Consider the following 57,671-nt stretch of genomic DNA (forward strand, 5'->3'; position numbering starts at 1 on the left):
GCTGAAGTATTCTCCACCATAAATTGGATAAATATTAGAAAGATCAAATTGATCCATTTTTTGCTTGAAGCTTCGTGGAAAAAAAACTAGGCTATCAAGTAATTCACTTTTGCTATTCAGAGAAAAAAAAGATTTGGAAACCTCAACCATAACCCCATTATGCGGCGATAGTATTGCTGAACTTTCCTTTTCCATTTTGCAAAGTGCTTTTGAAAGCACTTTCGGTTCTACAAACACGTCCGTATCCGTCATCATTATAATCTTTCTTGTGGCAAGGCGAGTAGCAAGGTTTAAATTTCTCGTTTTATAATGTGGTCCATTATCCTTTATGAAGTGATAGACAATTGTATTTTCTAAATTAGAAGTCCCTTCTTGTTTGAAGAAAAGCTGTTGCTCACCTTGTTCAAGAATTACTATTTCAACACCTTTGAAATACTGATTATAATAATCAAGGATGTAATTGAGATTTCTAATTCTGTCTTCAGAATCTACCTTTATCACCACAATAACAGAAAGATTAGTAAGCTCGTATTTCATAATCTTGATAGGATTATATCATATAATAGAACAAAGTACAATGTTATTTGAATTTTCACATATCCAGTATTTAAAGTACTTTCAAAATGAAAATCAATTTAAAAGAGACAACTTTCATAAAATCATCAAACTCTTGCCCTTCTGTAAAGTATTCTAGTAGCCTCAAACGGAATATCTACTTTTGTTAATTCCCAAACATTTCTATACAAAAAAATTGTGTTGATTTCAATAAGATGAAACTCTCCTCGAGAGCTAAACCCAATGTCAACTCCATATAGACCCAGCTGACAATCGAGAGGTAAAGCCTCCAAAATAAAATCACGAACCAGATCAAAATCAGAATCTATCAATTTCATTTTTCCACCTCTCGACAAATTCTTGGTAATTTGATAGGGCAAGCCAACCCTTTCGTACGCACAGATAATTTGGTTATCAGCAATATAAACTCGCCATTCTCTTTCAAATTTTATGAATTGTTCTAGCAATACTAGTCGGTTCCCAGAATCAAACTGGCTTATTATATATGTTTTTGCCTCTTGAGGAGAATCTAACTTACGAATCCCCATTCCACCAAGACCATTTACAGGCTTAAAAACTAAAGGAAAATGCCCATTTTCTATAGCTATTTTTAATGTTTGATCCACTAAATTCTTGTAATGTATCACGTAACTGGGAGTCCGTACATTGTCAAATTTAGACTGTAATAATTCGTAACACTTTCCTAAATTATCTGTAACTCCAGAATAGCAATTAGCAAATCGTTCAACATTAGTACTCATGGGACATCCCTCCTTCCGAAGGTTATTCAACAAGAGTAGAACTTGTTGTGGTGAACAGCCTGAGTATTCAAGGAAATACACCATTGATAAATTATTCAGGGAGTTATCTTCGATGTGCATTTCGGGTACAGTAGAGTCTCGTTTATACTCATAAATAACTCTCTCTGGACGAATGATTACAATCTCATCATACAATTCCTTTGAGTGTTCCAAAAAACCGCGTCGCTCATCTTCAATACTGGAATGATAAATTATTCCAAGTCTCTTTTTTTTATTAATCGGCATTTTTACTTTTCAAATAAGGATATAATACCTGCTTCAATGAACCATCACTCCTCATTACTCTAGCCACAAAATGCCCCCCTTGCCTTTCGAAGAGGTTAGGGACTTTCCATTTTTCTGTAAGATTTTTTATGTGAGAGCTATCTCTTTCATGGCGAGGATCAAAATATATATCTATATTATCATTAGATAAATCCAGATTGCACAGGTTAATAAATGGATGATCTCCGAAATCCCGATTGATTCTGTTTAAGTGGTTCATATACCTACTGGGAATGGTTCCATCCAATATGGTCTGGGGAGAAAAGCAAAAAATTCGATTTACTTTTAATAAATGTCCATATAACAAACTTGCAAACCCTCCCGAACACATTCCAAGAGTATATACTTTATCAATATTTTTTTCTATAATGAACGATTCCAATTTTCTAAGCGTCATTTCTGGAGAGTTGGAAAAACCTTTAATCCCATTGAAATACCAAGACCTTTGACTGTCTCTAAAATGCAAAACATTTTGAGAGGGGAAGGATCTCTTCATAAATCCTTTGAACTCAAAATATCTAGTAACCCCAAAACTGGAAAACACAATAGTTAAGGATGTACCTTCATCTTTTAAATCAAACAAGAAATCAGATTCGCACATAATTATTAATGATTATCCAAATTATCACCAAATGTTAAATCAACATCAAAAAGTTATATTTATTTAAAAAATTGAACCTATTGATTTCACATTTCAATTTCATAACTACAAGATTCCTCACCACAGATCAAGGTAAATTGCCTATTTTGTTCAATAATTGTCTCCTCACTTGCTTGAGTTTAATTCTAATCGCTTTAAAAAATTACAATCATAATTAAATTCACTCTTAATGATTCAACGAATATCCGACTATACTTATAGTTCAGTAGCTAATTACTTACATCAAGGATTTATTGGGGGATTTGTATGGGGACATGCGGAGGCTGGGCCAAGAGCCTTAGGAAACAGGTCGATATTGGCCGACGCCAGGAGCATACAAAATAAAGACAGAATTAACGGATACATCAAAAATAGAATGGCCTTCCAACCTCTGGCACCAGTTTGTTTAGAAGAAGATTTCGATCGATTTTTCGAACGCCCTCCCTGTGACATTAGTTTGGAATACATGCTCTTTGCAGTTAAGTGTAAGGAAGAAGTAATGACAAAACTTCCTGCAATTCTACATGCTGATCACACGGCAAGAGTTCAAGTAGTAAATCAGAAAAGAAACCCTAACCTTCATGTGTTATTAACAGAATTCAAGAAATATTCTGGTGTGGGTGTCTTGATAAATACCTCTTTTAATGGCAAAGGAGAACCAATAGTCAATACTATAGAACAAGCATACAATACCTATAGAAAACTCGACCTTGACTTCCTAATTATAGATAAATTTCTAATCTCGAATAAATTATGATTATTGGAGTAAACCTCAATCACGATTACGCATATTGCATCATCTCTAATAATTATGTTTATTTAAGAGAAATGGAACGGCACTCAAGATTAAGGCACCATTGGAACAAAGAGTCGTACACCTTAACTATTCTTGACGACCTATCCATTAATGAATTAAAACAATTTGATTCAATTTACCTCAATTCGCCTAATATGAATCAGATAGAGGAAAAGGGAGGCATACTTTCCTCTCATTCAAGAGATTATGTTTATTCTGGTGAATATTTGACTGCAAATCACCCTACTGGAATAGTCTATGGAAAACTAGAGGTTGAGGGGATTGTAATTCCATGTGCTTGGGTGAGTCACTATCATGCACACGCAGCAAGTACTTTCTACTCATCTGGCTATTCAGAGACAGATGTCTTGTGTCTCGACGGTGGAGGTGATTGGGGATTTGGAGGCTGGTTTTATGGTCTGAATCAGACACTTAATCTCTCGCATCAATTTTTGAACTGTGAACTAGGATTAAGTTATCACTCATTCTCTAAAAAAGTTTTCAATGCTACGAAAGGATTTTATGAGAGTAAAGCAATGGCGTTAGCTGGTTTTGGGAACAAGAAAAACAGCACCAACCAATTCCTTAATAAGGACACTAAATGGCAAAGTGAATTAGACACTATTATTTCTGTCCATGATATTGCTCAATTCCAATTTGATTTTGAACAAGGGGTACTGGACTTAATCAACAAGCATAAAAAACACGACTACCTTTGCTGTGCTGGTGGATGCTTTCTAAACGTAAGCCTAAATAAACAACTTGCCGAGAGCAATATATACAAGGGAATTCATATCCCACCATATGCTCCAGATATGGGAACTGCTATAGGTTGTGCTATCTATGGATGTTTGGACCATAAAATAGATATACCTGTTAAGGACCTACAAAATCCTTATATAGGAGATAATATTTGTGCTTCAATAGCTGATCTCAAATGTGTTATTGAACAAAAAGGTGACAGTGTAATATTCTAAGATAGTGTTAAGGATCGTGTTTTTTGAATCAAAATTTCCGCGGACTTATTGATGCCATCAAACTGTGATTCAAAGCTAATATTTGAGTGCTTTTGACTACTTCTACCTATTGGAGAATTAAAGTGCCAAACTAGGCCCATGGAATTTGCCTCAACTATATATAGCTTACCATCCTCCACATCTCTGACAATGTCACAACCTATCAATGGAACTAAAGGAAAAGCAGCGTGGGCTTTTTCACCTAAAGCGATTATTTCCTCATCATAATCTAAACTAAAGCTGCACCCTTTTCCAGAAGAAACAATGGTTCCTCCCCCATTCTTAAAATCATTCCTAGATTTCAGAGGAATTTTATTTCTATTAGCTTCTATTTTTAATGAAAAAAGGACTTTTCCGAATAAGGTTGTTACACGGTAGCTAGTAGGCCATTCACCTGTATAAATGAATTCTTGAAGAATCCACTGATGAGATCTTGATGCTGCTTCTGTTTTAGGCTTTTTCCATTTCACTTTAGATTTCTTTACAATCTTCACATCAGCACCTTGTCGTCCACGTGCTGGTTTCATTACTATGTAATCCCCAAAATCATCAAGGTTAGGTTTATTACCCACACTTAAAAGTGCCATCCTGGGTACAGGTAAGTCCATTCTTTTCATCATCAAAAGCTCTTCATATTTAGAAACAATTGATCCTTCATAAATGGTGCCTGTAAGCTGTTTGAGGTGCTTTAACCTAAATATTGAAAACACAAGAGTAGGTTCTTTCTTGAGAAATTTATCAATGGCCTTATTTTCTTCAATATCTTCCACGATAAATACTTGAATATCAGGAGCATTTTTTTCGATATAACTAGCAATTTGTTCAAAGTCAGGCCTTTGATTAGATTCTTTATGCGGCACAAGAACTAAATTATATTTCTTCTCAGTAAGCATTTTATATATCTTATCACTTTTCTCTATTTTATAGAATGATTCAAAACCTGATTTCCTAATTATTAGCGTCTGATTTTTCGATATTGTTCACTTTAAATTCAAGTGTACCTTGACCAAACAGTGTTAGGTTTTTAATAAAAGAACAAGGTAATACTCAATTCAAAAAAGGTAGATTTTGAAGCATTTATTTCATATTAAACTGCTTTCCAATCATTATCATAGCAACATATGAGTATTGATTTGTCCCTAAATCTATTCGCATATTTTAGTGCTACAGATAATACGGCCGCCGTAGATGGACCAATAGGAAGACCCTCTTGCTCTTTTACCATTGATAATGTCTTACACCAGTCATCATTGGAAAATGTTTCATATTGATCGATGATGTTAAAGTCAATATTTAGTTTACCCTTTGGTATACCATAAGTTCCAACTCCATGAACATTATGAGGTATGGTTTTCATATTTAAAGGTTTACCATTATCCTTAAGGTACCTAGCAACAGGTGCCTCTTGAGGTTCAATTGCAACGATTTTAGATTTAGGCCAAGTTTGCTTAACAAATCTTCCAATACCGCTCAAACTAGTCCCTGATCCTACTGCACCCAAAAAATAATCTATATTACTCACCTTTAGTTTCTTTAACTGATCAACCGTTTCTTTCACAAAGTTTTCGTATGCCAACTTGGCCTCTGGGATAACTTTTGAGATCGCAACTAGTCTAGTTGGATCCTCACCTAAATTGCCTTTGTTTTTCTTATCTTCATCCAGCATCCTGGTTAGAACCTCAACATACCCTTCGCTATACCTACCGGCTGGTGAAAAAATCAAATCTCCGCCTAGCTCAGTAATTTGCTTTATACGTGCCTTTGATGCATCAGCAGGTATAATTACTTTAGGAGAAGGCTTATTGAAACCCAACTTATTTGCACAATAAACCATTGCAGCCCCAGCATTACCAATACTTGTTTCAACAATTGGGGTTATACCCGGATATATCAGTTTCTTACTTTCAAGAATACGAAAAAGTGCGGGATAAATTCTGATATGATGACTTCCTGTTGGATTTAGATATTCTAGCTTCCCAAATATTCGATTATTCCCGAGTATTGGTACTTCTGTAAATTTGTGTAGTGGAGTATTGCCGATTTCCGTAAGACAATTCTGATAAACTAAATTCCTTTCTCTAGAAAGAGGAAATTTTTCTTCAATGTTGAGCATTTAGTAAATAAAATGACAATATCTAAGAAACATAACGTCTATTACAATAAAATTTGAATATTGATTGGTTTAATTTATTGGCAGCGGTTCAAAACAAATCACATATATTGGAAGCCCCTTCGACCTTACCTTCTGCCAGAAACTATTAAAGAGCTCTAGTTCCTTCTCATACATACTTTGCAGCTATGCCAAAACTTTAAGCTCACTCATGAAATGAATATGTATTATAAACTTAGACGTTTTCAACAGTAGAATTCAAAGAATACTGACGCCAAATCATATTTTTCCTCTTATCAGCTGTAAGACATCCTTTCGTATTCTTAAACTTCCATTTGAATCTCTTTTCAAATCTGGAATTTTTTTGTTCTTAATATAGGTTGATATTTTCTCCTCTGTAATTTCTAAAATCAATGCAGCCTCAAAAATTGAAACCCACTTCGCTTTCAGATTTAATTTTACATTTTGGTTCCAGAGTTTTTCAATAATCGTTAGAGAGAATTCATGACAGCCTCCAAGGCTATAAGAATTTAACTCTAAATTAGCATCACTATAAGCCTTTCTTACATCTTTTGCCGTCAATACTACTTTCCACTGATCCATAATGTGAAGAAAATGCTTACCCCTATAATTTGGATCAGCATTCCATCCAATCACATCTCCCTTTTGAATCCTTGAGATTCTGACCCATCTATCTAGTAAGGGCATAAAGCACATTACCTCTTGATGATAACCTCTCGTAAAATGACGGCCTCTCAAAATCATCTTTGTAATTAGAGTATCATCATTTACACTACCATATTGAATCTTTAGTCGTTCTGGTTCCTTATTACCTTCATCAACTTCATTCATCTTGTGATTTTTTTGCTCCATACCTCATTTAAACCTTGTTGGAGTTTGTCTATCCTTGTATAATTTATTTAAGCTGAGGACCAGTTTTATGACTGGTACACCTATCAAAAATCTTCCTTATAATTTGATGTTTAGGTATCAAAAATCATTCTTCAATTAATTTAATATTTGATTTTAATCCTAGTAGTACATATCAGTTTTTGATTTCCATGTAACCACAAGGATGTACTTTCCATCGTTTGCCTCTGTGCAGGCTACATCAAAAATTTCTATATCTTCTTCTTTAAGCTGTGTCAAAGGAACCAATTGCTTATGGTGAGAATACACAACACTAGCTCCTAATGATTCTAGCTTTTCCCAGTTTGGTTCCTCACTTAAAATACTTGTGTGACAAAACATACACATACATGCTCATTTAAACTAATTCATTGTTTTCACTAAAGTAACTTAAGTTTCATTTACGGAATAGCTTGACTAGGGTGTATTCGAACTTCACTTATTCAATCTGTTTTTGAATAAAGTTTAAAAATCCTTCTGCAAACTATCTATAATTTGGGGTTTTTGAATCATCAGTTATGTGTCGAAACTGCTTCTTTGCCAGCTTCATTTTGAGCTATTGGCAATGATTGGGCAATAGGATACTTTTACAGATTTTTAAAAAGACCCTATTTGCATTTATAGAATAGACTTAGAAGCTGAATGAAAAACTATACAAGAGAAATTCCATTATTATCTATTCATATTCCAAAATGTGGAGGCACTTCTTTTCAAGAAGTTTTAAAAAAATGGTACGGTGATAATTTATTGTTTCATTATTACAATGAAAAGGAAAACTTAATGCCTAAAAAATTTAAGTTAAAAAAATGGCACCAAAGTCAGTATAAAAAAGATGTCTGCATTCATGGGCATTTTAACCGCAAAAGAGGATTTGGAATTGATGATTATTACCCAAAAATAAGACAAGCAATTACATTCGTACGTGATCCGTTAGAAATGCACCTTTCATTATATTTTTTTCTACATAGGAAAGTGAAAGAGGGCACAAATTATCGTAATGGAAGAAAATTTTGGGTAACCAATGACATTGATGAATTCCTTGAAAATGGTTCACTTATGAGCCTTCATTTTCCAAAAGACTTGTCAAAAGGAAATATGGTAACATTCATTGATGAATACTTTGTACATATTGGCGTAATGGAATATTATCAACAAAGCATGGATATTCTTGCAGAAAAGTTAGAGAAACCCCGAATCATTATCCCTCATAAAAATATTTCAAAAAAAAAAACCAGGTTCCGTCAGAGGAGGCAATAAGAAGGTTTAAAAGAAAATGTACTTTTGAGTATTCTTTATATGAGATAGGACTAAAAGCAAATAACATTATATAAAATGCATTTTACAAATAATGTTATGTACAATAAGCATTGCTTAGATTTCTCCGGCTCCTCATATTTCTAATTTTCTCAGCCCGTAAGGCTGAACAACACTACTTTCAGGAGGTATTTGTGAGTGACTTAAGCGAAGGTGACACTCTTTTTTCCGGTGGGTAAATTAACCCACACTAATATTGGAAAAGATATCTTATTGCATTTCGGGTAACGGGTAAATACCTAAAGATTCACGAACTTGGAACTAGCAACAGAACAACCAAGAAATCTGGACAACAGAAGTTTAGGGTAGTGAAGGTCGCAACTTGTTAATAATGAGCAAGGTTCACAACATAGAGACAGACGAACTCAGAAACATTCTCAACTGTAACAACATAACCATAGACAGCATTGAACTTAGAAAATGTGACTATATAAATCCTTCTTGATAATGGAACTCTAAAACAACAATATTCCAAGGTAATTTTTTGAGAACCCTGATACAGCAAGAAATACGGAACCGAAACAACTTACACCTTACAGAACCATTAAGTCAACTGAATTTCATAAACCAACAATCACCTCTGAAACAAAAGCCTATAACAGACACTAGAGCATAGTGCATTTCGTTTATGATCATTTTGTGTAATCGAATACAGATGAATTATTTTTATGCTATTTTTAGTTAAATGAAAACATTCGATTTTAATGATTACTTCAGCCTCACCAATGATGGATATTATTCCAGTGAGAAGGAGGATTTGGAAGTTTTAAATGAAGTCCTTAACGAAGAACTCGGATACCTGTTATTGAAGGGATTTCCAATTCACAGGCAAACAGAAAAAGAAATCCAAGAAAACATTTTGAAGTTCGGTTTCACTTTGGGTGTTCCGGTCTCAGAAACAAAATATAATGATTTTATTCTAAGACTTGAAGACCTTAATACAATCATTGATGATAGAAAAGCTAATTCAAAAAACAGACCTCTACTAAATGGACAAGAAGATGCTAGAGCAGTGCCAATCCATAATGATCGATCCGACTTACTTGTACTTTGTGGCATGAAGCCCGCAAGAAAAGGGGGAGAGACATTTGTAGTAAGTACGAATCAAATATGTGAGAAATTCATTGATAAATACCCGAAACAGTTTGAAGTTTTGCAACAACCGTTCAAGTACAATTACATGGAAGATCTTCAAGAAATTCCTATTATTTCAAAAACTTCCAATGGATATATCATGTGGTATGTTAGAAGTATAATTGAAAATACCATTAGAACAAATAATCTTCCGAACCTAACCATCCCACAAATTGATGCACTTGATACGTTAGACCAAGTTATCAATGAATTTAGAGAAAGTGTCATTTTGAAGCATGGAGATGTCTTAATAGTCAATAATCACAAAGCGCTTCATGGTAGACTCAAATTTCTTGAAGGAGATAATAGATTATTGTATAGAATTTGGATTTCTTCACCAGCTTCCCAAAAACTACCCAATTCTTACAGCACTCTTTTCAGACACACAGATCAAGGGTGCTATAGAGGCGGTGTCTGGTCAGACGATTTTGAGTTAAATCAAATATCTACCAATATAAACTTAGCCAAAGAGCAAATCAAGAAACTTGTGATTTCTGATTAGTCTTAAACTTGACAATATGCCATCAGCGATTTTATATTCAATTCCAATTTATGAGCTCCACCATCCTCCAATGACTCTCGGGATGAATCAGATTAAACTTACCTCCTCTCACATCTTCAGATTTATATTTTAGAAATACTCGTTTGAGTTCCTGGAGATGCATATGCTCAAATTCCTGATCGTTATTGACTGAGATTACTCTGATCAATCGAACAGATAACAAGTTAGCGCAATTACCAACCCTACTTAGTTGGTGCATTCAATCACACTATTCAATAAATCCGATTTCAAATAATAAATGCGACCTGTGCCGGGAATATGCTGACATTTAATCTTACCTTTTTTAGTCCAGTTATGTAATGTTGGTAATGATATACTCAAGAATTGAGCGGCTTGCTCCCTTGTCAATAATTGCTCGTCATCTTTTGTGAATGCTTGAAGTTCATCTCTCATCACTGCTCTTAATTCTTCAAGTGTATATATTGTAACATCCATTATGATATAGCTTCATTTGTCCCATTGTAATAATACCAAAAAAAGTAATTGAGCGTAGTGGGGTGAAAGAAATAACGACAGTGATAGCGACAGTATAAAACAAAAAAATCTGTAAATCAATGACTTGCAGGCTAGCTAAGCAGTCCGTAGGGTCGAATTATCGAACCTGAACGAATCAATAACTATTCTCAAAAAGACAAAAAAAGATTTATTGAATAGTGTCGTAAACATCAAAGACATTCTTCGGTGAAGCTTAATTATTTCTAAGCCTAGATAATATTTATCTATCTAACCAACAATACAAGTAACTCATTGCATTCTTTCAAGAAAAAAAAATATAAAATCAAGAAAGTTGTGAACATTTATCAATTGAAATATGTGTGGTATGTGAAATACCCATTATGCTCAGATATAGGATATTAATTGCAGACACATATTTAAAAAAATGATGATTGGTAGTCAAGATAAAGATAAGCCAGACTTCTGTTTTCTCTTTTTTGACAATGCAATACCTATTCTAGCAGCAACCACTCTTGAAGTGAGTATGTCAAAAAGAATTCCATTTTCAATGCCAAGGGCCTTTGCTATCAAATTACCAATCTTACGACCAAGCACTAGACCAGTGGCTCCACCAATAATCTTATAAAGTGCACCTTCATTAGTATGAGAACTCATCCAAACCAAGAGTTCATCTCCATTCAGTTTATCATCAAATAGTTTAGATATCAGTCTCTCAGTTGAAATAACTGGCTCTTCTTTTGCAACCCATTCTAAATAGTCTTTCATACTTTTTAGGCTATTTATTAGGTAGGTGTTCAAATAAAGAAATGATTTAAGCTGTTTTATTATTTTAATCTATACCTCAATGCAAAGACACACATAGCTCAAATTCATTCAAATATTTTTTTAAAAAAAGCATTACGTATAACTTTCATATGTCGCCAAGAACAATGAAGAAATGGATGCCGCCAGTTTTGATTTTTTTTCCGAAATCAACAAAGACGATAATTATCAACTCCTTTATCCGCAAAGGGAAATTGGACTGGCCATAGTATGGTTATATCAGAGAAGTCTGGAAGGAGCTTTTCCAGACATGACGTTCAAAGAATCCGATATTCATGACGCCTTAGATACAGTACATCCACGTTCTGGGACAAAGTCTCACAGAAAACCAACAGAACATTATAATCAAACAATCGCAAGCCTTCAGGAATACTTCTTAAGATATGATGAGGAGAAGCAAGTTTATCGATTTAAAGAGTATGCCAATGAATTTTGTAAACATGCTTTTAATACACTGAAATCCAATTTTGATCCAACCCAAATAGAACGTATTTGTAAGAACCTCACAAAAGAGTTAACGGAGGCTAAAACTCAATTGCAGGTCAAAGATTGGATAGCTATTAGCTTCGAAAACTTTAAGCCTAATCTTCGACAACAGATAGATTTTATAGAAAGACAAATTGATCATTCTGTACTAGAGCTTCGTCAAAACATAAGTGACAATGAGAATACTAAGATTGTTCAAATCCTAAAAGAAATTGATACCCGTTTTGATGATATAAGAAGCCAAAATAAGGAGTTACGTGGAGCTTTTAGAGAGTTTGACACTATTAAAAGAAATCTTGATCAGCAATCAATGTCCATAGATGACAAGGAAATCGGTGACTCGATTCACTCCGCTCACCTCTTTCTTCAAGAAATGAAGAAGTTGCTTTCAATTGTAGATAGCCGCCTAGATCGAATCCAACCAAAAGTAAAGCAGTTATTTTCTAATCTCAACAAGCCTCTCTTTAATACCAAGGTGGAGAAATTTCTAAGGTTTCTTTTGGACAGAAGTACTTTGAAGGTTGCAAAAAATAAAAAGATATTGTTGCTCCCTCCTGACATCCCGGAAATTGGTTCTTTACGTCAATTAACTAAATTTTCGATTGTTGAGCGCAAGAAAGACCTATTTCCTGCCAGGGCAAGAAAAAAACTACGGTACACTGAAAATGAGGAATCAAAGCTAAAAGCCTATAGCAGTTCTCAAAATCAATTTATCAAACAAGACAAGATTGATATCTGGCTAAATCGTATTGATTTGGATCTTAAAAAAGAAGCGAGAGTTCATTTCTCTGAGTACTTTTTTGACATTCTAAAAATGAACAACAATGACTTAAATCTTGCCATTGAACTAGCATATCGAGTAATAAGAGATCGGAAATCATATAATTGGAAACTGAGTATTTCAACTGAAAATGATCAGTCAAACCATGTCCGAAATCTTGAATTAAGAAACATGTCAATTGAAAAAATATCATGAATAGCTTGGCATTTTTTAAACATCAAGAAGCTAGGGATCTGTTTGCTAAAATTGATTACGCCTTGAAGGATGGTGTTCACATTCAAAACAGTATCCATCAAGCAAGCTTTTTTCGATTCATTGAAGAAAATGAAGAGAGCCTGAAAGACTTTTATGAAGAGTTTTACGGCGTTTATTTAGAGCATGGAGGAGAGACTATAAATAAGTACTACTATTTAGAATTCGGCTACAACACCCGAGGCAACATTCCCTTAGAACATCGCTATTTTTTTCCTAATGAGTATGTTATTGTGGCTTTTATGGTCTACAAAATCATTTTTATCGATGGATATGTTGACCTTTCTTCTGTTTCTAAAATTCAGAAAATAATCAGGCAGGATTATGAAGATCTCAAACCAGGTCTATATAGGGCATTAGCAAAAGCGAAAAGGGAAAAAACAACAAAAATCAATGATGAAAATGTTGACAAAGTAGTCTTGGATGCATTTAAAGAATTCGCCAAAATTGGCTGGATCACCTTAGATGAAGATTTATTTGATACACTTCCTGCTTTTGAAAGAATCGCCAAAATTTACTCGGACTATATCAACAATTTAGAAGACTGGCTTAAAGGAGATAAGGTTATATGAAGGAGTTTCCTAGAATACATAGCTTATCTACATTAGGACTTATTCATCATCAGGAATTTGACTATGAATTCCATCCTTTAAGGACTGACTTCATGGGTGATAGTGGGTCTGGAAAAAGCATGATTGGTGATTTACTTCAACTCATCTTCGTTGGTTCAAATGCATTCGAATCTGCCACGGTTGGCACAGATGACAGGAAACCTACAGGAATGGTCCTTGAATACAAAAAAGGTCGTGGAACTGATTTTGCATATGCCTTCGCAAATATTGCCGTAACTCAAAATAAATTTGTAGTTATTGGCACTTACATCGAGACCACCGTACGAAATACCCATTCATTTATCATTGAAAGTGGTTATGAGATGGAAAACCTCACCCCTTTCGATAGACCTCTGAGTTACCAAGATTTTCTTAAAAACGATGAAATACTTCCAATTGATCTCCTTAAGGAATACCTCGAGAAGAGTGGATTCATTTGTAATTCATGGCAAAAACCTAAGTCCTACCATGAGATATTATTTAAGAATAAAATTCTTCCTCTGGACCTCACTTCAAATGATAAGACACTTAAGGACTTTGCTCAAATCATTCAATCCTTCTCACGAGGAAAAACCTTGGATACCAAGAAGAGTACGAGTTTGAAAGACTTCCTGTTTGGAGATACTGAAGCAAAGGAAATCACAAAGAGGTTTAAAGAGGCTGTCAAGGAATTCGAATCTGAAATTGGAGAGTATGGGAGAAACTTAAAGGAAATAAACCGAGTAACTGAAAAGCAAAAAGCTTACTTAGAGTTACATAAACGAAGAGATCAACTCGAAAATAGTATGCACGAATGGCTAATAAAAAGCTGTGCATATTTCAGTCAAGAGGAAAAAGACTTGTACCAAAAGCTAGTTGCTGATTCTAATCAGTACATCAAAACAACTCAATTCTTAGCTCAAATAAACAATTGGGCAAATAGTGAATTGTCTGAAACGGATCTCAGAGAGCGTCAGTTAAAGGTAAATGAAGATAGTGCTCTCATAAAATTGAGAGAGATTGAAAAAAAACATTCTATACTCAAAGAAGCTCAGGAGGTTTTAAGCAAAGTAAAATGTGAGTCATCCGAACTAAAGGGACTTTACAAGGACAGCAAAGAAGCTGCTAATAAGATAAAAGCGATAGAGTCTGTGAAATCTGCTCTAAAGCAAGAGAATCTTGAAGAATTCTTCGAAAGTCAGACATGGCCAAATTTCTTTCAGGAGTTTAGCCAGGACATCAACAATAAGTTGGAAATTATCAATGAGGATATCAAGAAAAAGAGGATTTTAAAGAACTATTCTGATATCAATGATGAGAATTCCTTAGCCAACTGGGCATTCAATCTCGATCGTCCCTTAACGTTTGAAGAGGAAAGTGCACTAATCCATTTTCAATACTTACCAAGAACAAAACCTTCGAACAAGAAGAAGTATCTTCCACGTCCTGAAGAATTAATTCTCGCACTCAACATTTTAGAAAGAGAAAAAGATGGTTTCTGGCTGAATATAAACGGAATACTAGAATTTGTACCTCTTATAGAGGAAAGAGTTTTTGACCAATCTGATAAGAAATCTATTAAGTTCTTTTTTGCAGAATATTCAAAAGAGCTTCAATCTGATATTGATAGGTTGATAGATCATACTAATAAACTCAAATTAGTTCAATCAACTTTTCTCGTTCTTGACAGTCCAAAGCAGTTTTATGAATACTATTTAGAAAAAGCTAAAATAGACAAAGCTAACTATCACAAAGTGTTGGATTTTGACGATGAGACTCTTGAGAAATATCTATCAAGTCTATCAAATGAAAAAGTAATTGAAGAAGAGTATGGCAATGCCCAAGACAACCACAGAGAAGCTGCACGAGCTTTTGCAGCTTTCGAAAACCAGAACAAGGAATTAAAAAAAATCAAAGAGATCTCCAGTTTGACGGTTCCAACTTCAGAAGAAGCAAGAACCATATTTGAGAGATTAGGAGATCGCAGTTCGAAAGCTTTTAATTCAGAAAATGATAAGGAAAACCTACAAAACCTCATAGAGAGAATCGCAAGTCAAAAAGAATCAATTAGAAACCTTGACCCTGTCTTATTATATAATAGCTATAAAAACGCTATTTCTGAGAAAGAAAAGGCTTTCGAAAGATATAAAAACAGATTCAGCACTGACCCTGATCTTTCAATATTAGAAAACATAGTTCATGATGAACCTAGATACGAACACGACCAATATCTAATAGCCGAAAAGGGTTATCAAGATCAATTTAGTTTAATTGTTAACCAATACTTATCTGCTGATTCTCACAAGTTCGAAACATCGCAAGATTTTCTTGAACTCGGAAAAAATCTTCTGCCAGAAGCGTTCAGAAATGAGCAGGTGACTGAAGAAAATGTTATTGAAAAGATCAGACACTATCTCGAAAGAATAAATGAAAAAAATCGAGAGCTCAGCTCAAGGAAAATACAACGCATTCGTGACATTGTAGAGGAGATTAACGATAAGGTAACCATTCAACTCAACGAGATCAGGTTAATTAATAATTTTTTCAAAAGCGATGAGAAGCAAATAACTGGAGGGTACAGAGTCAGACTCAAAAAGGAAACTTCTAAGCAATTTCCTCTTGAATGGATTGCCACTTTCAAGGATCAAGTTGATCGCGAAATCGGCTTATTCGCGTCGGAGGATGGACTAAGACACGATCTATCTCTCCAAATTGGTTTAGAAGAAATGATGAAAGACGCATTTGACAAATGTGGAGGATCAAAGGATACAAAAGTGACCATAACTGACCTACTAAACCCTTGCTCCTACTTTGATCTTACCTTTTCAATGGAATCTGATGCAGGAAGAACCAATATTGGAAGTACGGGTCAAACCTATGCCGCAATTGCTATGCTATGCATTGCACGGTTATCCATAATCGGAAAGGAAGATGGCGAAAAGCAAAAGCCAGGCATACGTTTTATGCCTATTGATGAAGCAGAAGGTCTAGGTTCAAACTATGATCTATTGTATAACATCGCTAAGACTTATGATTATCAGATCATTTCTATGTCTGTGGGTTCAGTAGGAAGATTTAAGGATGGTGACCAATACGTCTACATACTACACAAGAATTCAGATGAGGATGATCCCGTCAATTTTACACCTATGGCAATTTACAGTCGTTCAGATATTAAAGATGAATCGTGATAGCATATATAATCGGAAGTTAAGTTGGCGGCATCTCAAGGCACTACATGAGTTATTTACCAAAGGTGTTACTAAAAGCAAAATTAGGGGTCATTCATATATTGAATACCTGATTCGAACTAAGGGACTTATAAAACCTAAAATCGGCAACTTAAACATATTAGAAGCACAAAGAGGTTTCGCAGCATTCTATGAGTTAAACTTCAAGAAGCATTATGATCTATTTATTAATTTCTTTAATTCATATGGAATCGAATCTGATGCTAAGAGAAAATACTTGGAAGAGGACATATTCACATTGCTATTTATATCAGAACATCAGGAAAGCTTGAGAAAAGAATTAAGTACAATACGAACGTTTTCAGCTACTGTTTTCAAGGGCAAAGGGTCAAAGTATTTAGAGAATAACATAAGCCTTAAAAATGCTGTCTGTCAAATACTGAGCATTGAAGAGTTTCCAGAAAAAGATCCTAAGAATCTAGCTTGGAGATTTGTTGTGGATTCAGTCACTCCAAGCACTATTGTCTTATGTGAGAACCTAGCCTTCTTAAAACTTCCATGGAAAGCCAAGGAAAACAACATAGAGCTTTGGTATGTAGGTGGTAATAACATCACCATTATTGATGACATTCAACCTTCCAAACTCTCTCTCCCTATTTATTATTCCTGTGATTGGGATTATCATGGGCTAAAAATTTATAGCTCAATCAAGGAAAAATTGAAGGTAAAGGGTGCTGACCTGAAACTATTGAGCCCCCCATCAGATAGTTTGCTACTATCGGTAAACTCTCCCAATCACAATAGTGAATGGAATCACTCCAAGCCACTTTCTGGCCTCAATCCAGAGGATTTTAACAATCAACAACTCAATCTCATAAAGGCCCTAATTCAAAAGGATCAATGGATTGAGGAAGAATCGAACGATCTACTAGAATTGGTATGCTTTAACAAAATCACATTATGATTCAATCAATCGAAGAAGGCAGAAAAGAAGATGGGAATAGATCCATTGCTGATAAAATCATTAGAAGGTTACACGACTTAGATAAAACGGTTGAAAATAATAAAGGAAGATGGGCTTGGGAGCTACTTCAAAATGCAAAAGATAGTATTGCGGATGAAGAGGAGAAAACCGTTTCAGTTGAAATTGAACTAAACAATGATAACATTGAATTTCGTCATAATGGAACTCATTTTACAGAGCAAGATGTGAGAGGCCTCATTAATCAAATCTCATCAAAGGAAGTAGAAGAGCACGAAACAACAAAAAAGACGGGTCGTTTTGGGACGGGTTTTATAACCACTCACCTACTCTCAAGAGTCATAGACGTAAAAGGTATATTAAAAGCCGCAGATAGCAATTACTATTCATTTGAGTTTCCACTGGATAGAAGTGCGAAAACAACTTCTCTATTCATTCCAAAAATTGAAGAAGCGTGGAATAAGTTTCATACTTCTGCAAGACAGTTGACCAGCTATGATCCAGAGAATTTTAACACAACATTTAATTATCAATTAATAACTGAAAATCAGAAAGATATTGCACGACTCGGTATTGAGGAGTTTTCACTGCTCGTTCCTTATGTGCTTGCGTTTATACCAAAGATTTCCAGCATTGAGATAATTGATAATAAGATGAAAACAATCTCAAAATTTAGTAATACAACTTCCTATAACTCTTCAATTAAGGAAATAATAGAGGACAAGAATGGGCAACAATACAAGAGATTAATTCTGTTTCGAACAAATGAAAAAGTTAGCGTAGCTGCTGAGATTGAGAAAACGGACAACTTTTACAAAGTTCTAAGTACGGAGGGCATTCCTAAACTCTTTTGTGATTTTCCTTTGATTGGCTCGGAGAAATTCTATTTTCCTGTTGTTGTCAACAGCTTTTTCTTCAACCCTTTAACTGAACGTGAAGGAGTTTGGCTAAAAGGAAATGAGGATAAAGAGGTTATTGAAAACCAAGAAATACTTCTGGCGGCTGTCGAGCTATATAAAGAACTTATTGCCGATGTTGAGTCTAATAACTTTACAGATCTATACAATATGGCTGATACAAGACTGCCGGTTGTTATTGATAAGTACATAGACTTTGACTGGTATGAAACCAATATTCAAAAACCACTAAGGGATGTTGTTTACAAGTCAAAACTTGTTGAGTCAGAAGAGAGCAAAGAACAACATAAATCGATCAATGAAACATGGTTTCCTAGGAAATCCTACACAAAAAAAGTAGCAGATCAAATTTGGAAATTTACCTATGACTTATTCCCTGACTCAGTATGTAAAAAAAATCATATTCATCAATGGCTTAGTCTTTCGTGGAATGAATGGAAGTATTTAGATTATGAAGAACTTCTAAAAGATATACAGAATCTAAAGTCTATAATGGGTTTATCTGATGCGCTTAAACTAGATGAAGACAAATGTTTTGAATGGCTTAATGAAGTAGGAACCTTTTTGTTAGAAGATGAATCCAACGAACACTATTTAAACAAGTATGATATTATTCCAAATGCCAATGGTAATTTCAGGAGCGTCTCGGATTTCAAAGGTGATTCAAATCTATTCATCGATAAAATTAAAGACCCAGATTTAGTTAAGATACTCAAGCTTTTAGGTGAAGACTGGGATGACATATTAATTCATAATAAAGTTGGATTTGGAAAATATCATTCAAAAAAATTACAAGACATAGCTGCACGAATAACAGAAGTATTAAGTAAAGCAAAAGAAAAGGATGATGGCTATATTGAAGCTATCAGTATGCTATCTGAATGGTTTGATAATAATGAACTTCTAGGCAAAGAACATTTCTCTGACTTGTACAGAAAGAAGGCTGATCTCTTTATGAATACGATTAAAGATAAAGAAGGCCTGTATCAAATCATGAAATCTGGTGCTGATTTAACAGAACTTGCTAAGGTAGCAACCTCAATACAAGCTAGCCCAATTGAGGTTGAAGGGCTATCAAATCTTCTAAACGAATATCACATCGATAACCTAACACAACTGAAAGAAATTTTAGAAAATTCTCAAACAATTGGGGGTAAGCTTGAACTGACTCAGGAGATGTTAGCTGGTCTTGGAATATCATCTCAACAAGAACTTGAGGTGGCTCTAGAAGACAAAGACCTTAAGGCGATGTTTACACACACTTCCACTCCATCGGTAGAGATGTTTCTTTACGCACAATCACTAATCAGTAGGGCGAAAGAAAACGTATTAAAACATTTGCATAAACTTCCTCAGTATGACTGTAGCGAAATGGAAGAGTTGGCACATACGGTTATCGGTGGCATAAAAAAAGATGGATTACTAATACAAGTTGTAATTCGCCCATCAGATCACGGTGAAGTAATAGTCTATTATACTTCAGAAAAAGATACCTTGGATTATGAAAATGCTGAGCTTTGGATCGACAATGGCATTCAAGAGCCCAAACATTTAACACTCGGCAGAATACTTAAAACAACAGGAATTAATAGAATACCAGTTTAGATATGTCACTCGAAGAGGAAGTCAAGGCAATTTTAGGACAACCTGAGGGAATAAATCTCGAATACAAGGCTGTATTACCGCCATCTAGAAATATTGCCCAAATCATTTCGGCATTTGCAAATGCAGAAGGAGGTATATTAATCCTCGGGGTACATGAAAAGCCTTTAGGTGGTTTAGAAATCAATGGTTTGAGTGATGATTTCCATGCAAATTCTATTACTCATAAAGCACTCGATCTACTCAAACCTCATCCTTCAGTTCAATATGAATACGTTCAGACTAATAAGAAGAAACTCTATGCTATTAAAGTTGATAAGTCAGAAAAAATAATCGAGCTTGAGGGTAAGGTATTTATCCGTAAAGGAAGCTCTATAATTTTTTCAAACCCACCAGAACAGCATTTTAGAACTGATGGATTCAATGAGATTAAGAGAATTAATGAGCTTCTTGAGAATTACAAAAATGATTCAACCAGTTCAAAAAAGAAACTAATTGAACATTACCAAAGCATTCTGAAGATTTTTGATGACCTAGGAATTAAGTTATACCCAGTAAGTCCATCACACCCAACAACAGATTCTGAGGGTAAGATTTTAACGAGAATATTATTTTCATCAATAGCAGATAATTTCGAAAATTATCTTTCTGATTTGCTTTACGAAATTTTCCTAGCTAATCCGTCAACACTCAAATCGAAAAAAGAAGTAACAATAGAAGAAGTATTGAATTGCACCGACCTACAAGAATTCGTGAAATATTGGGCTAAGAAACAACTTTTAGGTCTGCAAAAAGGAAGTGTAAAAGGTTTTATTGAGGAGAACAAGCAAATCAGAGACCTGAAGGTAATTGACAATGATCGCCAAAGTGAAATCGAGAAGATACTTCAAGTCAGACATCTTTATTCTCATAGAAATGGTCTTGTCGATGAAAAGTTTTTACAATATTTTGATGGATACTCTTTGAATGAAGAATTTCAGTTAACAATGGAACAAATGTGTTCTAAGCTCGAATACCTAGCAACAATTGTTAATGAAATTGATCTCAAAGCAATTGAAAAACATAAGTTGGCATTAAGTGACTAAACCCATACTAATGTTATTGGGTAATTATCCTTTTTCATATATTCTGAAAATATTACATTTAATGTTCTAACACTGCGCATTGTCCCTCAGGAGTTGGAACTTGAAATACCTTCTGACTCAGAAAAAATGGAGTTTGATCAATTGAATCTTAAAAAAATAGACAATGAACTCCTAATAAGAAAACTTCTTGATAAGGAGGTAATCTCTCCTACCAACAAACAACAAAAAGATCTCCAAAAAAAAATCACAATCTCTGTTCGGAACAGTGATTATGTGTCCTCAATAAACAATCTCACTTTAGGAGTCTTTTTCGATATAGAGAAAACATTTGAGACCATCAGAAGAAAGGGTGTTTTTAGATATTCCAATTATGAAACTCAAAAATGTATTGTTGGATCAGTAGCAAAGCACTTGATTATTGTGTTGGACAAATTAGGTATTGATTCCCATAAGGATACAGCCTATTTAAAATCGATTGTTAGTCTATCAATACTTCATGAATCATTTAGAGAACTGAGGAAATTTATTCTAGCGGAAGTCAAAGTCTTTTATCAAACTAATAAGGATAAGTCTTTAATAAAGTCACTTCTAGCTTACACTGACTTCTTATTTCTTTCCAATCATCTACCTGAGGGCGCTGATTTGCTTAGCATCAAGTCTAGAAGTAAAGAGCAAATATCTAGTGGTGTTTCATTTCTGATTTATCTAATTACCGAAACAAGAGAATCTAAACACACAGATACTACTAAAATTTCAGATGAGTGGATAAGCAATGGGAAGATTGGAAAGCTAATAATTGTATCATGTATTATCCAAGACCTGAAGGAATTTGAAATATTAATAGAGCATTTTGGATACAAGTGTGAAAAAACCAATGATTCAATCAAGATAATTCCCCCATCTGCCGATTTCGAAAAGATCATGAAACTTGGATTTATACGATCCCAAATTCAAAGCATAAATGATCTTTTGAGTATGGATATTAACGCTACGTCAATAGAAGATTTAGCTGACAAACTATATGAATATGACGATCTGAAAATTTTTGAGTACACGGAAAGTCATGATTATCCAAGATTTAGAATCAAGATGCCTGAACCGCTTCTTGAAGTAATCTTTGATAAATTTTTCAATACTGAAAAGTTATTCAAAGAAGAAATAATGTCCCTTTCAACTGTTTTCAAGGAGCAGTTATTGAATTATGCGGATCTAAAAAAAATCATAATAAGAGATGATTTAAATCTCATGGATTTTATCAAAATCCACAGACTATTTATACTGTTCTATCACCTTTTTACTAAGAAAATCTATAAAGTAGAAAGCTCGACAGCTACGGTTATCAGATCTTTGATTGCAACATTTTACGAAGAAAAATTCTATGATATTTTAGAAAAACTAGCTTCGCCAGACAAAGTTGACATATTCTTAGACCTTATCAGTTGGGAAGTTGGTGAGGATAAACTTTTCGATATTCAATACCATCCTATAATTAATATAGACAAATCATTCCTTGTTTGCCTTACAATTATTGTTCAGTCAAACTCAATAAGAAATCTTTACGCCTCAGAATACAAATTAAATAACAAGAATCTCATCACAGATGGACTTTTTGATCCACTAGTTGAAAGATTGAGTGATACTTTAACAAAAGCCGGAATTGAAAATTATAAACATGTCTCCATTAAGAATGGAGAAATAGATCTAGTTGCAATTTATGAAAATACAATATTCTTTTTTGAATGCAAACAATCCCTCCACCCCACCAGTATTCATGATTTAAGAACAACATATGACTATATCAATAAAGCAATAGACCAACTTGACAAGACAAAAATCAACTTTCGAAAAAACAACCTTAAGAATGATCTTGAGATAAAGCTGAATATTGATCTTAAGGATATCGAAAATGATTGTTATGTTATCATGCTGAGCAACCGTGTGTTGAATGGAAATGAATTCAAATACCCAGTCAGAAATATTAATGAATTTAAAAATTTCGTTTTAGCTGGCACAATGAAGACTAATCAAGGGGAGTATTTACTTTGGGAGAATAATCATTTGCAATTATCTGATTTACTTGAATACCTGAGTCTTCAAAGTAGATTAGTTCAATTAATGATAAATTCATTCTCCTCTCGTATTTTAAAATACGAAATCACTATTCCTCCAATTGAATTTGAGGAATACTATTGGGACTGGACCCATACCGAAAAGGTGTTGAATGAATTCACTAAGGATCTCAAGGAAATAAATAACAACTAGCACTCTCTGTGAATTATGATTCAGCTGAACCCAAATTACGACCAAATATTTGTGACTTTTAATTTTCCTCAAATAATACAATGGCCTGAATACGATGAAAATGATGAGGAGGGAACATCTCTTTCAGAAGAGTTAAATAGATACTTACAATCAAATCACTCTCGCATCAAGCAAGAAGAAATTGATTCTTTTAAAAAGCAACTTCTTACACTAATTGACTATAATGAAGAATATGCAACAGGAATAGACAAAACACACTATAATGACTTCCTTAATTCGTCACTAGATGACTTAGCATTTCTGAAAAATATTTGTCAATATTTTACCAACTATTTATTGCAAGATGAAAGTGAAAGTAATCCCTACCAAAGTATCTACTTCGACATTGTTAAGGCCGATGAGTTGTATCGAGGTGAGTATAGAAAAATCGAAAGCTCGTCACCACCTCTAAAATGGATTGGTCTCAAAAGTCAGAATAAAAACTTATTGAGATTAATTAAGGAGAAAATTCATTTCAAACTTGGCTTAGATGAAGTGAATATGGACTCAACATTCTTTTCTCATCAACCATCTTTGGACAAACAGAAGATCCAAAGATCTTAATAGAACAATCCACTTCAGCGATTGGTAGCAAGATTTCGGAATTCATCAAACTGATGCAAAAAGTTCTCAGTCTGAAGGAATTTCATTCAAAATAATACCTATTTGTTTAACCATTATTTAACCCTAAAACAAAAAAGGCAGCCACTAAAATGTAACTGCCTGATTTTCAGAGTAGCGGGGACAGGACTCGAACCTGTGACCTTCGGGTTATGAGCCCGACGAGCTACCAACTGCTCCACCCCGCGATATGAGTGCAAAATTACGTCGCTTATATTTTCTTACCAAATAGAATTGAATATATACTTACTCACTTTTGATACTATTCCAGATATCCAAGTAGATCTTCCATTCCCCCTCTACCTTCCTCCATACAATTACGTACTTTCCTTTCCACCTTGAAGATTGATTTCCATTCGAAGATTCACCTTCGTAATAACCATAATCATACGCTTCATCACCAATAACCTTTATTTCTACCGGCGTCACCTTGTGGTAGGTGGTTTTCCACGATCTATTCTCTGGATTCCAGTAATTGGATAATCCGTCATCCTCAAGAATATCCGTACCATCCGGAAAGATCTTTGCGTCCGACGTGTACATTTTCACCACCTCTTCACGCTTATCTGTCATCAGATAGTTTGAGAATTTTTTGACCTGCTTTTTGATGGCTTCTACTTCTTTGTCCTGTGCACATACTACAGTAAAGAAGGATAGCGCTAGTATGCTAAGTATTATCCGCATAATTTTGTTTTTGATGAAAGATACGGAAGATTTCAAAGCTGGATTTGTAAACATCATTGGCCGACCCAATGTAGGTAAGTCAACGTTGCTAAATGCGCTGATGAACGAGAAAATAGCCATCACAAGTAGCAAAGCACAGACGACTCGTCATCGAATGTTCGGCATTTTGAATGATGAAAAATACCAGGTGGTATTTTCAGATACCCCCGGTGCAATAGATCCTGCTTATAGGCTTCAGGAAAAGATGATGGGCTATGTACGTACGGCGCTTGATGATGCTGATGTCATTCTTTTCATGGTAGCATTAGAGGATAAAAACGACTATCCTCAGCTTATTGAAATGGCGCAAAATGCTCTGGCCCCAGTTATCTTTCTGATAAATAAAACAGATCAAAACAAAGGCTCGCAGACCTTTGATAAAACTACCTATTGGAAGGAATTATACCCAGATCTGGAAATCATGTCGGTTTCTGCGCTTGAGAAGCATGGTACTAACGAGCTATTAGATCGGATACTAGAATTACTTCCAAATCATCCGGCATTTTTTCCTAAAGATGAGATCACCGACAAAAGCGAGCGATTTATCTGTGCGGAAATTATTCGTGAAAAAATCTTTATGAACTATCAGCAAGAAATTCCTTATAGCTCGGAAGTGGTCGTCACCTCCTTCAAAGAAGAGGAAACCATTATTCACATAGATGCCGAAATCTATGTAGAGCGAGATAGCCAAAAAGGCATTATTATTGGTAAAAAGGCAGAGTCAATCAAGAAAGTGGGTATGCAAGCTCGTAAAGACATGGAAGCTTTTTTTGGTAAGAAAATTCACCTACAAACTTTCGTAAAAGTAGAGAAGGACTGGCGTAAGGATGACCGAAAATTGACTAGGTTTGGTTACTAATTAATTACAATAGCCATGCGTCAATTTCTATTTACGTTAGCCTTTTGCTCCTTTTTCATTACTTCCTTCGCTCAGCAAGGCAACCTGTCTAAGGTCGACAGGATATACTATACCTGTAAGATCTGGGGCTACTTAAAATATTATCATCCACTGATAAGTAAGGGTTCTTTCGATTGGGATGAGAAAATGCAAAAGGTTTTAGGCATCACTGCTAAATACCAAACATATCCTGAGTTTTCAGATTATATGGCCAAATGGATCTACTACATGGGAGAAGTTAAACCATGTGCTGGTTGCAAGCAAAGAAATTCAGATGAGCATTTTTTAGAAAATTTCGATCTGTCATGGACGCAGAACCGGCTATTCTCAGATGAGTTGAAGAAGACCTTAAAAAACATTGAAACAAATCGATTTCAAGGGAATCATTTTTACATAGATCAAGGCAAAGTTGGGGAGTTTATTCCTAAAAATGAGCAGCCATACCTCGACCTAAATTGGAAAGACGAAGATCAACGACTGATTCCACTCTTTCGGTACTGGAACTATATCGAGTATTTCTATCCATACAAATACCTGACGGATCAAAATTGGGATGATGTACTCAAAGAGATGATACCAAAGTTTCTAGATGCACAAACTAAATTAGATTTTCATTTGGTGATGCTGGAGTTGGTAGTAAAGATTGATGATAGTCATGCTGGTTTAATGACATCTGTGCTCGATGAAATGCCCTATTACAACTATCTGCCCGCACGATTTGACCTTATAGAAAACCAACTAATACTAACAGAAATCATAGATTCAGGAAAGGCACAACAACAAGACCTGCAGGTTGGAGATGTCTTGAAAACAATCAACAGCCAGTCTGCACTGGATCTCCACAACGCCAACAAAAAATATATCTGGGGTTCTAATGAAGGTGTTAAAGATCGAAGTATTTACCATACGCTATTTATGGGGATGCAAGGTCCAATACAAGCAACTATTGAAAGAAATGGTAGCGTCAGGACTGTAAGCCTAAACCTCTATAAATATTCAGACCTTTCCTATGCTAAAACTGAGCCTAAGCCAAAATGGACCATTCCAAATGATTCAATTGGCTATGTGAATATGGGAGCACTCACCATCGGAGATGTCAATCAAATGATGAGTGAATTAATAGATAAAACAGCGATCATTTTTGACCTTAGAAATAATCCGAAAGGAACCTACAAAGCCATCGCGAAGTATTTGAATCCCACGGATACAACATTTGCCATCTACACTAAGCCCGATTACTCGTATCCTGGAAAGTTTGTGTGGCAGGGTGAAGCCACCTGTGGAGAAGCTAATGAAGAATACTATCGAGGTAAGGTTATTTTGCTCGTGGATGAAAATACGCAGAGTCATGCAGAGTTTACTTGCATGAGTTTGCAAACAGCACCTAATGTAGTGACTATTGGTAGCCAGACAGCCGGGACAGATGGAAAGGTGACCAAATTCCCAATCGTTTCCAGGCTGTACACTGCAATGTCTGGGATGGGCGTATACTACCCAAACCAACAAGCGACTCAACGTATTGGAATCACTCGGGACATCAATATTGTGCCTACAGCTGATGGCATAATTGCAGGTAGAGATGAGGTTCTCGAGAAAGGGATGGAAATTGCCAAAGAAGAAATAGCCAGAGAGATTGCAGAAGCGAAAGCTGCATTAGCAAAAGCAATTCAAGATTCCTTGAGACAAGATTCTCTAAGATTGGATTCATTGCGACGCTTTTCGCTCAAGATGGATTCGCTACAGATTAATACCCTACCGATGGACTCATTGAAGATCGACTCCATCAAGGTAGATGACAATTAGTCCTAACTTCTGCAACATGCAGATACTAGAATATCATTTAAATTGGGATTGAATAAAATTCAGCCTCAATGAAAAAATTATATTCATCCGCAATTGTTACATTATTTCTTAGTTTTTCATTACACGCGCAATCCGACAAACAGCTAAACAAGCTATTTATTGAAATTGGAAAAATAGAAAAATCTTACGCTGTTTCAAACCCCGTCTGGAGCGGTGAACATCCAAAAAAATATGTCTTTCAAAAAGCAGAAGCTCAAATAAAACTGGCGAATGAGTTGAAAGCTAAACTCGAATCCTTAATCGCCATCGCTGATGATAAACTCTCAGATCAAGCACAAATCAATAAACAGATTAAGATTCTACAACTCAAAAATTCGATCAGCCAAACACAATATAAAACCTACCTAATACCATTCAATTCTGAGGGCGGATTCTTTAACTCCCCTTCTTTCTTTCTGCCAAATCTCACATTTAAGACTAAGCAGGATTATGACAATTATTTGAATTGGTTACCATCATTTGCTGAATTCATATCCTATAACCAGGGTTTGATGAAACAGGGAATTGAGGAAAAAATTCAGGCACCAAAAGTCATTGCAAAGAATGCCGTTGATTTACTTGCTACCTGGACAAAAGATGACGTTACGGCTCATCCCTTTTACGCACCCATAAAAAACATTCCAGCTAATATTTCTCAAGCTGATCGGGAAGCAATTGAAAGTGGAGCACAAAAGGTTATATCAGAGGTGATTCTACCTTCTTACAAAAAGTTGAGAAAATTCATTGATCAAGAATACCTACCGAAAGCACCTAAGAAAGTCGGTATTAGTGAAATAAAGGACGGAAGGGCCTATTATGAAAATCGTGTTCAACATTTTACCACTTTAGCCATTACTCCAGATTCAGTATATGCAACTGGATTGTCAGAAGTAGCCCGAATCCGCAAGCTCATGGAGTGGATAATTAAAGATCTTCAGTTCGAAGGTTCCTTCGCTGAGTTTCTACAATTTCTCAGAACTGACCCTCAATTCTATCCGCAATCAGGTCAGGAGCTTTTAAACCGAGCCGCATGGTTGAGCAAAAAAGCTGAAGGTCAGCTTCCCATGCTTTTTTCAAAACTCTATTCACTTCCATTTACCGTTGAGCCGGTACCTGACGCAATTGCTCCTAAATACACCGGAGGTAGATATGTAGGTGGCAGCAGATCTCAGAATAAGCCAGGAATCTATTGGGTCAATACTTACAACCTATCGAGTAGAACCCTCTATACACTTCCTGCATTATCACTCCACGAGGCTGTACCAGGCCATCATTTGCAGATCACCTTGGCATCAGAATTGGAAGGACTACCAGGCTTCAGAAGTGGCTATTACATAAGTGCCTTTGGTGAAGGCTGGGGATTGTACTCCGAATACCTTGGTGAGGAAATGGGCATGTATGAAACACCCTATGAACTTTTTGGCAGGTACACATATGAAATGTGGAGAGCGTGCCGATTGGTGGTAGATGTAGGACTTCACTATAAAGGATGGACCAGACAACAGGCAATAGATTACATGGCTGAAAACACTGCTTTGTCACTACACGAGGTTAATACTGAAATCGACCGGTACATCGGATGGCCAGGTCAGGCCCTAAGCTACAAGATGGGTGAACTTACGATTATCACTTTACGCAAACGCGCAAATACAGCATTAGGAGATCGATTTGATATCCAACAATTTCACGATGTGATCTTAAGAAATGGTGCTGTTCCACTGCCAATTTTATCAGCTGAAGTAGAGAAGTATATATCTTCTGAAAAATCCAAATAGGTGCTTGATCTTTTGGTTTAACTTCGCGGTTTAGTCACTTGAACTTTACCCCAAATAATGGCCAATATTCTAGCAATCGTAGGTAGACCTAATGTAGGTAAATCCACTCTTTTTAATCGACTGGTTGAAAAGAAGCAAGCCATTATGGATAATGAGTCCGGTGTGACCAGAGACCGCCATTATGGTTATGGTGAGTGGAATGGTAAGAAATTCACGGTGATAGACACCGGTGGATACGTGGAAGGCTCGGACGATATCTTCGAAGGTGCAATAAGAACTCAAGTGAAAGAAGCGCTTGAAGAAGCCACTGCTATATTATTCATGGTAGACTGTGATACCGGACTGCATGGATTGGATCAGGATTTCGCCAATGTGGTAAGAGAACTAAAAAAACCAATTTTCTTAGTTGCTAATAAAGCAGACAATCAGGAAAAGCATCTAGCTGCCAATGAATTTTATAATCTTGGAATGGATGCTGATTTATTTCCAATAGCGGCGGCAAGCGGAACGGGAACGGGCGACTTGCTAGACGAAGTTGTGAAGGAATTCGATGATGAAGAGCTTCAAAAAGATGATGTTCCTCGTATTGCCATCCTTGGCAGACCAAACGTTGGAAAATCATCGTTTGTAAATGCATTGGTTGGAAAAGAACGAAGCATCGTGACCGACATTGCCGGGACAACCAGAGATGCCATCAACACCCGCTACAATCTTTTTGGTAAAGACTTTATCCTCACGGATACGGCAGGTATACGTAGGAAAACGAAGGTCAAGGAAAACATTGAATTCTATTCAGTTTTACGTGCTCTGCAGGCACTTCAGGATTCTGATGTATGCATTGTGATGATTGATGCTGATACAGGCCTGGAATCTCAGGACATGAATATCATAGGACTTGCGCATAAGTACAAAAAAGGAATCGTACTCATGGTAAACAAGTGGGATCTACAGGAAAAAGATTCAAAGACTGCCGATACTTACAGAAAATTTCTGGAAGAAAAATTGGGTCCGATGAGCTACATTCCAGTTATTTTCACTTCAGTGCTCAATAAGCAACGAATCATGCAGACGCTGGAATTAGCACTTCAGGTGTTTGAAAACAGGTCCCGAAAAATTTCGACTTCTAAGCTCAATGAGATCATGGGCAAGGAAATCGAACATTACCCACCTCCGGCAGTTCGTGGACATTATATCAAGATTAAATACATCACTCAGCTGCCTACACATACGCCAACGTTTGCATATTTCTGCAACTTTCCACAATACATCAAGGAGCCGTATCACCGCTACCTAACCAATAGAATGCGTGAACACTTTGACTTTAGGGGAGTGCCTATAAAAATGGTGTTTAGAAAAAAATAGGCTATTTCTTTACTAGCCGAATTTGGTCGGTACTTTCACCAATTCTTGCCGAGAGCGTGTATACTCCAACAGGGCTCTTTTCAATCTGCTGAGATATTAAGCGTTCAGCTTCAATTCTTATTATGTTTTTCTTTTCCAGCAAAAGTGTTCCGTCTGAATCGTATAGTTGAAACTCTGAAAGTTGATTAAGTTTTCGGATTTTTCCAATTGCCGAATTTGGATATCCAGCCAAAGTACTAGAGATACCTTTATCATCAATTCGAATGATTGTACTGTATTTATATTGACCATCATACTCCACCTTTCGTAATCTATAATAAGATATCCCTCTCTTTTTAGGACTTGTATCCGTATAAAAATATTCGTTAGTCTCAGCCTCTCTGTCATGGGTGGGTGTCCATCCTATTGCTGCGAAATGCTTTCCATCTTCACTACGTTCTACTTCGAACCCATGGCTATTTAGTTCAACCTCAGTTCGCCATTCCAATCTAACACCTCTTTCTCCTTTTCTCCCTGAAAAGTTGACGAACTCGACAGGCAACAATTCACCATTACATATCCCCGTATAGTCAATATCATCACCATTGTCAATGTATTCACCGCCAACTAAAAGCACTCCATTTCCCTCAATAACTCCACCTCCAGCATTGGTAAAATCACCATCCACTTTCATGTCGCCATCTATTGCTGATAAACCTATGCCTCCAGAAACAAAATCACCACCAACATATACTGAAGCTCCAAAATCAACTTCAAAGGCTGCAAAAAGACCTGAGCCTGCATTATGTGCAATTGCAAATGACCCTCCCTTCTCAACTGTAATGGTAGATCCAAAACCACTTGTCATACTTATCACATTCATCATTCCTCCGTTTTTAATAATAACAGAAGATCCTTGACCCGCATTAAATGCGCCTAGTACTGTAAGTTCTCCCTGGACGATTAAGGTTTCACCCAGCACATTGAAATCACCACTAATGGTGAGATCACCGTTCACTGTTAGCACTATTGCTCCTTCCCCTTGAAGTATGATATTGCTTGAAGGTTCACGACAAGTTCCGGATTGAATATTGGAGGTTGTATAACTGGGACATTGACCTAGTGCAATACCAATCGAACAGACTAATATTGCAAAAGATAGTGATCTGATTTTCATAATGGTGATAGTAGCTGGTTTTTAAAATTAACCAATCCTTTGCAATTGCATGAAAATCATCGGGTATGTGATGTAAAACTGGATTGCCGTATGTCAGAACTAATAAAATAGATTTATGACTTCTCAAGAGGTCTTTCAAAAATTCGTCCCGGAAGCTTCCGTTGAATATTGTGTCAAGCTTTATCAAAGACTAGGCTTTGAGTTTAAAATTAAGAAGGCCCGACAAACCAAATTGGGAGATTACCGGTTCAACCCCAAATCAAACAGGCATACGATAACTATAAACAATGACCTAAACCCATTCGCCTTCTTAGTGACATATCTGCATGAGGTTGGACATTTGATTGCATTCAAAACTTATGGTAAAAAAATTCAACCACACGGAAAAGAGTGGAAGAAATGTTTTAAAGAAGTATCGGAGCCGATGCTTAATGAGACCATTTTTCATAAGAGTGTATTGACTGCCCTAAAGAAATACTTTAAAAACCCGAAAGCTTCTAGTTGTTCAGATCCAATTCTTTATCAAATTCTTAAGCAGTTTGACGAGCCTTCCGGCAAGGTGCTACTTAAGGAAATTTCTATAGGTCAATCTTTCCTATTTAACCAAAGATCATTTGTAAAACTGGAGAAGAAACGTACACGATCTGTTTGTCAAGAAGTTTATTCCAAAAAAAGGTATTTGATATCTGACCTTGCGGAAGTAGAAATGAACAGTGAATGATTATTCTAATAATAGTATCATTTTAAGAAAAAATTTTGTTATTTTGACAATTCCAAGACCACCGCTGCTTGGAGTGCATGTTTTTAAGAAGAGAAAATGTCACATACTATAGCAGTATATAACTTTAAAGGTGGCGTAGGCAAGACAAGTACCGCCCTTAGCTTAGCCCATAGCTGGTCAAGAGCATTCAAGGTATTGGTCATCGATTGCGATCCTCAAGCCAACTTAACCCAAGCTCTTACTGAGGAGGATCATCCAGTCAATCTCTTTACCATTACCAAAAAATTTCTTCACAATGAGCAACCAGATATTCGTCCGATTGAGATACATCCCTATCTATTCTTGATAGCAGGAGACTATCGAATGGCAGAAATAGAATCCAACACCCAGTTTATCTCTTTCGGTCATATAATTTTCTATAAGTTGCTTTCTGCCGTACGTCAAGATTATGACTTTATCATTCTTGATTTTCCAACTCATTTTGGGGTTACAGTCAAATCCTTCATTGCCAATATCAATAGCATTTTGATACCGGCCACTCCAGGATCATTTTCTGTATCTGGGTTTAAAAAACTTTTGAGCTACCTAAATAAAGTTGATAAGGATAAGCCATTAGAAATACTTGGTATTTTTTTTAATCAATATCGCAAAAACACTTTGTTTCATCAAAAGGTAGTGAGGGAGGCAGAGCAAGAACTCGGCAGTCTCATTTTGGATGAACGTATTAGGGAATCTATCCGAGTGAGTGAAGCCAATGGGCACGCAGAATCTGTTTATGCTTTTACTGATCAGAGTGCTGTAGCCGAAGATTTTTTAAAACTTAGTGACGAGGTAATTTCAAGAATGAATCGTCTCAATCTCCAGGAGGCGATCAGTCAGTTAGGCGATCATGAAGTCAAAAGTTAGATGGCTAATCTACGTGTAATTAAGCCATTGATAAGCTCGAAAAAACGCAACGGTGGCAAGGTACGCCACTTCTCTACCTGGAGGCTTCCAGACATGTTGATGTAATTATCGATGTTGTAGTTTTTCATTTCATCTATGACGAATTCTCTGAAATTTATTCCAGCAATCCATCCCTCCTCTACATCCTCGAACCATTCTTCATAGTAGCTGTCATCGCTTCCATGAAAATTCATGATGTTCTCTCCAATAAGCGCAAACTTATTTATTCGAAAATCCATCATATGTTCAAGGATATTTCGCTTAAACTGCATTATGTCATTGTTAAGTGCATCATTCCATTCCCCAATCATTTCGATGGTTGCAAATCCGAGTTCATAATCAGCATAAAGGATTTTCATGTAAAGTGTCTCAGATCCAAAAAAGTCCCACGCAGGATCTATGTAGTAGCCATAAATATTCTCTGAATAAACATCATAGTTGTACTCCTTGCCAGCGAATGGAGATTGGTCATCATAGCTAGAGTCATAGTATTGGTTCCAGCGCTCAAATGGAGTAATGGTGTGCACGAAGCAAAAGTAGAATGGTATTACTAAAAACAAAAAACCCTGACCTACTGGCCAGGGTTTAAATGGGTTAAAGATTTTATAAATAATCTTTTAGAAGTTGATTTGAATACCTGCGTTGAAGTTTCTAGGCAAGCCAAAGAAAACCTCAGCATCATCAGCATCATGATCACCATCAAAAGCGTTGAATTGACTATTGTCACCAGCATCTTGAATATACACTTTATCAAATGCGTTGAACACATGAGCAAACACCTGCAATGAGAACCCAGCACCTTTGGTAGGTATGGTGTAAAATGCATGCAAATCAACTACGCCATATGACGGTACTTGCCATGCTTGTGGTCTTTCATTCGCATTACCATCATTATTTGCATCTTCAAGTGCGGTTCTTCCAATCGGATTAAAATCTGAATAGAAGTTGTCATAGAATCTATAATCAGCCTTGATAGTCAGGTTCGTAGATGGTGTGAATGTTCCAGATATATAGAACTGAGTCTGCGGTGCATCTCCAACCTTCAGATCCTTGATATACAATGTCTCATTAAATCTATCGACAACATTTCCGTTGGCATCGTTCTCTGTAATTGTAACACCAGTATCATCTGTGAATTTCCAATTGCCAAAAGAAGCTGCTGCGTCAACTCGGATGATTTGATTTGGCTTCCAAGAAGCTTCAAATTCAACTCCAGTATTTCTCTGCTCGATTCCTGTAATTAATGCAAATATATCAGCGCCTGTATTTGGGTTTTCTACTTCTTCCTTCTGAGTTCTGTTGGACCATAGGGTATTGTAATAGTTTGCATTTATCACAATGTCTGTTCCAAGACGGTAGGTCAAACCTCCTTCAAAAGATTTGAACTCTTGATTTTGTGGATCATCGAAAAGGATGAAACTCTCATCATCAATCACTCTATCAAAATTTGGATTTTGAGATATGAAACCACCATTTGCGTATACGTTTAAGTCTTCATTAACCTTGTAAGAAACACCTCCTTTTACCTGGTAGCCAGTAAATGAACCCGGGTTTATTTTCAGTGTGCTGCCTGTTGCAGTACCATTGTCCGATAGGAAGAAATTTTCATGGGAATACTTAGTGCTAGTAAATCCTGTTGTCAAAGAAACCGTCAATGCATCTGCAGTATAAGTACCTTGTGCGAACGTTCCGATCCAATCCACCGTGTTTACGTAGCTATAGTCAATTCTCTCTCCTAGTCTCTTCCTGTATTGACCTTCGTTTGTTTCAAACTGATTTCCTGTGTATCTAAAATATTCTCCACCTAAAAGATCTCTTACTTCTCTGAAGTGATCTATTGAAGCTGTTCTCCAATCTACTCCGAATTGAAGTGACAAATTCTCGTTCAAATCCCAGAACAATTTAGAGATCGCACCAATTGTCCATTGATTATTTCTACTGTTTCTCAAAATACCGATTGATTCGCCATCTTGTTTGTTGCCAGTGTCAAAATCATTTGTCCATGGTTGCGCAAGTCCCTGATTGATAGCAATAGTTGCATTCCAGTCCCACTCCCATGGTGATGGACCAAAGAAGAATGGCTGAGCAGTTCCATTTACTCCGTAAGCATCTTTTCTGATTACTTCACCGAATGTACCTGAACCTCCGCCTTGTCCACCAGACCAATAAGCAACTGTCGTCCATTGCATGTTTTCATTGAATGAGTGGTACCAGTTTAGGTTAAACTGAGGTTTGTGAAAGAAATTTTCTCTCTCCATGAGGTAATTAGCTCCGCTTCTACTTCTAGATCTAAGGCTATTGTACATTCCCCAGTACTGTTTTCCGTTATAAGAAGCATCTACACCGCCATAATTTTGATTGAAATCTCTACCCTGCTCAAAAAAATCATTTGTAGCAGATACTTCGTATGAATCCAAGCCAAGTGCAAAGGCTCTATCATATACACCAATATTTTGTCTGTAGAGGTTTTGTCCGTGTGCTTGCGGTGCTCCTACAAGGAATGCCTCAAACTTATTATTATCATTTAACTGATAAGATGCGCCCAGATAATACGCCCATGCATCGGTATAAAGCCCCGAATAAAAGCCGTCTCCGGTTTTTCTTACTACAGTTCCTGACAATGCCCACTTTTCATTCATCAAACCAGAATTAAATGAAGCAGTTGTTTTTCTGAAATTCCAACTTCCAACTTCTTGTTTGATAGAAGTTCCTTTACCTCTTGAAGCTGGATCAGTTATTATATTTAATGTTCCACCAATTGAAGGTACGGCAAGGTTTACCGGGCTCATACCTCTTTGTAGTTGAATTGACTGAGCAGCATCGCCAAGTCCATCCCAGTTTGACCAGAATACCCATCCGTTCTCCATATCATTAACTGGCACACCATTAATCATGATCGCAACATTTCGTTGGTTAAATCCACGAACATTTAATCTTGCATCTCCAGCTCCTCCACCTTGATTGGTTGAGTAGAAAGAGGGAGCCGCATTTAATACTAACGGTAGGTCACGAGATCCAAGGCTCTGTTGTATGTCTTTCTTCTCCAGATCAGTAAATGTATATGGAGTCTCTTGCGTAGATCGCGAAGCAATAATCTCTAAGGTAGATAACTGGGTGATCCCCGCCTCCATATTGATCGTGCCAAGAGCTGATTGACCATCTTGTAAATTGATTACTACATCTTTAAAACCAATGTAGCTAATAACTATAACTGAACCTCTGGAAGGAACATTTATACTGAAATCACCATTGATATCAGTCACTGTACCAAGGGTGGTACCTTCAATTAATACAGTAGCTCCGGGAAGACCTTCTCCGGTCTCAGTGTCAGCTACTTTACCTGTCACGACACCTTGTGCTATCAAAGCAAATATGCTTAGCACAAACGTCACTGTTAGTAAAATTTTCTTCATCTTATTTATTTATGGTTTATATAAGGTTATTACAAAAGTAGAATCTTCTTCCTAACTATGCATTTTTTCAGGTTTAAGTTTTCCACATTCCGCTTAATAATAAGATAACAAACAAAATTTTGTTATCTGCAGAAAAAGTTATTTTTGATGAGATTTGATTGCCACACGGACTGATCCATGTGTTTCTAGGAGTTGGTGTGCATCAGATTCCGAAACACCAAGTTGGTGAACCAGCATACGAACGCCACGCTCTACCAACTTTTCATTGCTCAGCTGCATATCGATCATTTTATTACCTGCCACATGTCCCAACTTGATCATTGCTGAAGTAGTAATCATATTGAGAACAAGTTTTTGAGCTGTGCCCGCTTTCATTCGTGTGCTTCCTGTAACAAACTCCGGCCCAACCAAAACTTCGATTGGATATTCACATTCTTGGGCTAAAGTTGTATTTTCATTGCAGGTAATACAGCTTGTAAGTATTTGATATTTTCTGGCTTCCTTGATCGCTCCAATCACATAAGGAGTTCTGCCTGATGCGGCTATTCCAATCAAGGCGTCGTTCTTCCCAATATTATACTCTTCCAGATCTTTGTATCCCTGTTTTGTGTCATCCTCTGCAAATTCGACTGCTTTTCGAATGGCTTTGTCACCTCCAGCTATGAGGCCTATCACGACATCATCATTTACACCAAATGTTGGTGGACATTCCGAAGCATCTACAATACCAAGTCTGCCGCTAGTACCTGCTCCGATATAGAAAAGTCGGCCACCACGCTCCATTCTTAATATTAATTGTGACACAAGAGTTTCCACTTGTGGAATGCTCTTTTCAACTGCTGACGCAACTTTTTGATCTTCGGTATTGATGTTTTTCAGTAGTTCATTGACTGTCATTTGTTCCAAATGATCGTAATGTGAATCTGATTCGGTAAGAGGCTTCTTAGTCATATTGCTGGTGGTATAAAACTAATCCTGAAATGGGTGATTGAACAATGTTTTTTATGATAAACCCACGATCTGTACCAACCTCACGTAATAAATCTGAAAAGTGAAAGGCTATTGAACCTGAAAAATGAAAAGGCATTTCAGCATGCCTTGTTTCGAAGAAGAATGCATCAAAAAAATCATTGATGGAACTGGAGACCAACTCATATATGTCAAGACGATTTCTATGCTCAAAAATGAATGGTGCGAATGACGCTAAGAAGTGATTGGGTCTTGGCTGATCATAAATGCGTTGAATAACCTCATGAGAGGTAATCCCATATTGATTCTGAAATGCTTCGATTATTTCACTTGATAGCTGATTTCTGAAGATTCCTTTTAGCAATTTTTTTCCTAAATAGGCTCCACTTGCCTCGTCACCAAGCACATATCCGAGGGAGGCACTTACTTTGTTTACAAGCTCTCCATCATAAAAGCATGCATTGGCGCCGGTACCTATTATACAAACATTACCAGCTTCTTTTCCACATAAAGACCTTGCTACTCCAAGTAAGTCATTGTGAGTGGAAACATTTTTTCCAAATAGATCAGCAAGAGAAGCCTTTGCTACCATGGCCTGATTATCAGTATCAATTCCCGCAGCATATAAATAAGTTGGAATATCCAAAACTATCTCACGCCCAAAAGTGTCTTTTATACTTTCTTTAAGCTCTTCGATGCTATGAGTATAAGCATTGAACCCAACAGTCTCAAATTGTGAAATATTTCCATCTTTAACGATCCGCCACTGGGTTCCAGTGCCTCCGGCATCTCCAACGATAAACGAGTGATTAGCCATTCGCTGATTTGTAAATTTTCTCAATGATCTCCACCGTTTTCAAACCCTCAAGTCCATTTGTTGCAATACTTCCATCATGTTGAAGCACATCAATCAGGTTTTCGTAGACCCGATCATGATTGCTCATACTTCCTTGATATTCTCCATATTCGTTGGCTGGATTCCCTTCTCTCAACTCTCCGATTGCCTCTCCTTCTAATGACTGATAATCAAGTTTATTCAGATACTGCCCCCCTACTTTGACTGTCCCTTTTTCTGCGAACAAGGTGATTGACCCTTCCATGTTCTTGGCAAATGAATTGACCGTATAGTTGATTGTGCCTATTACACCATTTTTAAACTTTAAAGAGACAACACCTGTATCCTCAAATTCAATGACCTCCTGATGCGCGTAATTCTGAATCATTGCTGATGTTTCCTCTACATCGCCTACCATCCAATACAGCAGGTCTATAAAGTGACTAAATTGGGTAAAGAGTGTACCTCCATCTAACTTCTTAGTTCCTTTCCAATCTGAGTTTTGATAATAGTCAAAATTTCTATTCCAAAAACAATTAAGCTGTACAGAATACAACTTTCCAAATGCTCCCTGGTCTATTTTCTCCTTCACTGCTTCGATTGCTGGATTAAAACGATTCTGTTTAACAATAAATAGTCGTTTATTGCTCCTCTCGGCAGTTTTTATCATTTCCTCACAATCGGAAGAAGAAAGAGCCATGGGCTTTTCACAAAGCACGTGAAAGCCTGCGTTTAGTGATTTGATTGTGTGCTCCGCATGTAGTCCATTTGGGGAACAAACAGCAACAACATCCATATCTTTAAAACTTAGGAAGATTTCTACATCAACAAAAAAAGGCACCTCATACTCCTCTCCTAGTTTTCGAGCTTTCTCAGCATTGACATCACAGACGGCCGCTAATTCTCCTAGCTTGGCAATATGCCCTGCATGTCTTTGAGCTATTCGTCCACACCCGATTAATCCAACTCTTACCTTATTCATAATTTCAACAATAGACTATCTAATTTTTGTACCAAATGCTTATGTGAAAACTGGTTTAATAAAACCTCTGAATCCTCTCTAGCCGGGTAGCGATTATTTTCAAATACATCCTCTACAAATCCTCTAATACTCTGAATCTCTGAATATCCCAGAATTTCGCCCACATCCTTATCATTCATCAAATCGCCTAAATCACTTCTTCGTTCTCCCAAGCCTAAAATCAATCGATTTGCCGCCAAGTATTCAAAAAATTTGACTGGTAAAATCCATTCAGAATTGTGCGATTTGTTTTGCAAAAGCAAAAGAACATTGCAACGTTTATATTCATTTTGAATGCCTTCATGAGGTAAATAACCTAAAAACTCAACCTTCTCTTTAAGCTCACTTAACTCGCCAATTTCATTTTTAATGGATTCTGAGACTATGCCTCCTATCCTAATTTTCAATTTATTAGCAAATACCTGATTTTCACGACACATTTGATCCAATAATTGCCAAAGCTGACGTGGGTTTCTCAATTCATTCAACATCCCAAAATACCCAATGGTAAAATGAGAATCATTTGGCTGAATATTCGAATCATTAGAAATCGTGATGCCATTGTGCAAAACCTCTATTCCTCCAAATGCTTCAGCTAAACGCTTGCTTACAGTCGTAGATATATCACATTCCTTTAATACGCTACGCTCCATTCGCCTATGAACATCCAGCACAATTTCTGAAGTATTCAACTTTTCCAGCACATCCCATTTACTCCAGGGGTCTCTAAAATCAGCTAACCATTTCGCGCCAGACTTCCTCTTTACTTTCCTCCCTACAAGGTGAATACTGTGTGGTGGGCCGGTTGTGATGATTGTACCGATACCTTGCTCCTTGATAAGATCTATTGCTTTTCTTGATGCGGCTTTCACCCAAAAGGTACGAGGATCTGGAATCAACAGGTTACCTCTAATCCAAACCATTAATTTATCCTTGAACGTTTTTTCAGATTTTTCAAGCACCAAACCTTGTTGAACATTCTTTCGATCTTTATTACCTGTCAGCTTATGAAAAAGCGCAAATGGCTCCCATATAGGAATTCTGATGGTTGGTATATCTTTTACTCGTTCTTGGAGCTTTTCATCCTTTATTTCAAATTGAGGATTTTCTGGTGTCAAAACAAACGGCTCCCAACCTATGCTTTTCAACTGTAAGGCGAAGTTCATCCAGCGCTGCACACCTACACCTCCACTTGGAGGCCAGTAATAAGAAATGATTAGAATTTTGCGGTTAGATTCCATGATTCAATGGCAAATCAACATAAATCAAATTACTCAGAGAAGTGTCTCGGTGATTAGATCTTTTATTTGAGATAATTGTTCCGGCTGAAACCAATGAATATCATCGTAACGTCTAAACCAGGTCAGTTGCCTTTTGGCATACCTCCGACTGTTTCGCTTTAACAATCTAACTGTCTCCTCTTTATCATAATTGCCATCCATGAAACCAAATATTTCTGAATAGCCAACAGTCTGCAACGCATTGTGATCCCGGTATTCAAGCAAATCTTTAGCTTCTTCGAATAAACCTTGCGCTATCATTTCATCCATTCGTTTATTTATTCGTTCAAATAAAATCTCCCGATCCATATTTAAGCCTATCTTCAGATTTGCATGCGGCAGCTCTTTTTCGATATTCTTTCTAAATGAAGAAAAAGGCTTGCCTGTTCCGCGAATAACTTCCAGTGCCCGAATCACCCGCTGACCATTATTTTTATCTACTTCCTGATAGTATTCAAGATCGCTTCTTTCTAACTCAAGCAGTAAACGATCCAAGCCTGAGCTTTCCAACTCTTGATTTAATGTATTCCTGACCTCTGGGTCAATTTCAGGCATCTCATCAAAACCTTCCCAGATGGCTTTGAGGTACAAACCAGATCCACCAACTGCAATCACAGCGTTATTTTGCTGATGCAGTTTAGTCATCATATTTAAAGCGTCTCTTCCAAATTCTCCAGCACTGTATAGACTTTCAATTGAATGAGAATTTATAAAGTGATGTTGAGCGCTTGCAAGTTCTCCATCATTGGGCTTTGCAGTACCTATCGTCATTTCCTTATAAAATTGCCTGGAATCGGCTGATATTATTTCAGTATTTAGCCATTGAGCTAACTCAATAGCTAGCGTTGTTTTACCAACGGCTGTAGGTCCTACAATAGATATTAATAAAGGTTTGCTCAAAATACCCATCTTTTGTAATCGCTAAAATGCCTAATTTTATTCGATATGGCGGAGGTTGAAAACGATATTGATGGGTTAAAGAAGAAAATTGCCAATCTTCAGGCGCAGTTGGACAATACGCAGCGCGATTACTACACGCTGGTAGAAAAGACGAATCAAAACCTGAAAGACCTTTTTGACAACTCGAATGACCTCATTACAATCTTCAGAAAGACCGGTGAAATCCGATTTGCCAACGAAGCTGTAAAAAACAAGCTCAGTTATACCGAAGGTGAAATCACAGATCTCAAATTCCTTGAAGTTGTACATCCTGATTATCGACGAGGTACACTTCAGAACATTTTAAAAATAACCGCAGGTAGCAGATTTGAACGTTTTGAAACTGTTTTGATCTCGAAGACCGGAAAGAATATCTACGTTACAGGGAAGCTAACATCTGTTTTCGAGAATGACGAACCAGTCGAATATCGATGTGTATTCTATGACATCACTGAACGGATTCGTGCCGAAAGTGCCCAAAGTCTCTACTATCAGATTGCTAATATCACAATCACAGAAAACGATCTCGAGCAACTCTACAAAAACATCTACCATCAGTTAAATCAGATGTTGAAAGTTCAAAACTTTCACATAGCGCTGAAGGAAGGCACAGAGTACCGTAAAATATTTAATATCAATGAAAAGTCAGAAACAGACGATCTGAGTTTTGATTTAGATCACAAGCTCATGGAGTATACCGTCCAGCGTGATCGATCACTGATTGTTTATAGCGACGGTATTGAAAAAATAAGTCAACAGATCGGTGTCAAATTTAAAGATCCGATACCCAAAATATGGCTTGGTGTTATTATTCGTACAGCTACAGAAATGGGTGTGATGTCCATTTGTAGCTATAACGACCAGAGCGCATTTAACAATAAGGACCTGGAACTTCTCGATTATATCGGAGGTCAGATTAGTCTGGCCATGGAACGACAGCACAAGGAAGAAAAAATCGAAAACCAAGCGGCAACTTTAGGTGCGATATTCGATAGTAGTACTCACGAAATCTGGTCAGTAGATAAAGATTTTCGATTCACATCCTTTAATCAGAATTATGAAATAGCATTCAAGAAATACTACGGCTTAAAACCAAAAATAGGTACCAGTATCAAAGATCTGGCACAAGAATTACCCGAAAAAGTGCGAGATTTTTGGACTACCAAATATGATGAAGCCTTCAAAGGAAAGTTTGTAAACTTCCAGACGAATAATCTGAACAAATCAGGAAAGATGATTTGGCGTGAAGTATTTGTCAATCCTATTTTCCTGCACAATGGACGAATTGAAGAGCTTTCCATTATTGCCAATGACATAACTGAGAAAAAGGAATCAGAAAGTGCTCTGATTGCCAGTGAGGAAAAGTTTCGTACCATTTTCGAATCTTTTCAAGACATCTATTTTAGATGCGACACAGAAGGCACAGTAACTATGATTAGTCCATCGGTTCAGGAGGTTCTTGGCTATGAAACAAAGAAAGTAATTAATACCAGTGTCTTGGATTATGCGGTCAAGCCCAAGCAAATATTAGGAATCGGAAAACGTATCGATAAAGAAAAAAGAATACGAAACGTTGAAGGCACACTAAAAACTGTCGATGGCAAGAACCTTCAGTTCTTTTTCAACATCCGACTTATTAATAAAGATGATGGATCTGTAGAAATTGAGGGTGTAGCAAGAGATATTTCCCAACTCAAAAAGACAAATGAGGAATTGAAAAGAGCGAAAGAAATGGCTGAGCGATCGCTTAAAATAAAAGAACGTTTCCTTGCGAACATGAGCCATGAGATTAGAACTCCGATGAATGGCATCATTGGTATGATTGACCTTTTAGCTAGCACCAGCTTAGATGATGAGCAATCCGAATATGTAAAAACCATTAACAAGTCATCCCAAACACTTCTAAATATTCTAAATGACATCCTTGATCTTTCCAAAATCGAAGCTGGAAAGATGGACCTTAGACAACAGCCACTTCATCTGGTTAAAACCATTGAAAAGGTTTATGATTTATTTTCTCAACAAGCTTCATCCAAAGACAATAACTTATACTATCACATAGATGAAAAAATCCCTGAGTGGATACTTGGTGATGAGACAAGATTAATTCAGGTACTTTCGAACCTCACATCCAATGCCATAAAGTTTAGCGAAAGCAAGGGGAATATCAATATGAGTATCAGACTTGTAAAGCAAAGAGGCAAACAGTTTATTTTCAAAGTCACTATTAAGGATTCAGGTATAGGCATCTCCGAAGAAGATCAAAAAAGTTTATTCCAAAGCTTTCATCAATTAGATAACAGTAGTTCTAAAAACTTTGGCGGGACTGGACTTGGCTTGGCCATTTCACGTGAGTTGGTCAAATCTATGCAGGGAGAGATTGGTGTAGTTTCTACTCCAGGCTTAGGCAGTACCTTTTGGTTCACTTTTATGGGACAGGAAGTTTCTTCTGATGAGGTAAAAGCCATACAACCAGACAAACCATTTACTAAAGAATTCACTGGAAAGCAGCCTAAGATTCTTTTGGTTGATGACAATGATGTCAATCGAAAAGTAGCAAGCAGTATTATGATTAAATCTGGCTGTCAGGTAGATGAAGCATTTGACGGATTTCATGCCATTGAAAAAGTGGAAAAAGAAGCTTTTGATTTGATCTTTATGGACATCCAAATGCCAAAGATGGATGGTATCAAGGCTACTCATGAAGTTAGGAAACTGAAGTTTGGAGGTAATACACCAATCATAGCTATGACCGCTTATTCTATGGAGGAAGATCGTGAACGATTCCTCAATGCTGGGTTGGATGATTATCTCGCTAAACCTATCAAAGCCGAGATGTTAATAGATAAGATCAAAAAATGGGTAGATTTCAAGCCAATAGAAGTTTCCATAGATGCCATTGTCGAAAAAGCGGAAGATCTTGCAATCAATCAGAATACGCTGAATCAGTTAGCTAAATTTGGAGGACAGGAGTTAATAGAAGCTACATTACTTGAATTTGAGGAAGAAGCAGAAGAACTTGTGAAGAAAACCGTAACTTTTTTAAAAGAAAAAAAATACGAGAAAATGCGTGGCGAATTACACACGCTTAAAGGCAATGCTGGCACTTTGGGTGTTGAAAAGCTATCTAAACAAGCAGCTGATATTGAAAAACGATTAAAAGAAAATAAATTTGAGGGACTGGAAAGCAAAGTGCAAGAGCTAAAGGCATTGTTTCTGGAATTCAAAGAAAGTAGCCAAAACCTATTAGTCACCGATGAGTAAAAAAATAATTGTAGCCGAAGACAGCAGTGTAATTCAAAATCTTACTAAAAAGATTCTTTCACAGCTGAACTATGAAATTTCTTCCGTGAAAAATGGCCAGCAGGTGCTAGACCTGCTCGCGAAAGATGAATTTGGATTGGTCTTACTCGATATTCATATGCCTGTAATGGACGGGATGGAATGCGCCAGACAAATACGCGATACTACTGGCATCAATCGAAACATTCCGATTGTGGCAATCACCGGAAATGCAAATAACTACACCATGGAAGACTTTGAAGAGGTAGGAATTAATGCATTCATACCTAAGCCACTTAACTATGACTCAGTCGTAGAGATGGTGAAAAAGTATACGGATGACAATTAAATACACGAATCATTTCCTCAATAAACTTGAAGATGTCATGTCCGAAACAGACTATATCCTACGTTATGAAAAGGGGAATTTTCAATCAGGTTATTGCATCTTAAATGATAGCAAAGTTGCTGTTATCAATAAATTTTTCGCGCTGGAAGGAAAAGTAAATAGCTTAATAGAAATCATCCGATCTATTAAAGTAGATACTAGCAAGCTTAGCGACACTAACAAAAAGCTTTACTCCGAAATCACCAATAACCAACTTCAGTTGTGAGGGTTGTTTTCCTTGGCACGGGTACATCGCAAGGCGTACCTGTTATCGGCTGTACGTGTGATGTGTGTACTTCTGTAGATCACCGTGACAACCGTTTACGTTCTTCCATATTCGTAGAAATGAATGACGTACATTTAGTGGTGGATACTGGGCCGGATTTTCGTCAACAAATGCTCAGAGCTCGAATAGATCAACTAGATGCCATATTCTTCACTCACGCACACAAGGATCACACGGCAGGCATGGATGACATCAGAAGTTACAATTTCAAGCAAGGGAAGGATATGCCTGTTTATGCCAGCAAAGAAGTGCAAGAGCAATTGAAGCGGGAATTCTCCTACATTTTTGCAGAAAGTAAATATCCGGGTATTCCAAAAGTTGACCTTCACACCATTGATGGAAGTCCATTCCAAGTAGAAGGACAATCCATTGTTCCAATCCAGGTAATGCATCACAAGCTGCCAGTCTATGGCTTTCGATTTGGAGATTTTACCTACATCACAGATGCCAACTTTATTTCCGAAGAAGAGAAAGAAAAGATCAAAGGTTCCAAAGTAATCGTGCTGAATGCCCTTCAAAAGGAAGATCATATTAGTCATTTCACTTTGGAAGAAGCTGTGGAGCTGCTGACGGAATTAAATCCCGAGAAAGGATATTTGACGCATATAAGTCATCGACTTGGCTCACATATGGATGTATCAAATGAATTGCCTGATAATATCGAATTAGCTTGGGATGGACAGCAATTATCAATTGACTGACTGGTGATTAGTAAATGAATCATTACCTAGAATCTAAATTGGATGTAACGAAAACCAGCAACTAGCTACCTGCAAACTGATCATGTTTCATAATTACTTCTTTTTGAAAAGACTCGCACCCGAACTAGAGACAGCCCTAAAAGGATTGGCATTGCTCGAGTGCTTTTCGCAAAACAAAGACGAGCTGATTTTGTGCTTTGGTGATTCAAAAAGAGAATTCTACATTCGAGCCAACCTGGACCCTAATGTCTCGCTTCTCTCGTTTCCAGATCAATTCGCCCGTGCAGGAAAAAACAGCGCAAATCTATTTCCTGATTTGTTGGATCAAACCGTGTCAGGTGTGTCTGTTTTCAAATACGAAAGATCCTTTCAAATAGCATTCGATAGCGAAGCATTGATTTTTAAGATGCATGCACGCAGAGCAAATATTCTATTCGTCCAAAATGGTACGGTTAGCAGTATCTTCAGAAAAGCCCTTACTCCAGATTTAGAAATCAACCCAACTGCACTTCATAAAGAAATTAAAATTTCGCAGAAGCAATTTGCTGTGCATGGAGGCAATCCCATTGAACTAATTCCAGCCTTAGGCAAGGAAGTGAAAATCTATCTTGAACAGACTGGATTTTATGAGGAAACCGATCAACGTAAGTGGATATTGTTCCAAGAGTTATTAAGTGCACTGGATAAAAACCCAATCTTCCTTCGTAAAGGCCCCGCAATTAGCCTATTACTTGAAAGCGACGAAAAAGCAGAGAATGCCATAGCTGCCAGCAACCAACTTTACAATAGAACAGCCCGCAGCTTCTACTTTGAAAAAGAAAGGTCAGAAGGAATCAACAAACTAAAACAGCGTATCAAAAAATCTGAAAGCTACATTTTTAAAACTCGAAGTAAGCTTTCTCAGGTTGAGAATTCCAGAAGTCCTGAAGAGATTGCAAACATCCTAATGGCCAACCTTAACAGCCTACAAACAGGATTAACTAAAGCTGTACTCTTTGATTTTTACAATGATCAATCAATTGAAATAAAGCTCAATAGAGAACTTAGTCCGCAGAAAAATGCTGAAAATCTATACAGAAAAGCAAAAAACAGACATCAAGAAATCGATACCTTGAAAGAAAATATCGCAGCAAAAGAAACACTGATCGACAAGCTAAGCAGGCAAATTCTTTACATTCAAGACATAGAAGATATCAAAGAACTTAGAAAATATTTTAAAGATCATGGACTAAGTCAGAAGGAAAAAAATAAAGAAGAAAACCTTCCCTATCATGAATTTGAAGTCGATGGTTGGCAGATTCTACTCGGCAAGAATGCGAAAGCCAATGATGTGCTTACGCTGAAAGTGGCTAATAAAAATGATTTGTGGCTACATGCCAAGGATGTTGCGGGTTCACATGTAGTCATACGACAAAAACCAGGGCATAACTTCCCCTCACACATTATTGAAAAAGCAGCGGCTCTGGCTGCTGCCAATTCCAAAAGGAAAACCGACACGCTTTGTCCTGTCATCTATACTCAGAAGAAATTCGTAAGAAAAATGAAAGGAGCTCCAGCAGGTCAGGTAATTGTAGAAAAAGAAGAAATTGTCATGGTTGAGCCGGCTAATCTTTGACGCTTAAGTGACAATCCGCCTACTTCCTCTCGACTTCAAGACACTAAAAATATTGCCTTACGTAAATTCATAGCAATGGAAAAGAGTAAGGAACCATCCATTTTACTTATACCTGAAAATTCTTCCATCGAATTGAATTTTCAATCCTATCATTTTGATCAGGAATCAGCAGTTTTCATTCCATCTGGTCAATTTATTATTGCCGATCAAGCAAGCCAATGTATTGCAGTAAGTCCTAAATCTCCAAGTCACTATAGATATCTATTCTCTCAAGTACTCACGCTAGGACATGTAGATGCTGATGAAAAAATAAGATCTACAGATAGTCAAACCGTGCTTGATCATTCCAGCGAAAAATGGAAGAAATTAAACCCATTTAATACCACAGATGAAGAACTTGACCTCTTGTTTGATACGAGCGATTGGCTAGATCAGAACATAGAAGCAACTATTGACTTAAAAAACGGACTGCTTTCTTATGATGAAATAAGGAGGCTTTCACGACAAAAACTTGAACTTACCTTGTACCAGTGGAAAAACCACAAACTGATTAACAAGTCCAGACAAGTGCTCTATGAAACAGGTGGGTCGATTAAAGAGACTTCCTATTCTTTGGGCTTTAAAGACTCCTCATATTTTTGCAGATTCTTTCGTAATAATACCACACTCAGTCCTGGAGAATTTGTTCGGACAATTGAAGAAAGGCCACGCGAAAAACAAATTTTACGAAATTTTAAATCTTTGCTAAGCGCGCACATTCACTTGAATCATTCGGTAGCCTATTATGCCAATGAATTGAATCTTGTACCTAAGAGCTTTAGCCGCATCATTAAATCTTGCTCTGGAACATCTGCTAAAAAACATATAGAAGCTGAACTAATTTCAAGAGCTAAGGTACATCTTGAAGAAGGCCAATCTGTCACATCCATTGCGTTCGAACTTGGATTTGAAGAAGTCAGTCATTTTTCTAACTTTTTCAAGCATCACACTGGTATCACTGCGTCATCATTCATTGAAAAAAGTACCATCAATTAGGATTTTTTTGTAAACAGCGAGGCGTCCTTCCATCCTTGATTTGCATTGTCAATAAACAATTAAAAAACAATGCAAGAATTAGTATCAGAAATGGACAACATGGTACTGAGAGGAGAGATTCCTCAAGCAGTAGCCAAATTCTTTGATGAAAGTGCTCATACCAAAGATGTAGATGGATCAGAGACCTCCACCCGGGAGCAGGCTGTTCAAAAACTAACAGGTTTTGTCGGAAGCATAGCTCAAGTAAACGAGATCTCTCTTTTAAACAGCTCCATAGGAGAAGATGTCAGTATGTCTGAATTTCGGTTTCACTTCAATATGAAGGATGGGAGCGAAATCAAATGGCATGAAGTCATCCGTAGAGAATGGGAAGATGGCTTAGTAGTAAACGAAACCTATTTTCAAAACTAAAATCTAAATGCAATGAAAAATATCACGACCGCATTTTTAATGGTTCTATGTGCTTTTGTAGCATCAGCACAAGAATATAACACCGATGATAGCAAAATAGCTTTGAATGGCTACAGTCCAGTTTCCTACTTGGATTTGGAATTGGCACAGAGAGGTTCGAAGGAATTCGTATCTGAAGTAAATGGGGTGAAATACTTCTTTACATCAGTAGAACAAAAAAAGACCTTTGATGCAAACCCTAGCAAATATCAACCCCAATATGGAGGCTGGTGTGCGACAGGAGTAGCTATAGGAGCAAAATTTAGAGTAGATCCAACCAAGTTCATAGTAAATGATGGTAAATACTATTTATTCCTAAATAGCGTAGAAGTGGATGCAAAGCAAGTATGGAATGAAAAAGGGCATAATAATATGGTGAAAAATGCCAACGAAAACTGGAAGAAGCTAAAATCAAAATAGTTTCTGAAAGTCCAATTATGGTGAATGTTTGAGGGCGAAAATAATTTTCGCCCTTTTTTTATGCATTACTTAAACATTTATTAATCATATTCGTACTGATTACTTAAACATTTATTAATCTAATGGAGTCAATCGGATCACTTGAAGAAATTGTCTTGATGATTTTACTTGGGAATAAGAAAATCAACAGTGTAGACATAGCTAAAGAATATGAAGATGCACTTAGCAAAAACATTTCTATTCCTGCCATCCATGTAGTGTTGAAACGAATGGAAAAGAAAGGCTGGGTCAAATCTGAATTTGGTCAGCCTACTGCTGAAAGAGGTGGGAGAAGAAAACGAATCTATTGGGCAACACCTACTGCCTACAAATTGGTAAGTGACTTAAATGAAGCAAAAGTCAAACTTTGGAAAAGTGTAACTAAACCGTCACTTAACTATGCCCATGCATAGTCCTCCAAAATGGGCCGATTGGTTAATCCAAAGACTTTGTGCACCGCACCTATTAGAAGAGGTACAAGGTGATTTGCACGAAGCGTTCCATTGGAGAACCGAGCAGAAAGGGATTGCTCGAGCCAGATGGCTCTTCATTTTCGAAGTAATCCGATCTCTTCGATTATCAACCCTCAGACCTATCAACTATCTAAATCAATACCTCATGATGTACCGAAACTACCTTAAAACAGGATGGAGATTTCTGAAAAAGCACAAACTCTACTCAAGCCTTAACATCCTTGGTCTTGCACTTGGAATTTCCTTTAGCTGGCTGGCATATCTGCATGCAAATGATGAGATGAGTTTTGATAAACACTTGCCAGACCATGAAAGACTCTATCGAATTGTTGTAGACTTCCACCGTGGAGATGATGTTCATTACATTGGAGGAAGCTCCAACATAATGTCTATTCAGTTTGAAGAAAAAATTCCTGAAATTGAAAGCATCGCCCGATTTAAGTCCGACTATGGATTGATCAGAAAAGATGAAGAGACTATTGGTCAGTCGTTTATAATGGCTGATTTAGCAATGATAAACTACCTCAACTTGTCCTTTCTGGAAGGCACTGCAAACAAATTTGACCAACCCAATGACGTCATTATTTCAGAAAGTCTGGCGGGTAAGTTGGATCTCCGGGGTAAAGCTGTAGGTTCTATTATATCGCTCATCAGAGGCGAAGAATTTGAAGACTTTATTGTTCGTGGCGTATATCAGGATATTCCTGAAAATACTTCAGTGCGCAGAGATCTGATTATGTCATATTCCAACTATTTGTCCAACGCACCTCAACGGAGGCTCAATCAGTGGTTTGATATAAATATGAACTCTTTGGTTAAGCTGAAAGACCCTTCAGCCCTTGCCAGTGCGGAAGAAAAAATGAATGTTCTGCATCAGGAAAACGAACCAGATGAAGAAGGTGCATTGGTTATTCTAAAACTTCAGCCTATCTCCGAAATTCATCTAAATGAAGAATACGGTCATTACAATGGAATCTCACGAGGGGGAAGTACCTTAATGATCAAGCTCTTTGCCGGAATTGGTCTTTTTTGCCTTATCATCTCTATGATCAATTACGCCAATTTTAATATCTCTCTGTACATCAATCGTGCTCGAGAAGTTGCTCTCCGCAAGGTTATAGGTGCAGAGAAAAGCAGCATTTTCAGTCAGCTAATTACGGAATCTTTCATGTCTGCAATCCTTTCTGGAGCTCTGGCTCTCATACTTATGATAAGTATGCTTCCCGGCTTCTCTTCGTTTGTAAGAAAAGATTATGGTCTCAGTTATCTTGCAGATTGGCACTTTATCTCAGGTGCCATCGGCATCCTAGTAGGCGTTGCATTCATTAGTGGCGTATATCCAGCCGCTGTGCTTTCACGGTTCAAAATCATAAAAAGTCTTAAAGGAGAACAAAAAATCAAGTCTGGCAAATGGATTACACAGTCATTGCTAGGCATTCAATTCGTTATCGCTACGGTCTTAGTTGCAGGTATGCTCACCATGAATAGTCAGATTCAATACCTCACCACTTTCGACATTAAAATCGATCATGAAAATGTTATTTATGTGGACTACATTCCTGCCGACGAAAGCCAGATTACACCATTTGTATATGAACTGTCGCAAATGCCTGAAGTAGCCAGCGTTGCTGCCATTTCAGGTTATAACGGCACTCGCATGAAGAGTGAAAATCAATTTGATGTTCGTCACCTTCGCATTCACAACGATTTAATGAACTTGCTGGATATTAAAATTTTACAAGGAAGAAATTTTAATCCTAAAATTAGTTCTGATGCCAGTCAGGCCATACTTGTAAACGAGTCCTTTGTCTCTAAAATGGGCTTGGAAAACCCAATAGGAGAAATAGTACCCTTTGAATATGGGGATCTCAAAAATCCAAAAATCATTGGTGTAGTAGAAAATTATCATTTTGAGTCTGCAAAAAATGTTGTGGATCCGCTGGTTATCTATCAAAATCCAGCCTATCCCCTTCAATCAGTTTATTTTAAACTCAGCGAGGGAACGATTTTCAATCAGGAAAAATTCGAAACCATTTGGGCCAAACACTTTGATCCATTCCCATTTGAATTCAGTTTTCTGGAAGAGGCCTACATGAGAGCATATCAGCAAGAGCAGCGAATGATGCAGTTATTGGCTACTGGTTGTTTCGTTTCCATCTTCCTGGCAGCAATGGGGTTGTTGGGAATTGTAGGATTGCAACTCAATCAGCGACTAAAAGAGATAAGTATTCGCAAGGTACTTGGTGCGTCCTCAGGGAATCTCTATAAAGTCTTTACCAGAAAATTTTTGCTGATTATCACTATAGGATTAGCCGGTGGGCTTATTATCGGCAACTTGCTCATCAATAAGTGGCTGGAAAATTATCCGTATCACGTCGATTTCGGAATTGGAATTATAGGATTCACTGCTGTCATTACTATAGCCATCTCCTTAGTTGCTATTATTTCGCAAGTTTTCAAAGTAGTAAAAACTAATCCAATACAATACTTAAAAGACGAGTAAGAACATTTACAAAAAAGGAGCCTACTTTCGCTATTCAATAATTTGACTATGTCTATACTAGAACTCATTGGATGGCTGGGAGCTGGATGCTTACTTGTTGGTTTTGCGCTTAATATCTTTCAAAAAATTCATGCAGAATCTAACGCATACTTACTGCTCAATCTTATTGGATCACTTCTGCTTCTTTACAATGCATACATGAATGGCGCATTCCCCTTTGTAGCAGTCAATTTTGTTTGGGTGGTTTTTTCTTCTTTCAAGTTGGTACAAATGCGAATCAAAGCCTAATGGAAGGAAGCAAGAGAAGTGAGATACATATTGGGTCTGATGTGGCGGTAGTTCAAAAGCATCATCAACGTACTGGCGAACTTACAGAAGGTGTTGTCAAACGAATTTTAACAAAATCTCCTAACCATCCGCATGGCATCAAAGTAATGCTAGAAGACGGAATTGTAGGGAGGGTAAAGCAGATTTTAGGATAGTTTAGAAAAAACGTTGGTCGTTTTATATGCTCATTAGTCGATTGTGACTTCCTATCCGTCTTATAAAAAAAATTATGGCTCGTGCTACGGTATATATTAGTGAACAGAACCACTAAATAACCAAAATTATCATGAGCATCAGAGTCTTTATAATCTCCGCCTTATCGTTTCTATTCTTTGAACTACAGGCGCAAGAAAGTGCGAAGCATGAAAAAAAAATATTCAAAGACGGAGATGGTAAAGTCTATGTCAACAAAGACTTGCCGGTCTATCTAAGCATTTCATCTTCCCCAGATGGAAGTGATCGTCAGATTTTAGAAGGAAAAAACCCGATGTACAGCAGCCCCATGTACCTTGATTCAGAAGGTTATAATACCATAAGATCTCCTTGGCAAGTAGATCCGGAAACAAAGAAAGTTGTATCTCCAAAGGCAGAGGTCATTTTTGAATTATATGCCGACAGTAAAGCACCGAAAACCAAAATCAATTATGAGTCAGGTAATGTCTCGAATAAAGATGGAAAAGTCACTATGAAATCAGGCAGCGTTTTGCTAACTGCAAGTGATGAAACTTCTGGGATTGCTGCCATTTATTATTCTATCGACAATGCTCCATTTCAACAATACACCAATCCCATTAATCTTAGTGAAGAAAAGTCGAATTCAATGCAATACTATGCTGTAGACAATGTTGGCAATGCTGAAGAAATTCTAACGGCAAATATCATCATAGACAACTCCGCTCCAGTTAGTAATTTGGATATAGATGGTGATCTTTCAGATGATGTATTATCTGTTAGAAGCACCATACAACTTGAGGCTTTGGATAATTCATCTGAAAAAACTAAAATTTTCTATACCATTGATGATGGTAAAACCTATCTCTTCTCAAAGCCAATATCAATGGCTGGTTTGAGCGAGGGCGAGCACACCATCACATATTTTGCTGTTGATGATGTTGATAATAATGAAGAAAAGAAAATCTATAGCTTTTTCTTAGACAAGTCAGCACCGCGAGTAATAGACGAAATTATTGGCACCACTTTTATTGCAAATGGTAAAGAGTACTACTCAGGAAGAACTAAACTCAAACTTGTTGCTATGGATAACAAAGCAGGCGTAAAAGAAGTCCGATACTCCATAAATGGTGGAGAGTTTAAACTTTATGAAAGTCCATTCTACCTTTCGGAACCAGGAAATCTCAACATTGAAGTGTTGGTGATGGATAAGGTCAACAATAGATTGAGAACCACCGAATTTTCTGACAAGAATAACCTCATTAGCTATGTAGATCTTGCAGGACCCAAACTACAACATTCAGTAACCGGGCCTTCTTTTATGCTAAAGGATACTGTTTTCATCACTAAAGACACATCCATCAAATTAAATGGGAATGATGATGATTCTGGATTCAAGGAAATCGATTATCAAATTGATAATGGAGCCTCAAGTACGTACACTGAACCATTCAATATTGAATTGGATGGCTTTCATATCATTACCTATAATGGATATGATAATTTATCTAATTCAAGCACTGAGCGTATGATTTGCATTGTAGATAATGAAGGGCCAGAAGTATTCAATAGGTTTAGTATCAATAGCAACAAGTCGAAAGTCATTGATGGAGAAACCGTCCAAGTTTATCCACCTCATGTGGTTTTATTTCTTTCGTCAACTGATAAGCAAGCTGGATTAGATAAAATCAGCTATCAGGTGAATGGTAGCTCTATGCAACCATATCGTAGCTTGATTGAAAATTTCAAAAAGAATACGCTTTACAGAATAAACGTATCCGTAATTGATAAGCTAGGCAATGAAAATCAAAAAGAAATCGTATTCTACATTGAATAATGAACATTAATTTTGAGACATGCTTTATTTGAGTAAGACATATTTATATGTTGCTTTCTTATGCATTGCCACATGTATTGTCGCGCAAGATCTTAGTGGCGAAGCTGCTAGTCAGGTCGATCATTATAAACAAGCGCTTAAAAAGGCATTGGATGAATCTAAATACGATAATGCTGCCGGAGTAAGTGGCAAAATCGCTTATATCTATTGGAACAATCATACGTTTGATCAAGCCATATCCTTTTTTGAACAGTCTATTACACACAACAAAAAAGTAGGCAATAAGAATGGAATTAAAAGCGCCTACTTCAATTTGGGGCTTGTTAGAATTGACAATGAGCAATATGAAAAAGCTCTACAAGCCTTTAATCAAGGCATATTGCTAGCCAAAGAATTAAATCAAAAGAATTACATCCTCTCCGGCCTTATAAATGCAGCTTCTGTTAGTCAAAGCTTAGGGCGAAATAAAGAAGCCAATGAATTGGCCTTAGAAGCTCTTGGTTTTGCCCAGGAACTAAGTGATATAAATAGTACCAAACGCTGCTATGGAATCTTGTATGAGTGCTATCAGGCACTTGGTAACTCTGAAAAATCGATTGAATACTTCGATCTTTATTCAACTGTAGATAAGTTTTTGCGAGATGAACAATCCAAGAAAATTCAAACTGAATCGCAGCAAAAAGTAGCTGAAATTGCAACAGAAAAAGCTAAAACTGACAAGGCACTTGAAAGTAGTAATTTCAGACTTCAAGTGGCCCAGGATTCGCTCTTACGAGCACAAGAAATTGCTGAACGCCAAAGACTGCAGCTTAAACTGAATGAAGTAACTCTTCGTGAGCAAAAGACACAATTGGAAAAAGAACGCCTGCTCAGAAACGGTCTCATCACCATTATAGGACTTACACTCACCTTTTTGATCATTCTCTACGTTCAGTATCGTCAAAAGAAGAAAAAAAATATCCTCCTGGCCGAACAAAATCACCAAATCATTCAACAGAAGGAAGAAATTCAAAAGCAAGGCAGTTACCTGTCTATAAAGAATGAGGAATTATCAGCGGTAAATAAGGAGAAAAATCTAATGATGAGTATGGTTGCTCATGACCTCAAGAAGCCCATCAATGACTTAAGCTCACTTTCCCAAATTTTAGAGCAATATGAAGACAAACTACCTGAGGATTTTAACCACCTGGTTAGTGTACTGAAAAAATCTTCAAAAGGATATCGTGATATGGTTCACAAAATATTAGATGCGGGTGCCATCGAAAGCAGAAAACTCAATGTAGTTCAGGAAAAACTTCAGATAAAAGAGGTGCTTGAAGATAACGTCCAGTCACAAAGTTTAGCAGCATCAGAAAAAGACATCAAATTCGACACCACTCAGATCCCTGAGAATACATTTATCATCGGCGACAAAATATATTTGACCCAAGCTATAGAGAATGTTCTTTACAACGCTGTAAAATATTCACCTGAAAATTCCATTATCTACTTAGGTGCCACACGAAGCAATGGATCCTTTGAAATTTTCATTAAAGACGAAGGTCCTGGAATGGATAAAGAAGATATAGCTTATTTATTCGAGACCTTTAAACCGTTAAAGAATGGAGATCTAGAATCTACCGGATTAGGTCTGACTATTTCCCAAAAATATATTGAAGCAATGAACGGTCAAATACGCTGTGAGAGTGAAGTTGGGAAGGGAACCGTATTCTACATGACATTACCTGTCTGGGACAACGACACACATTGAGTTTTTCCAAAGAGCCCGCATTACTACTAATCATTTTTTACCTATTTTGGAGGTTGATGTTACTCACTCAACCTAACTATGGACATTAATTACGGACCATTATTTATCATTTTTGTTATTGCCTGGCTAGTACCACTATTACTTTCGTGGCTGGAGATAACCAAAGTGCCAGCAGTAGTGGTCAAGATCGTTTTGGGAGTAGCAATAGGCCCATATGTTTTGGATTTGATGGAGGAAACTCCATACATGGATTTCCTGGCTCAAACTGGCTTTCTCATTCTAATTTTTCTCGCTGGGCTAGAAATTGA

52 protein-coding genes and 1 tRNA gene (1 of these 53 running past the window's edge) are annotated in these 57,671 nt (G+C 36.9%); 33 read left to right on the forward strand and 20 right to left on the reverse strand.

What is annotated here, in order from left to right:
- From ABJG98_RS08685 to ABJG98_RS08695, 3 genes are all read right to left on the reverse strand, one after another.
- Positions 1-537, reverse strand: a 537-nt coding sequence (locus ABJG98_RS08685) for a hypothetical protein (RefSeq protein WP_348279111.1), incomplete at its 3' end; no start/stop codon positions are given.
- 125 nt (positions 538-662) lie between these two features.
- Positions 663-1,601 (reverse strand): hypothetical protein, encoded by a 939-nt coding sequence (locus ABJG98_RS08690; RefSeq protein WP_348279112.1) that lies wholly within the window; start codon positions 1,599-1,601, stop codon positions 663-665.
- Complete coding sequence (locus ABJG98_RS08695) at positions 1,591-2,241, reverse strand: hypothetical protein (protein WP_348279113.1); 651 nt, start codon at positions 2,239-2,241, stop codon at positions 1,591-1,593. The genes ABJG98_RS08690 and ABJG98_RS08695 overlap by 11 nt, the downstream gene beginning before the upstream one ends.
- A gap of 229 nt (positions 2,242-2,470) precedes the next feature.
- Here ABJG98_RS08695 and ABJG98_RS08700 point away from each other — a divergent pair, with 229 nt between their 5' ends.
- On the forward strand, positions 2,471-3,037 hold the full coding sequence (locus tag ABJG98_RS08700; protein ID WP_348279114.1) for a carbamoyltransferase C-terminal domain-containing protein: 567 nt from the start codon (positions 2,471-2,473) through the stop codon (positions 3,035-3,037).
- Positions 3,034-4,053: a carbamoyltransferase N-terminal domain-containing protein gene (locus tag ABJG98_RS08705; RefSeq protein ID WP_348279115.1), complete on the forward strand. Its 1,020-nt coding sequence runs from the start codon at positions 3,034-3,036 to the stop codon at positions 4,051-4,053. Before ABJG98_RS08700 ends, ABJG98_RS08705 begins: the two co-directional genes overlap by 4 nt.
- On the opposite strand, the gene ABJG98_RS08710 is transcribed toward ABJG98_RS08705, so the two are convergent.
- The 4 genes from ABJG98_RS08710 to ABJG98_RS08725 form a co-directional block, all read right to left on the reverse strand.
- Positions 4,050-4,985: an ATP-grasp domain-containing protein gene (locus ABJG98_RS08710; protein WP_348279116.1), complete on the reverse strand. Its 936-nt coding sequence runs from the start codon at positions 4,983-4,985 to the stop codon at positions 4,050-4,052. The two genes, ABJG98_RS08705 and ABJG98_RS08710, sit on opposite strands and share 4 nt — an antisense overlap.
- A 194-nt stretch (positions 4,986-5,179) precedes the next feature.
- Complete coding sequence (locus tag ABJG98_RS08715) at positions 5,180-6,205, reverse strand: pyridoxal-phosphate dependent enzyme (protein ID WP_348279117.1); 1,026 nt, start codon at positions 6,203-6,205, stop codon at positions 5,180-5,182.
- 276 nt (positions 6,206-6,481) lie between these two features.
- Positions 6,482-7,054: a hypothetical protein gene (locus ABJG98_RS08720; RefSeq protein ID WP_348279118.1), complete on the reverse strand. Its 573-nt coding sequence runs from the start codon at positions 7,052-7,054 to the stop codon at positions 6,482-6,484.
- A gap of 180 nt (positions 7,055-7,234) precedes the next feature.
- Entirely contained in the window at positions 7,235-7,453 is a 219-nt protein-coding gene (locus tag ABJG98_RS08725; RefSeq protein ID WP_348279119.1) for a hypothetical protein, read from the reverse strand.
- A gap of 300 nt (positions 7,454-7,753) precedes the next feature.
- On the opposite strand from ABJG98_RS08725, the gene ABJG98_RS08730 reads away from it, so the two are divergent.
- Together ABJG98_RS08730 and ABJG98_RS08735 are read left to right on the forward strand one after the other, a co-directional pair.
- A complete protein-coding gene (locus ABJG98_RS08730; protein ID WP_348279120.1) occupies positions 7,754-8,368 on the forward strand; it encodes a sulfotransferase family 2 domain-containing protein in 615 nt (204 codons plus the stop codon).
- Between the two features lie 742 nt (positions 8,369-9,110).
- Complete coding sequence (locus ABJG98_RS08735; RefSeq protein WP_348279121.1) at positions 9,111-10,061, forward strand: TauD/TfdA family dioxygenase; 951 nt, start codon at positions 9,111-9,113, stop codon at positions 10,059-10,061.
- A 37-nt stretch (positions 10,062-10,098) separates the two neighbouring features.
- Here the strand turns inward: ABJG98_RS08735 and ABJG98_RS08740 are convergent, their stop codons facing one another.
- The 3 genes from ABJG98_RS08740 to ABJG98_RS08750 all read right to left on the reverse strand — a co-directional run bounded on the left by ABJG98_RS08740 (position 10,099) and on the right by ABJG98_RS08750 (position 11,342).
- Complete coding sequence (locus tag ABJG98_RS08740) at positions 10,099-10,320, reverse strand: hypothetical protein (protein ID WP_348279122.1); 222 nt, start codon at positions 10,318-10,320, stop codon at positions 10,099-10,101.
- Positions 10,308-10,556 carry a helix-turn-helix domain-containing protein gene (locus ABJG98_RS08745; RefSeq protein WP_348279123.1) on the reverse strand — a complete coding sequence of 83 codons (249 nt, stop codon included), beginning with the start codon at positions 10,554-10,556 and terminating at the stop codon, positions 10,308-10,310. Before ABJG98_RS08745 ends, ABJG98_RS08740 begins: the two co-directional genes overlap by 13 nt.
- 459 nt (positions 10,557-11,015) lie before the next feature.
- Positions 11,016-11,342 (reverse strand): hypothetical protein, encoded by a 327-nt coding sequence (locus ABJG98_RS08750; RefSeq protein ID WP_348279124.1) that lies wholly within the window; start codon positions 11,340-11,342, stop codon positions 11,016-11,018.
- 172 nt (positions 11,343-11,514) lie between these two features.
- On the opposite strand from ABJG98_RS08750, the gene ABJG98_RS08755 reads away from it, so the two are divergent.
- From ABJG98_RS08755 to ABJG98_RS08790, 8 genes are all read left to right on the forward strand, one after another.
- Positions 11,515-12,861: a hypothetical protein gene (locus tag ABJG98_RS08755; RefSeq protein WP_348279125.1), complete on the forward strand. Its 1,347-nt coding sequence runs from the start codon at positions 11,515-11,517 to the stop codon at positions 12,859-12,861.
- On the forward strand, positions 12,858-13,490 hold the full coding sequence (locus ABJG98_RS08760; protein WP_348279126.1) for a hypothetical protein: 633 nt from the start codon (positions 12,858-12,860) through the stop codon (positions 13,488-13,490). Before ABJG98_RS08755 ends, ABJG98_RS08760 begins: the two co-directional genes overlap by 4 nt.
- A complete protein-coding gene (locus tag ABJG98_RS08765) occupies positions 13,487-16,699 on the forward strand; it encodes a hypothetical protein (RefSeq protein WP_348279127.1) in 3,213 nt (1,070 codons plus the stop codon). Before ABJG98_RS08760 ends, ABJG98_RS08765 begins: the two co-directional genes overlap by 4 nt.
- Positions 16,689-17,663 carry a hypothetical protein gene (locus tag ABJG98_RS08770; protein ID WP_348279128.1) on the forward strand — a complete coding sequence of 325 codons (975 nt, stop codon included), beginning with the start codon at positions 16,689-16,691 and terminating at the stop codon, positions 17,661-17,663. Before ABJG98_RS08765 ends, ABJG98_RS08770 begins: the two co-directional genes overlap by 11 nt.
- Positions 17,660-20,203 carry an ATP-binding protein gene (locus ABJG98_RS08775; protein WP_348279129.1) on the forward strand — a complete coding sequence of 848 codons (2,544 nt, stop codon included), beginning with the start codon at positions 17,660-17,662 and terminating at the stop codon, positions 20,201-20,203. Before ABJG98_RS08770 ends, ABJG98_RS08775 begins: the two co-directional genes overlap by 4 nt.
- Positions 20,204-20,205: 2 nt before the next feature.
- A complete protein-coding gene (locus ABJG98_RS08780) occupies positions 20,206-21,285 on the forward strand; it encodes an ATP-binding protein (protein ID WP_348279130.1) in 1,080 nt (359 codons plus the stop codon).
- A 93-nt stretch (positions 21,286-21,378) separates the two neighbouring features.
- Complete coding sequence (locus tag ABJG98_RS08785) at positions 21,379-23,547, forward strand: hypothetical protein (RefSeq protein WP_348279131.1); 2,169 nt, start codon at positions 21,379-21,381, stop codon at positions 23,545-23,547.
- Positions 23,548-23,562: 15 nt separating this feature from the next.
- Positions 23,563-24,150, forward strand: coding sequence for a hypothetical protein (locus tag ABJG98_RS08790; protein ID WP_348279132.1), 588 nt, complete (start codon positions 23,563-23,565; stop codon positions 24,148-24,150).
- Between the two features lie 172 nt (positions 24,151-24,322).
- On the opposite strand, the gene ABJG98_RS08795 is transcribed toward ABJG98_RS08790, so the two are convergent.
- Positions 24,323-24,395 (reverse strand) — tRNA-Met (locus ABJG98_RS08795).
- Between the two features lie 58 nt (positions 24,396-24,453).
- On the reverse strand, positions 24,454-24,891 hold the full coding sequence (locus ABJG98_RS08800; RefSeq protein WP_348279133.1) for a nuclear transport factor 2 family protein: 438 nt from the start codon (positions 24,889-24,891) through the stop codon (positions 24,454-24,456).
- A 13-nt stretch (positions 24,892-24,904) separates the two neighbouring features.
- Here ABJG98_RS08800 and era point away from each other — a divergent pair, with 13 nt between their 5' ends.
- The 4 genes from era to der all read left to right on the forward strand — a co-directional run bounded on the left by era (position 24,905) and on the right by der (position 30,807).
- A complete protein-coding gene (gene era / locus ABJG98_RS08805) occupies positions 24,905-25,789 on the forward strand; it encodes a GTPase Era (protein ID WP_348279134.1) in 885 nt (294 codons plus the stop codon).
- Between the two features lie 15 nt (positions 25,790-25,804).
- Positions 25,805-27,631 carry a S41 family peptidase gene (locus tag ABJG98_RS08810; RefSeq protein WP_348279135.1) on the forward strand — a complete coding sequence of 609 codons (1,827 nt, stop codon included), beginning with the start codon at positions 25,805-25,807 and terminating at the stop codon, positions 27,629-27,631.
- A gap of 68 nt (positions 27,632-27,699) precedes the next feature.
- Positions 27,700-29,445, forward strand: a complete 1,746-nt coding sequence (locus ABJG98_RS08815; RefSeq protein ID WP_348279136.1) for a DUF885 domain-containing protein — start codon at positions 27,700-27,702, stop codon at positions 29,443-29,445.
- 57 nt (positions 29,446-29,502) lie between these two features.
- The gene (gene der, locus ABJG98_RS08820; protein WP_348279137.1) at positions 29,503-30,807 is read left to right on the forward strand and encodes a ribosome biogenesis GTPase Der; all 1,305 of its coding nucleotides are present in this window, start codon (positions 29,503-29,505) and stop codon (positions 30,805-30,807) included.
- Between the two features lies 1 nt (position 30,808).
- On the opposite strand, the gene ABJG98_RS08825 is transcribed toward der, so the two are convergent.
- Positions 30,809-31,963 (reverse strand): hypothetical protein, encoded by a 1,155-nt coding sequence (locus ABJG98_RS08825; protein WP_348279138.1) that lies wholly within the window; start codon positions 31,961-31,963, stop codon positions 30,809-30,811.
- A 115-nt stretch (positions 31,964-32,078) separates the two neighbouring features.
- Here ABJG98_RS08825 and ABJG98_RS08830 point away from each other — a divergent pair, with 115 nt between their 5' ends.
- Together ABJG98_RS08830 and ABJG98_RS08835 are read left to right on the forward strand one after the other, a co-directional pair.
- Positions 32,079-32,684 carry a SprT-like domain-containing protein gene (locus tag ABJG98_RS08830; RefSeq protein WP_348279139.1) on the forward strand — a complete coding sequence of 202 codons (606 nt, stop codon included), beginning with the start codon at positions 32,079-32,081 and terminating at the stop codon, positions 32,682-32,684.
- Between the two features lie 96 nt (positions 32,685-32,780).
- Positions 32,781-33,590, forward strand: coding sequence for a ParA family protein (locus ABJG98_RS08835; protein ID WP_348279140.1), 810 nt, complete (start codon positions 32,781-32,783; stop codon positions 33,588-33,590).
- Here the strand turns inward: ABJG98_RS08835 and ABJG98_RS08840 are convergent.
- From ABJG98_RS08840 to miaA, 7 genes are all read right to left on the reverse strand, one after another.
- Positions 33,587-34,156 carry a hypothetical protein gene (locus ABJG98_RS08840; protein ID WP_348279141.1) on the reverse strand — a complete coding sequence of 190 codons (570 nt, stop codon included), beginning with the start codon at positions 34,154-34,156 and terminating at the stop codon, positions 33,587-33,589. The genes ABJG98_RS08835 and ABJG98_RS08840 overlap by 4 nt on opposite strands.
- A gap of 90 nt (positions 34,157-34,246) precedes the next feature.
- Positions 34,247-37,042 carry a TonB-dependent receptor gene (locus tag ABJG98_RS08845; RefSeq protein WP_348279142.1) on the reverse strand — a complete coding sequence of 932 codons (2,796 nt, stop codon included), beginning with the start codon at positions 37,040-37,042 and terminating at the stop codon, positions 34,247-34,249.
- Between the two features lie 138 nt (positions 37,043-37,180).
- Positions 37,181-37,993 (reverse strand): N-acetylmuramic acid 6-phosphate etherase, encoded by an 813-nt coding sequence (gene murQ, locus ABJG98_RS08850; protein WP_348279143.1) that lies wholly within the window; start codon positions 37,991-37,993, stop codon positions 37,181-37,183.
- A complete protein-coding gene (locus ABJG98_RS08855) occupies positions 37,986-38,828 on the reverse strand; it encodes a hypothetical protein (protein WP_348279144.1) in 843 nt (280 codons plus the stop codon). Before ABJG98_RS08855 ends, murQ begins: the two co-directional genes overlap by 8 nt.
- Positions 38,821-39,828 (reverse strand): Gfo/Idh/MocA family oxidoreductase, encoded by a 1,008-nt coding sequence (locus tag ABJG98_RS08860; RefSeq protein ID WP_348279145.1) that lies wholly within the window; start codon positions 39,826-39,828, stop codon positions 38,821-38,823. Before ABJG98_RS08860 ends, ABJG98_RS08855 begins: the two co-directional genes overlap by 8 nt.
- Positions 39,825-41,108 (reverse strand): hypothetical protein, encoded by a 1,284-nt coding sequence (locus ABJG98_RS08865; RefSeq protein ID WP_348279146.1) that lies wholly within the window; start codon positions 41,106-41,108, stop codon positions 39,825-39,827. The genes ABJG98_RS08860 and ABJG98_RS08865 overlap by 4 nt, the downstream gene beginning before the upstream one ends.
- Before the next feature lie 33 nt (positions 41,109-41,141).
- Positions 41,142-42,056, reverse strand: a complete 915-nt coding sequence (gene miaA / locus ABJG98_RS08870; protein ID WP_348279147.1) for a tRNA (adenosine(37)-N6)-dimethylallyltransferase MiaA — start codon at positions 42,054-42,056, stop codon at positions 41,142-41,144.
- A 36-nt stretch (positions 42,057-42,092) separates the two neighbouring features.
- Between miaA and ABJG98_RS08875 the strand changes: the two genes are divergently transcribed.
- From ABJG98_RS08875 to ABJG98_RS08945, 15 genes are all read left to right on the forward strand, one after another.
- Positions 42,093-45,350 (forward strand): PAS domain S-box protein, encoded by a 3,258-nt coding sequence (locus tag ABJG98_RS08875; RefSeq protein WP_348279148.1) that lies wholly within the window; start codon positions 42,093-42,095, stop codon positions 45,348-45,350.
- Positions 45,343-45,717 (forward strand): response regulator, encoded by a 375-nt coding sequence (locus ABJG98_RS08880; protein ID WP_348279149.1) that lies wholly within the window; start codon positions 45,343-45,345, stop codon positions 45,715-45,717. The genes ABJG98_RS08875 and ABJG98_RS08880 overlap by 8 nt, the downstream gene beginning before the upstream one ends.
- The gene (locus ABJG98_RS08885) at positions 45,707-45,982 is read left to right on the forward strand and encodes a hypothetical protein (RefSeq protein WP_348279150.1); all 276 of its coding nucleotides are present in this window, start codon (positions 45,707-45,709) and stop codon (positions 45,980-45,982) included. Before ABJG98_RS08880 ends, ABJG98_RS08885 begins: the two co-directional genes overlap by 11 nt.
- Positions 45,979-46,743 carry an MBL fold metallo-hydrolase gene (locus ABJG98_RS08890; RefSeq protein ID WP_348279151.1) on the forward strand — a complete coding sequence of 255 codons (765 nt, stop codon included), beginning with the start codon at positions 45,979-45,981 and terminating at the stop codon, positions 46,741-46,743. The genes ABJG98_RS08885 and ABJG98_RS08890 overlap by 4 nt, the downstream gene beginning before the upstream one ends.
- Before the next feature lie 103 nt (positions 46,744-46,846).
- Entirely contained in the window at positions 46,847-48,358 is a 1,512-nt protein-coding gene (locus ABJG98_RS08895; protein WP_348279152.1) for an NFACT RNA binding domain-containing protein, read from the forward strand.
- Between the two features lie 75 nt (positions 48,359-48,433).
- The gene (locus ABJG98_RS08900; RefSeq protein WP_348279153.1) at positions 48,434-49,393 is read left to right on the forward strand and encodes an AraC family transcriptional regulator; all 960 of its coding nucleotides are present in this window, start codon (positions 48,434-48,436) and stop codon (positions 49,391-49,393) included.
- Positions 49,394-49,462: 69 nt separating this feature from the next.
- Positions 49,463-49,804 (forward strand): hypothetical protein, encoded by a 342-nt coding sequence (locus ABJG98_RS08905; RefSeq protein ID WP_348279154.1) that lies wholly within the window; start codon positions 49,463-49,465, stop codon positions 49,802-49,804.
- A gap of 12 nt (positions 49,805-49,816) precedes the next feature.
- Positions 49,817-50,263 (forward strand): YHS domain-containing (seleno)protein, encoded by a 447-nt coding sequence (locus tag ABJG98_RS08910; protein ID WP_348279155.1) that lies wholly within the window; start codon positions 49,817-49,819, stop codon positions 50,261-50,263.
- A 122-nt stretch (positions 50,264-50,385) separates the two neighbouring features.
- Positions 50,386-50,715, forward strand: coding sequence for a helix-turn-helix domain-containing protein (locus ABJG98_RS08915; protein WP_348279156.1), 330 nt, complete (start codon positions 50,386-50,388; stop codon positions 50,713-50,715).
- Positions 50,708-53,278: an FtsX-like permease family protein gene (locus ABJG98_RS08920; RefSeq protein WP_348279157.1), complete on the forward strand. Its 2,571-nt coding sequence runs from the start codon at positions 50,708-50,710 to the stop codon at positions 53,276-53,278. The genes ABJG98_RS08915 and ABJG98_RS08920 overlap by 8 nt, the downstream gene beginning before the upstream one ends.
- A 48-nt stretch (positions 53,279-53,326) precedes the next feature.
- Positions 53,327-53,566 carry a hypothetical protein gene (locus tag ABJG98_RS08925; RefSeq protein WP_348279158.1) on the forward strand — a complete coding sequence of 80 codons (240 nt, stop codon included), beginning with the start codon at positions 53,327-53,329 and terminating at the stop codon, positions 53,564-53,566.
- Positions 53,566-53,760 carry a YwbE family protein gene (locus ABJG98_RS08930; RefSeq protein WP_348279159.1) on the forward strand — a complete coding sequence of 65 codons (195 nt, stop codon included), beginning with the start codon at positions 53,566-53,568 and terminating at the stop codon, positions 53,758-53,760. The genes ABJG98_RS08925 and ABJG98_RS08930 overlap by 1 nt, the downstream gene beginning before the upstream one ends.
- 131 nt (positions 53,761-53,891) lie before the next feature.
- Positions 53,892-55,613 carry a hypothetical protein gene (locus tag ABJG98_RS08935; RefSeq protein WP_348279160.1) on the forward strand — a complete coding sequence of 574 codons (1,722 nt, stop codon included), beginning with the start codon at positions 53,892-53,894 and terminating at the stop codon, positions 55,611-55,613.
- 28 nt (positions 55,614-55,641) lie between these two features.
- Positions 55,642-57,363 (forward strand): tetratricopeptide repeat-containing sensor histidine kinase, encoded by a 1,722-nt coding sequence (locus ABJG98_RS08940; RefSeq protein ID WP_348279161.1) that lies wholly within the window; start codon positions 55,642-55,644, stop codon positions 57,361-57,363.
- Positions 57,364-57,441: 78 nt separating this feature from the next.
- Positions 57,442-57,671: the 5' portion of a cation:proton antiporter gene (locus ABJG98_RS08945; RefSeq protein ID WP_348279162.1), read on the forward strand. 1,624 nt of this gene lie beyond the right edge of the window; only the first 230 of its 1,854 coding nucleotides appear in the window; its start codon is at positions 57,442-57,444; its stop codon lies off the right edge, out of view.

The organism is Ekhidna sp. (assembly GCF_039960695.1).
GTDB lineage: Bacteria > Bacteroidota > Bacteroidia > Cytophagales > Cyclobacteriaceae > Ekhidna.

Bases quoted from the DNA above. Each gene is read 5' to 3' on its own strand.
- ABJG98_RS08690 (WP_348279112.1), bottom strand. From the start codon at position 1,601: ATGCCGATTAATAAAAAAAAGAGACTTGGAATAATTTATCATTCCAGT.
- ABJG98_RS08695 (WP_348279113.1), bottom strand. From the start codon at position 2,241: ATGTGCGAATCTGATTTCTTGTTTGATTTAAAAGATGAAGGTACATCC.
- ABJG98_RS08700 (WP_348279114.1), top strand. From the start codon at position 2,471: ATGATTCAACGAATATCCGACTATACTTATAGTTCAGTAGCTAATTAC.
- ABJG98_RS08705 (WP_348279115.1), top strand. From the start codon at position 3,034: ATGATTATTGGAGTAAACCTCAATCACGATTACGCATATTGCATCATC.
- ABJG98_RS08710 (WP_348279116.1), bottom strand. From the start codon at position 4,985: ATGCTTACTGAGAAGAAATATAATTTAGTTCTTGTGCCGCATAAAGAA.
- ABJG98_RS08715 (WP_348279117.1), bottom strand. From the start codon at position 6,205: ATGCTCAACATTGAAGAAAAATTTCCTCTTTCTAGAGAAAGGAATTTA.
- ABJG98_RS08720 (WP_348279118.1), bottom strand. From the start codon at position 7,054: ATGAATGAAGTTGATGAAGGTAATAAGGAACCAGAACGACTAAAGATT.
- ABJG98_RS08725 (WP_348279119.1), bottom strand. From the start codon at position 7,453: ATGTTTTGTCACACAAGTATTTTAAGTGAGGAACCAAACTGGGAAAAG.
- ABJG98_RS08730 (WP_348279120.1), top strand. From the start codon at position 7,754: ATGAAAAACTATACAAGAGAAATTCCATTATTATCTATTCATATTCCA.
- ABJG98_RS08735 (WP_348279121.1), top strand. From the start codon at position 9,111: ATGAAAACATTCGATTTTAATGATTACTTCAGCCTCACCAATGATGGA.
- ABJG98_RS08740 (WP_348279122.1), bottom strand. From the start codon at position 10,320: ATGCACCAACTAAGTAGGGTTGGTAATTGCGCTAACTTGTTATCTGTT.
- ABJG98_RS08745 (WP_348279123.1), bottom strand. From the start codon at position 10,556: ATGGATGTTACAATATATACACTTGAAGAATTAAGAGCAGTGATGAGA.
- ABJG98_RS08750 (WP_348279124.1), bottom strand. From the start codon at position 11,342: ATGAAAGACTATTTAGAATGGGTTGCAAAAGAAGAGCCAGTTATTTCA.
- ABJG98_RS08755 (WP_348279125.1), top strand. From the start codon at position 11,515: ATGGATGCCGCCAGTTTTGATTTTTTTTCCGAAATCAACAAAGACGAT.
- ABJG98_RS08760 (WP_348279126.1), top strand. From the start codon at position 12,858: ATGAATAGCTTGGCATTTTTTAAACATCAAGAAGCTAGGGATCTGTTT.
- ABJG98_RS08765 (WP_348279127.1), top strand. From the start codon at position 13,487: ATGAAGGAGTTTCCTAGAATACATAGCTTATCTACATTAGGACTTATT.
- ABJG98_RS08770 (WP_348279128.1), top strand. From the start codon at position 16,689: ATGAATCGTGATAGCATATATAATCGGAAGTTAAGTTGGCGGCATCTC.
- ABJG98_RS08775 (WP_348279129.1), top strand. From the start codon at position 17,660: ATGATTCAATCAATCGAAGAAGGCAGAAAAGAAGATGGGAATAGATCC.
- ABJG98_RS08780 (WP_348279130.1), top strand. From the start codon at position 20,206: ATGTCACTCGAAGAGGAAGTCAAGGCAATTTTAGGACAACCTGAGGGA.
- ABJG98_RS08790 (WP_348279132.1), top strand. From the start codon at position 23,563: ATGATTCAGCTGAACCCAAATTACGACCAAATATTTGTGACTTTTAAT.
- ABJG98_RS08800 (WP_348279133.1), bottom strand. From the start codon at position 24,891: ATGCGGATAATACTTAGCATACTAGCGCTATCCTTCTTTACTGTAGTA.
- era (WP_348279134.1), top strand. From the start codon at position 24,905: ATGAAAGATACGGAAGATTTCAAAGCTGGATTTGTAAACATCATTGGC.
- ABJG98_RS08810 (WP_348279135.1), top strand. From the start codon at position 25,805: ATGCGTCAATTTCTATTTACGTTAGCCTTTTGCTCCTTTTTCATTACT.
- ABJG98_RS08815 (WP_348279136.1), top strand. From the start codon at position 27,700: ATGAAAAAATTATATTCATCCGCAATTGTTACATTATTTCTTAGTTTT.
- der (WP_348279137.1), top strand. From the start codon at position 29,503: ATGGCCAATATTCTAGCAATCGTAGGTAGACCTAATGTAGGTAAATCC.
- ABJG98_RS08825 (WP_348279138.1), bottom strand. From the start codon at position 31,963: ATGAAAATCAGATCACTATCTTTTGCAATATTAGTCTGTTCGATTGGT.
- ABJG98_RS08830 (WP_348279139.1), top strand. From the start codon at position 32,079: ATGACTTCTCAAGAGGTCTTTCAAAAATTCGTCCCGGAAGCTTCCGTT.
- ABJG98_RS08835 (WP_348279140.1), top strand. From the start codon at position 32,781: ATGTCACATACTATAGCAGTATATAACTTTAAAGGTGGCGTAGGCAAG.
- ABJG98_RS08845 (WP_348279142.1), bottom strand. From the start codon at position 37,042: ATGAAGAAAATTTTACTAACAGTGACGTTTGTGCTAAGCATATTTGCT.
- murQ (WP_348279143.1), bottom strand. From the start codon at position 37,993: ATGACTAAGAAGCCTCTTACCGAATCAGATTCACATTACGATCATTTG.
- ABJG98_RS08855 (WP_348279144.1), bottom strand. From the start codon at position 38,828: ATGGCTAATCACTCGTTTATCGTTGGAGATGCCGGAGGCACTGGAACC.
- ABJG98_RS08860 (WP_348279145.1), bottom strand. From the start codon at position 39,828: ATGAATAAGGTAAGAGTTGGATTAATCGGGTGTGGACGAATAGCTCAA.
- ABJG98_RS08865 (WP_348279146.1), bottom strand. From the start codon at position 41,108: ATGGAATCTAACCGCAAAATTCTAATCATTTCTTATTACTGGCCTCCA.
- miaA (WP_348279147.1), bottom strand. From the start codon at position 42,056: ATGGGTATTTTGAGCAAACCTTTATTAATATCTATTGTAGGACCTACA.
- ABJG98_RS08875 (WP_348279148.1), top strand. From the start codon at position 42,093: ATGGCGGAGGTTGAAAACGATATTGATGGGTTAAAGAAGAAAATTGCC.
- ABJG98_RS08880 (WP_348279149.1), top strand. From the start codon at position 45,343: ATGAGTAAAAAAATAATTGTAGCCGAAGACAGCAGTGTAATTCAAAAT.
- ABJG98_RS08885 (WP_348279150.1), top strand. From the start codon at position 45,707: ATGACAATTAAATACACGAATCATTTCCTCAATAAACTTGAAGATGTC.
- ABJG98_RS08900 (WP_348279153.1), top strand. From the start codon at position 48,434: ATGGAAAAGAGTAAGGAACCATCCATTTTACTTATACCTGAAAATTCT.
- ABJG98_RS08905 (WP_348279154.1), top strand. From the start codon at position 49,463: ATGCAAGAATTAGTATCAGAAATGGACAACATGGTACTGAGAGGAGAG.
- ABJG98_RS08910 (WP_348279155.1), top strand. From the start codon at position 49,817: ATGAAAAATATCACGACCGCATTTTTAATGGTTCTATGTGCTTTTGTA.
- ABJG98_RS08915 (WP_348279156.1), top strand. From the start codon at position 50,386: ATGGAGTCAATCGGATCACTTGAAGAAATTGTCTTGATGATTTTACTT.
- ABJG98_RS08920 (WP_348279157.1), top strand. From the start codon at position 50,708: ATGCATAGTCCTCCAAAATGGGCCGATTGGTTAATCCAAAGACTTTGT.
- ABJG98_RS08925 (WP_348279158.1), top strand. From the start codon at position 53,327: ATGTCTATACTAGAACTCATTGGATGGCTGGGAGCTGGATGCTTACTT.
- ABJG98_RS08930 (WP_348279159.1), top strand. From the start codon at position 53,566: ATGGAAGGAAGCAAGAGAAGTGAGATACATATTGGGTCTGATGTGGCG.
- ABJG98_RS08935 (WP_348279160.1), top strand. From the start codon at position 53,892: ATGAGCATCAGAGTCTTTATAATCTCCGCCTTATCGTTTCTATTCTTT.